The 52,890-nt window shown below is 43.0% G+C and carries 47 protein-coding genes and 1 tRNA gene; 33 read left to right on the top strand and 15 right to left on the bottom strand.

Going from position 1 to position 52,890, the window contains the following annotated elements; genetic code table 11:
* Nucleotides 1–16: 16 nt before the first annotated feature.
* The 3 genes from degS to AB4298_RS13455 form a co-directional block, all read right to left on the bottom strand.
* Nucleotides 17–1,099, bottom strand: a complete 1,083-nt coding sequence (gene degS, locus AB4298_RS13465; RefSeq protein ID WP_249000650.1) for an outer membrane-stress sensor serine endopeptidase DegS — start codon at nt 1,097–1,099, stop codon at nt 17–19.
* 145 nt (nt 1,100–1,244) lie between these two features.
* Nucleotides 1,245–2,600, bottom strand: coding sequence for a DegQ family serine endoprotease (locus AB4298_RS13460; RefSeq protein WP_371987107.1), 1,356 nt, complete (start codon nt 2,598–2,600; stop codon nt 1,245–1,247).
* 170 nt (nt 2,601–2,770) lie between these two features.
* Complete coding sequence (locus AB4298_RS13455; RefSeq protein WP_371987105.1) at nt 2,771–3,127, bottom strand: ZapG family protein; 357 nt, start codon at nt 3,125–3,127, stop codon at nt 2,771–2,773.
* A gap of 291 nt (nt 3,128–3,418) precedes the next feature.
* Between AB4298_RS13455 and zapE the strand changes: the two genes are divergently transcribed.
* From zapE to AB4298_RS13415, 8 genes are all read left to right on the top strand, one after another.
* Entirely contained in the window at nt 3,419–4,528 is a 1,110-nt protein-coding gene (gene zapE / locus AB4298_RS13450; protein ID WP_249000653.1) for a cell division protein ZapE, read from the top strand.
* Nucleotides 4,529–4,893: 365 nt separating this feature from the next.
* Nucleotides 4,894–5,325 (top strand): 50S ribosomal protein L13, encoded by a 432-nt coding sequence (gene rplM, locus AB4298_RS13445; RefSeq protein WP_249000654.1) that lies wholly within the window; start codon nt 4,894–4,896, stop codon nt 5,323–5,325.
* 14 nt (nt 5,326–5,339) lie between these two features.
* Nucleotides 5,340–5,732, top strand: coding sequence for a 30S ribosomal protein S9 (gene rpsI, locus AB4298_RS13440; protein WP_249000655.1), 393 nt, complete (start codon nt 5,340–5,342; stop codon nt 5,730–5,732).
* A gap of 907 nt (nt 5,733–6,639) precedes the next feature.
* Nucleotides 6,640–7,935: an adenylosuccinate synthase gene (locus tag AB4298_RS13435; RefSeq protein ID WP_249000656.1), complete on the top strand. Its 1,296-nt coding sequence runs from the start codon at nt 6,640–6,642 to the stop codon at nt 7,933–7,935.
* A gap of 183 nt (nt 7,936–8,118) precedes the next feature.
* Complete coding sequence (locus tag AB4298_RS13430; protein WP_249000657.1) at nt 8,119–8,742, top strand: tetratricopeptide repeat protein; 624 nt, start codon at nt 8,119–8,121, stop codon at nt 8,740–8,742.
* A 40-nt stretch (nt 8,743–8,782) separates the two neighbouring features.
* The gene (gene rnr, locus AB4298_RS13425; protein ID WP_249000658.1) at nt 8,783–11,275 is read left to right on the top strand and encodes a ribonuclease R; all 2,493 of its coding nucleotides are present in this window, start codon (nt 8,783–8,785) and stop codon (nt 11,273–11,275) included.
* Complete coding sequence (gene rlmB / locus AB4298_RS13420; protein ID WP_249000659.1) at nt 11,276–12,016, top strand: 23S rRNA (guanosine(2251)-2'-O)-methyltransferase RlmB; 741 nt, start codon at nt 11,276–11,278, stop codon at nt 12,014–12,016.
* 246 nt (nt 12,017–12,262) lie between these two features.
* Complete coding sequence (locus AB4298_RS13415; protein ID WP_371987102.1) at nt 12,263–14,350, top strand: prolyl oligopeptidase family serine peptidase; 2,088 nt, start codon at nt 12,263–12,265, stop codon at nt 14,348–14,350.
* 81 nt (nt 14,351–14,431) lie between these two features.
* Here the strand turns inward: AB4298_RS13415 and AB4298_RS13410 are convergent, their stop codons facing one another.
* A complete protein-coding gene (locus tag AB4298_RS13410) occupies nt 14,432–15,175 on the bottom strand; it encodes a DUF481 domain-containing protein (RefSeq protein ID WP_249000661.1) in 744 nt (247 codons plus the stop codon).
* A gap of 322 nt (nt 15,176–15,497) precedes the next feature.
* Here AB4298_RS13410 and rpsF point away from each other — a divergent pair, with 322 nt between their 5' ends.
* Genes rpsF through rplI form a run of 4 tightly spaced genes read left to right on the top strand, consistent with a single transcriptional unit; the run spans nt 15,498 to nt 16,942 of the window.
* Complete coding sequence (rpsF, locus tag AB4298_RS13405) at nt 15,498–15,911, top strand: 30S ribosomal protein S6 (RefSeq protein ID WP_220765217.1); 414 nt, start codon at nt 15,498–15,500, stop codon at nt 15,909–15,911.
* A gap of 6 nt (nt 15,912–15,917) precedes the next feature.
* Nucleotides 15,918–16,223, top strand: coding sequence for a primosomal replication protein N (gene priB, locus AB4298_RS13400; protein WP_371987100.1), 306 nt, complete (start codon nt 15,918–15,920; stop codon nt 16,221–16,223).
* Nucleotides 16,224–16,234: 11 nt separating this feature from the next.
* Nucleotides 16,235–16,462, top strand: coding sequence for a 30S ribosomal protein S18 (rpsR, locus tag AB4298_RS13395; protein ID WP_005497284.1), 228 nt, complete (start codon nt 16,235–16,237; stop codon nt 16,460–16,462).
* Between the two features lie 27 nt (nt 16,463–16,489).
* A complete protein-coding gene (rplI, locus tag AB4298_RS13390; RefSeq protein WP_371987098.1) occupies nt 16,490–16,942 on the top strand; it encodes a 50S ribosomal protein L9 in 453 nt (150 codons plus the stop codon).
* 277 nt (nt 16,943–17,219) lie between these two features.
* Here rplI and AB4298_RS13385 read toward each other — a convergent pair whose 3' ends face one another.
* Complete coding sequence (locus tag AB4298_RS13385; protein ID WP_371987097.1) at nt 17,220–19,439, bottom strand: S46 family peptidase; 2,220 nt, start codon at nt 19,437–19,439, stop codon at nt 17,220–17,222.
* A 123-nt stretch (nt 19,440–19,562) separates the two neighbouring features.
* On the opposite strand from AB4298_RS13385, the gene dnaB reads away from it, so the two are divergent.
* The 3 genes from dnaB (at nt 19,563) to AB4298_RS13370 (ending at nt 23,511) form a co-directional block, all read left to right on the top strand.
* Nucleotides 19,563–20,969, top strand: a complete 1,407-nt coding sequence (gene dnaB / locus AB4298_RS13380) for a replicative DNA helicase (protein WP_220765214.1) — start codon at nt 19,563–19,565, stop codon at nt 20,967–20,969.
* 94 nt (nt 20,970–21,063) lie between these two features.
* Nucleotides 21,064–22,140, top strand: a complete 1,077-nt coding sequence (alr, locus tag AB4298_RS13375) for an alanine racemase (protein WP_249000663.1) — start codon at nt 21,064–21,066, stop codon at nt 22,138–22,140.
* A gap of 111 nt (nt 22,141–22,251) precedes the next feature.
* Nucleotides 22,252–23,511 (top strand): BamA/TamA family outer membrane protein, encoded by a 1,260-nt coding sequence (locus tag AB4298_RS13370; RefSeq protein ID WP_249000664.1) that lies wholly within the window; start codon nt 22,252–22,254, stop codon nt 23,509–23,511.
* Nucleotides 23,512–23,638: 127 nt separating this feature from the next.
* Here AB4298_RS13370 and AB4298_RS13365 read toward each other — a convergent pair whose 3' ends face one another.
* The gene (locus AB4298_RS13365) at nt 23,639–25,810 is read right to left on the bottom strand and encodes an OmcA/MtrC family decaheme c-type cytochrome (RefSeq protein WP_371987096.1); all 2,172 of its coding nucleotides are present in this window, start codon (nt 25,808–25,810) and stop codon (nt 23,639–23,641) included.
* 427 nt (nt 25,811–26,237) lie between these two features.
* Here AB4298_RS13365 and AB4298_RS13360 point away from each other — a divergent pair, with 427 nt between their 5' ends.
* The 5 genes from AB4298_RS13360 to AB4298_RS13340 all read left to right on the top strand — a co-directional run bounded on the left by AB4298_RS13360 (nt 26,238) and on the right by AB4298_RS13340 (nt 30,384).
* The gene (locus AB4298_RS13360) at nt 26,238–27,215 is read left to right on the top strand and encodes a LysR family transcriptional regulator (RefSeq protein ID WP_371987095.1); all 978 of its coding nucleotides are present in this window, start codon (nt 26,238–26,240) and stop codon (nt 27,213–27,215) included.
* On the top strand, nt 27,199–28,146 hold the full coding sequence (locus AB4298_RS13355) for a LysR family transcriptional regulator (RefSeq protein ID WP_371987094.1): 948 nt from the start codon (nt 27,199–27,201) through the stop codon (nt 28,144–28,146). The genes AB4298_RS13360 and AB4298_RS13355 overlap by 17 nt, the downstream gene beginning before the upstream one ends.
* A gap of 221 nt (nt 28,147–28,367) precedes the next feature.
* On the top strand, nt 28,368–29,354 hold the full coding sequence (gene dusA, locus AB4298_RS13350) for a tRNA dihydrouridine(20/20a) synthase DusA (protein ID WP_249000668.1): 987 nt from the start codon (nt 28,368–28,370) through the stop codon (nt 29,352–29,354).
* 271 nt (nt 29,355–29,625) lie between these two features.
* Nucleotides 29,626–29,934, top strand: coding sequence for a hypothetical protein (locus AB4298_RS13345; protein ID WP_220779047.1), 309 nt, complete (start codon nt 29,626–29,628; stop codon nt 29,932–29,934).
* 246 nt (nt 29,935–30,180) lie between these two features.
* Complete coding sequence (locus AB4298_RS13340) at nt 30,181–30,384, top strand: PspC domain-containing protein (RefSeq protein WP_249000669.1); 204 nt, start codon at nt 30,181–30,183, stop codon at nt 30,382–30,384.
* Nucleotides 30,385–30,554: 170 nt separating this feature from the next.
* On the opposite strand, the gene AB4298_RS13335 is transcribed toward AB4298_RS13340, so the two are convergent.
* A complete protein-coding gene (locus tag AB4298_RS13335) occupies nt 30,555–31,292 on the bottom strand; it encodes an enoyl-CoA hydratase-related protein (RefSeq protein ID WP_249000670.1) in 738 nt (245 codons plus the stop codon).
* Nucleotides 31,293–31,326: 34 nt separating this feature from the next.
* On the opposite strand from AB4298_RS13335, the gene AB4298_RS13330 reads away from it, so the two are divergent.
* From AB4298_RS13330 to AB4298_RS13320, 3 genes are read left to right on the top strand one after another with little or no spacing between them, the layout of a single operon-like run.
* Entirely contained in the window at nt 31,327–31,806 is a 480-nt protein-coding gene (locus AB4298_RS13330) for a copper chaperone PCu(A)C (RefSeq protein ID WP_371987093.1), read from the top strand.
* Nucleotides 31,807–31,818: 12 nt separating this feature from the next.
* Nucleotides 31,819–32,790: a DUF2333 family protein gene (locus tag AB4298_RS13325; RefSeq protein WP_371987092.1), complete on the top strand. Its 972-nt coding sequence runs from the start codon at nt 31,819–31,821 to the stop codon at nt 32,788–32,790.
* A gap of 2 nt (nt 32,791–32,792) precedes the next feature.
* The gene (locus AB4298_RS13320; protein WP_220779061.1) at nt 32,793–33,530 is read left to right on the top strand and encodes a TIGR04219 family outer membrane beta-barrel protein; all 738 of its coding nucleotides are present in this window, start codon (nt 32,793–32,795) and stop codon (nt 33,528–33,530) included.
* Nucleotides 33,531–33,645: 115 nt separating this feature from the next.
* Here the strand turns inward: AB4298_RS13320 and tolC are convergent, their stop codons facing one another.
* Nucleotides 33,646–34,950: an outer membrane channel protein TolC gene (tolC, locus tag AB4298_RS13315; RefSeq protein WP_220779062.1), complete on the bottom strand. Its 1,305-nt coding sequence runs from the start codon at nt 34,948–34,950 to the stop codon at nt 33,646–33,648.
* A gap of 289 nt (nt 34,951–35,239) precedes the next feature.
* Between tolC and nudF the strand changes: the two genes are divergently transcribed.
* From nudF to parC, 7 genes are all read left to right on the top strand, one after another.
* The gene (nudF, locus tag AB4298_RS13310) at nt 35,240–35,845 is read left to right on the top strand and encodes an ADP-ribose diphosphatase (protein ID WP_220779063.1); all 606 of its coding nucleotides are present in this window, start codon (nt 35,240–35,242) and stop codon (nt 35,843–35,845) included.
* A 73-nt stretch (nt 35,846–35,918) separates the two neighbouring features.
* On the top strand, nt 35,919–36,353 hold the full coding sequence (locus AB4298_RS13305) for a DUF1249 domain-containing protein (protein WP_220779064.1): 435 nt from the start codon (nt 35,919–35,921) through the stop codon (nt 36,351–36,353).
* A gap of 21 nt (nt 36,354–36,374) precedes the next feature.
* Nucleotides 36,375–37,214 (top strand): 3',5'-cyclic-AMP phosphodiesterase, encoded by an 840-nt coding sequence (gene cpdA, locus AB4298_RS13300; RefSeq protein ID WP_220779066.1) that lies wholly within the window; start codon nt 36,375–36,377, stop codon nt 37,212–37,214.
* A gap of 30 nt (nt 37,215–37,244) precedes the next feature.
* Nucleotides 37,245–37,817 carry a YqiA/YcfP family alpha/beta fold hydrolase gene (locus tag AB4298_RS13295; protein ID WP_371987091.1) on the top strand — a complete coding sequence of 191 codons (573 nt, stop codon included), beginning with the start codon at nt 37,245–37,247 and terminating at the stop codon, nt 37,815–37,817.
* A 55-nt stretch (nt 37,818–37,872) separates the two neighbouring features.
* Nucleotides 37,873–39,759: a DNA topoisomerase IV subunit B gene (parE, locus tag AB4298_RS13290; RefSeq protein WP_220779072.1), complete on the top strand. Its 1,887-nt coding sequence runs from the start codon at nt 37,873–37,875 to the stop codon at nt 39,757–39,759.
* A gap of 38 nt (nt 39,760–39,797) precedes the next feature.
* On the top strand, nt 39,798–40,940 hold the full coding sequence (locus AB4298_RS13285) for a PQQ-dependent sugar dehydrogenase (RefSeq protein WP_249000675.1): 1,143 nt from the start codon (nt 39,798–39,800) through the stop codon (nt 40,938–40,940).
* Nucleotides 40,940–43,207, top strand: a complete 2,268-nt coding sequence (gene parC, locus AB4298_RS13280) for a DNA topoisomerase IV subunit A (RefSeq protein WP_371987090.1) — start codon at nt 40,940–40,942, stop codon at nt 43,205–43,207. Before AB4298_RS13285 ends, parC begins: the two co-directional genes overlap by 1 nt.
* Nucleotides 43,208–43,289: 82 nt before the next feature.
* On the opposite strand, the gene AB4298_RS13275 is transcribed toward parC, so the two are convergent.
* On the bottom strand, nt 43,290–43,481 hold the full coding sequence (locus AB4298_RS13275; RefSeq protein ID WP_249000677.1) for a bacterioferritin-associated ferredoxin: 192 nt from the start codon (nt 43,479–43,481) through the stop codon (nt 43,290–43,292).
* A 181-nt stretch (nt 43,482–43,662) separates the two neighbouring features.
* Complete coding sequence (locus tag AB4298_RS13270) at nt 43,663–44,589, bottom strand: D-2-hydroxyacid dehydrogenase (protein ID WP_371987089.1); 927 nt, start codon at nt 44,587–44,589, stop codon at nt 43,663–43,665.
* Nucleotides 44,590–44,638: 49 nt separating this feature from the next.
* Here AB4298_RS13270 and AB4298_RS13265 point away from each other — a divergent pair, with 49 nt between their 5' ends.
* Nucleotides 44,639–44,983, top strand: coding sequence for a DUF3392 domain-containing protein (locus AB4298_RS13265; protein WP_249000679.1), 345 nt, complete (start codon nt 44,639–44,641; stop codon nt 44,981–44,983).
* A gap of 70 nt (nt 44,984–45,053) precedes the next feature.
* Here the strand turns inward: AB4298_RS13265 and AB4298_RS13260 are convergent, their stop codons facing one another.
* The 5 genes from AB4298_RS13260 to rsgA form a co-directional block, all read right to left on the bottom strand.
* A complete protein-coding gene (locus tag AB4298_RS13260) occupies nt 45,054–45,752 on the bottom strand; it encodes a glycerophosphodiester phosphodiesterase (RefSeq protein WP_371987088.1) in 699 nt (232 codons plus the stop codon).
* A gap of 21 nt (nt 45,753–45,773) precedes the next feature.
* Nucleotides 45,774–48,959, bottom strand: a complete 3,186-nt coding sequence (locus tag AB4298_RS13255; RefSeq protein WP_371987201.1) for a mechanosensitive ion channel domain-containing protein — start codon at nt 48,957–48,959, stop codon at nt 45,774–45,776.
* A gap of 68 nt (nt 48,960–49,027) precedes the next feature.
* The gene (locus AB4298_RS13250; protein ID WP_371987087.1) at nt 49,028–49,906 is read right to left on the bottom strand and encodes a DMT family transporter; all 879 of its coding nucleotides are present in this window, start codon (nt 49,904–49,906) and stop codon (nt 49,028–49,030) included.
* 15 nt (nt 49,907–49,921) lie between these two features.
* Nucleotides 49,922–50,785: an archaetidylserine decarboxylase gene (gene asd, locus AB4298_RS13245; RefSeq protein WP_249000682.1), complete on the bottom strand. Its 864-nt coding sequence runs from the start codon at nt 50,783–50,785 to the stop codon at nt 49,922–49,924.
* Between the two features lie 161 nt (nt 50,786–50,946).
* A complete protein-coding gene (gene rsgA, locus AB4298_RS13240) occupies nt 50,947–52,011 on the bottom strand; it encodes a small ribosomal subunit biogenesis GTPase RsgA (RefSeq protein WP_249000683.1) in 1,065 nt (354 codons plus the stop codon).
* Between the two features lie 112 nt (nt 52,012–52,123).
* On the opposite strand from rsgA, the gene orn reads away from it, so the two are divergent.
* Nucleotides 52,124–52,669, top strand: a complete 546-nt coding sequence (gene orn, locus AB4298_RS13235; RefSeq protein ID WP_249000684.1) for an oligoribonuclease — start codon at nt 52,124–52,126, stop codon at nt 52,667–52,669.
* A 114-nt stretch (nt 52,670–52,783) separates the two neighbouring features.
* Nucleotides 52,784–52,859, top strand: a tRNA-Gly gene (locus tag AB4298_RS13230).
* The last annotated feature ends 31 nt before the right edge of the window (nt 52,860–52,890 follow it).

Raw genomic sequence — 52,890 nt, 5'->3', positions numbered from 1 at the left:
ACCTAGAACCTAGAACCTAATTATAATGAATTGGTTTCTCGCCAATAATGACAGGAACCTCATATACCTTACCCTCTCGGATAATGGTCATCATTATCTTCTTACCTGGTGTGGTTTCTGCAATTCTATCCATTAGCATTTCAACACCCGGGATAGCTTCACCTTCATATTTAGTGATGACATCGCGAGGTTGTAGTTTGGCTTTTGCAGCTGGTCCTGTTGGGTCTATTTCTGTAATCACAACGCCAGTAAGCCCAGGTAGGTTTAAAATCTGCGCCATGACCGGGCCTACTGCTTCACCGCTAATGCCTAATGCACCACGGATCACCCGACCATTTTTAATTAACTTCCCCATAATACTATGAGCTAGTTTTATTGGGATGGCGAAGTTAATGCCGTGTCCACCACCTTCGCCGCCAATCTGGAAAGCTGCAGTGTTGATGCCAATTAGTTGGCCAGTAGTGTCAATGAGTGCGCCACCAGAGTTACCAGCGTTAATCGCTGCATCAGTTTGCAAGAAATCTAAATAACCAGAACTTAAGCCGTTACGACCGGTTGCACTGATAATGCCTTGAGTAATGGTTTGCCCAAGATTATATGGGTTACCAATGGCAAGTACCACGTCGCCCACTCGTGCAGGTATGTCTAAACTGACTGGCACGACAGGAAGGTTATCGCCTTCAACTTTAAGTACAGCTAAATCGGTTTCGGGATCAGAACCCACGACTTCTGAAGTAAACTTGCGTCCATCCTGCAGTGCGACAACAATTTCATCAGCTCTCTTGATAACATGATAGTTAGTCAGGATATAGCCTTCCGAGCTCATGATGACACCGGAGCCTAAGCCTTGTAGAGAGCCTGGGTTCAGAGGTTTTGATTGGTCGATGCTTAGGCTGTAAATATTAACAACAGCAGGCGCAGCGCGACGTACTGCATTGGAAAAAGACAGTTCGTTGCTATTTGAAGATACGCGGCTAGTAATACCGTTTGTTAAACTTTGGCCGGTAATCAGCGGCAAAATAAAAATAATAACTGCAGCCATGATAAGGCCAAAAATAACGGCTTTACCGACATAAATAAGAGTGTCTTTAATGATCATGTCTGAGAATAAATGCTGAAAAGGTGAATTATATTAACATGTTTGTATTGGCTTGTACTCAGTAGCCCATGCTAAAGCGGTTTAAATACTAAAAAGACAGCCGAGCAAAATGCTCGGCTGACTATAGCTCGCTTATCCTTATTGGCTATCTAAGAATAAGGTAAAGGTTTGTACTATCGCGTTTAATTTTTAATGCCACTGTGCCTTTTTGATCTTCAAGCGCCGATTTTAACGCTTTGAGGCTGTTAACTTTAGTGCGGTTAACACCAACAATGACATCCCCTTTTATAAGGCCGCTAGCTGCTGCAGGAGAGCCTTGAGCAACATCGGTAATTTCTACGCCTGATGAGCCACTAGTTTCAAGTTTTGCACCTTGTAACATTGGGTGCACTGCACCCGCTGCGGCTTCGGCTGACTGTGTTGATTCGCCTAAAGTCGCGGTTACGGTTTCTTCATCACCATCACGGATCAAGCCAAACTCAACTTCTGAACCTGCCCCCATAGTGGCAACTTTTGCTCGTAGCTCTTGGAAGCTCTTAATTTTTCTCCCATTTACGCTAACAATAATATCGCCGACTTTGATACCTGCTTTATCCGCTGCGCTGTCTGGCATCACTTCATTAATAAAGCCACCGTGTTGGGTTTCAATACCAAAACCTTTAGCCAGCTCACTGGTTAGGTCTTGGCCCATAACACCAAGTACACCGCGGCGGACTTCACCATGTTCAATAATTTGCTCAACTAGGTTGTTAACCATATTGGCAGGGATAGCGAAACCAATACCAACGTTACCACCGCCTGGTGCGACGATAGCCGTATTAATACCAATGAGTTCACCGTTTAAATTAACTAAAGCGCCACCTGAGTTACCACTATTAATCGCAGCGTCAGTCTGGATAAAGTTCTCTAACATCTCGATGCCTAGACCACTGCGGCCCATTGCACTGACGATGCCGGAAGTAACCGTTTGGCCAAGACCGAATGGGTTACCAATTGCTACGGCAAAATCGCCTACCTGCAATGCATCAGAGTCCGCTCGCTTCAACGCGGTAAGATTTTTTGCTTTAATTTGTAATAGGGCAATATCGGACTCGGCATCAGTGCCGATTAACTTGGCTTCAACTTCACGTCCGTCATGTAAGCCGATAAGTATTTCATCTGCCCCTTCGATTACGTGATTATTGGTAACGATATAACCTTGTTTAGCGTCAATAATTACGCCTGAACCTAAACCTCTAAACGGGCGTTCTTGTACTTGTTCACGTGGTGCATTAGGCCCAAAAAAGTAACGAAATGCGTCAGGGACTTTTTGTTTAGAAACATGAGTACCGGAAACAGCTACTGCCACAACCGCTGGCGTGGTTTTTTGTAGCATAGGAGCAAGGCTTGGTAGTTCTTGTCCATCAACGGCTAACGGGATGGCTGCTTGTGAAACAACCGGTGCTAGTGTAAGAGTTGCGCCAAGGACTGCAGCGGAAAGTAAGGACAATTTCATTTTCATTTAAATATTACTCCAATTCTTCAAAATTTATTTGAATGGCCTTGAATACAAATGTTGCGCTAGACACTCGTATATATAAAAAGGCTGTTTCATTCATTATTGATTCGGACTCAAGTAACTATCAAAAAGTTCATCAATCATTAACAAAGGTTAATTTCTTCTAAGCGTATTTAAGCTGCTATAGATTCTTTTTTTTCATTAATATCGGCAACCTTGTTTGCCTTCTCTACAGATTGTGTCGCGAGTTCCGGCAATTTCTTCTCTGTTGTCGGAGAGGTAAATAGCGGCGCTGAAGTATTCCACTGTTGATTAACACGGTTTAGCTGGGCAGATAGTTCGGCAAGCTGCTTGTATTGGTCATCGAAGTGATCTGACACTTCTTGTTTATATTGACTCATCTCAAGTTGAGTTTGTTCTAGCTGCTCATTGTTACTTTTATTATTGGTGTTTTTAGCTAATAAAGTATGGCTGACATAGCCAAATACGCCACCAATTACAAACGCTGCAAGGGTTAATGCCCACTCCATATAGACTCCTAGATATACTTATATGATGCTGAATTAAGCCAAATATACATCGCGGATTTCCAGCGTGGTACTGTTTACTTAAAAATATGTCAGCAATTAGCTTAAATTGAGCTGATCTGTATTTATCCCCAGCAAGTATTGAATAATTTATGTATATGAGCGGTTGATGCATTGTGGCTTTCTAGCATGATAGTATTTACATATTGCTTAAAAATAAGACTTCAAACGGCTTTATCTTTCATTATAAGTGGGCTGATTTGTGTATTCCCCTAAAAATAGAGAAGTATTTCAGTGTCGCAATTAACCCCATGGCAGCATTATCAGCAAGACTTAACTAGAGATGACTTCTCACATGATGCGGCGCAAGAGCAAGCCGTAAAGCAGTTGCAGCGAGTTTATGATGATTTGCTTGCTTTAAATTCTCAGTCTGCAAAAAGTGGTGGTCTATTTTCATTTTTTAGTAAAAAACACCAGCCAGCAATACAAGGCTTATATTTGTGGGGCGGAGTTGGTCGTGGCAAAACTTATCTGATGGATACGTTTTTCGACGCACTACCTAGTGATAAAAAGCTGCGGGCCCACTTTCATCGCTTTATGCATCAACTACATATTGATCTTGCCCAGCTGCAAGGGCAAAGAGACCCGCTAATCATCATCGCTAAAAAAATGGCGGCGCAATACCAAGTGATCTGTTTTGATGAGTTTTTTGTCTCTGACATCACAGACGCCATGTTGCTCGGTACCTTATTTGAGTCGCTGTTTGCTGAAGGTGTGGCACTGGTCGCAACATCTAACATTATTCCAGATGAGTTATACCGTAATGGCTTGCAGCGTGCGCGCTTCTTGCCAGCGATTGCGGCTATTAATAAGCATTGCGATATATTGAATGTCGACTCTGGTGTAGATTATCGCTTGAGAACATTAGAGCAAGCAGAGATCTTTCATTCGCCACTGGATGCCATAGCTGAGCAAAACCTTAAAGAGTACTTTGTGAAATTAGCACCAGAATCTGAAGTTTCAACTAATGGGCTAGAGATCGACGGTAGAGTTATAGATATACGTCAGCAAGCCCAAGGTGTGTTACTTATCGACTTTAGAGCCTTATGTGATGGTCCTCGTAGTCAGCGCGACTATATGGAGGTCGCACGGCTATATCACACTGTATTATTGAGTAATGTTGAGCAGATGGGAGAGCACTTAACTGGTGATGATATCGCGCGACGTTTTCTTGCTATGGTGGATGAGTTTTATGAGCGTAACGTTAAACTTATTATTTCATCTGCTGTGTCGCTAGAAGATATCTATACCCAAGGTTTGTTGAGCTTTGAGTTTAGGCGCTGTCGTTCACGCTTAACAGAAATGCAATCGCATGATTATTTGGCTTTAGAGCATATCCCTTAGCTTTTCTGGTTAAAAATAATAGAAAACTGCCGCAGAATCGCTTATTGTTCGCGACCGAAATTTTCTATAGCGACAGTAAAGTCTCTTTATTAGTGGGATCTTTAACCTGTTTGCTGAGTATTTTTTGAAATGAGCGCACTCTTTGGGACGGAATAAATTAAAACTGATAAGAATTAAACTAAAATTTTAGGTGATTTTTAACTCAGCTTTGTCTATAATCCGCAACCTGCCCTCGTTATCCACCAATTAGGTGGAAGTTGTAAAGCTTATTCTTTGCTCGAAGGGGCGGGGAATGGCACTTTTTGTGTTTTTGCCAATAGTGGCATAAGCATGTGAGACAGAATTTTAACATTGGGTTTTTGTAAATGAAGACTACTTTTACTGCTACACCAGAAACAGTCACTCGTGATTGGTTCGTCGTTGACGCCGAAGGTAAAACTTTGGGTCGTATCTCTACTGAAATCGCTTCTCGCCTACGTGGTAAGCATAAGCCAGAGTATACGCCTCATGTAGATACAGGTGACTACATCATCGTTATTAACGCTGATAAAGTTGCTGTGACTGGTAACAAAGCTAAAGGCAAAGTTTACTACTCACACTCAGGTTTCATCGGTGGCATTAAGCAGATCAGTTTTGAGAAGCTACAAGCTCATAAGCCTGAAATGATCATCGAAAAGGCTGTTAAGGGTATGCTACCAAAAGGTCCATTGGGCCGTGCCATGTTCCGTAAACTTAAAGTTTACGCTGGTACAGAGCATAACCACGCTGCACAACAACCTCAAGTACTTGATATCTAAACGGGATTATAGCAATGGCTGCAACTCAATACTACGGCACTGGCCGTCGCAAAACATCTACTGCTCGCGTATTCGCTAAAGCAGGTACTGGTAACATCATCGTTAACAAGCTACCTCTAGACGAATACTTCGGTCGTGAAACTTCTCGTATGGTTGTTCGTCAACCACTTGAGCTAGTTGAAATGACTGAGAAGTTAGACATCATGGTAACTGTAAAGGGTGGTGGTAACACTGGCCAAGCAGGTGCAATCCGTCACGGTATTACCCGTGCGTTGATGGAACTTGACGAGTCTCTACGTCCTTCTCTACGTGCTGCTGGTTTCGTTACCCGTGATGCTCGTAAAGTTGAGCGTAAGAAAGTTGGTCTACGTAAAGCACGTCGTAAGCCACAGTTCTCTAAGCGTTAATTTTCGCTTTCAGAATTCAAAAAGCCCAGCTATATGCTGGGCTTTTTATTGTCTGTAATAAAGTAAACTGCTTATATAAAAGCTTTCTAAGGGCTTTAAGGAGGTCTAGCTGTTACTGAGAGGAATTATTGAGTCAGATATCCGTAAAAGGTTTTATACGGCTTAGTAAGAAGGTAGAAGCCTCTAAGGTCAGTTAACTAAATGCTCCGTGATATCTAATCTTGCGTTATGGTCAATATCGCTCCTGTATTATTTTACCTTTGAACACTATGTTAGTGATGTTACTCCAATATTCAAACCTAGTAGGGTTGGGCATTAATGGAATTCACCACGCTTGATCTTTAAGTGTCGTGGGAATGTCATATGTATATCGGGAGGAGTATGCTCATTTTGTTTGCAACGAGTGAAGGGCTCATTGAACTCATGAGCAAGTGATAAAGCTCGCTATCGTGGGCCGTTATCCCTGTTTATTCCAGTGTTAAGCCAGTTTGATGGCAATAACTCATTCCTCTTGAATTTGATTACCCAAAAGTACTCTTAGTGAACCCATCGTTGCTATTAAATTTAGAAATTAATGTTGTATTTTTAAACTGCTTATTTGTGTTTATCGGGTTTTATCGACTAGATTGTTCACACTAAGGAACACAATGTTATGTCTTTTAAGTTAATCATGTCGGAGTTAGCTATAAAGCGGATTTTTGAAAGAATTGGTCCACTTTTGTTTATAAATCGTTGGTGAAGCTATTTGAAAGAAATTTCCAATCAAAATCAGCAGCTTTTGCAAATTAAAGGTGGTTCTTTAGTCGCTGTTGGGACAATGTTGTTGATTATTTTTTCATAAATTACTTGCCTACCGCCCCCATAGATCTGCTAAAATCCCGTTTTAACCACTACCGTGCAGCAAATAATGGGCAAAAACGTTGTAGTTCTCGGCACCCAATGGGGTGACGAAGGAAAGGGTAAGATAGTCGATCTTCTTACCGAACAGGCTAAATATGTCGTTCGTTACCAAGGTGGCCACAATGCGGGTCATACTCTAGTAATCGATGGTGACAAAACAGTTCTTCATCTTATTCCGTCAGGGATCTTACGCGATAATGTAAAGTGCATTATTGGTAACGGCGTGGTGCTAGCACCTGACGCTCTGTTGACTGAAATTAAAATGCTTAAAGAGCGTGGCGTACCTGTAGAGGAACGTTTATTAATTTCTGAAGCATGTCCTCTGATCTTACCATTCCATTGTGCTCTTGATATGGCTCGCGAAAAAGCGCGTGGCAATAATGCAATTGGCACAACTGGTCGCGGTATTGGTCCAGCATACGAAGATAAAGTTTCTCGTCGCGGTTTACGTGTAGGCGATCTGTTTGATGCAGAATTGTTTGCGACTAAGCTGAAAGAAGTTATGGCTTACCACAACTTCATGCTGACTGAATACTACAAGTGCGAAGCAGTTGATTACGAAGAGACATTGAAAGATGCTCTAGCAATCGCTGATTACTTGAAGAGCATGTGTACTGACGTATCTGAGCTACTTGATCAGGCACGTAAAGCTGGTGAACCAATTCTATTTGAAGGTGCTCAAGGCACGTTACTAGATATTGACCACGGTACTTATCCTTTCGTAACCTCTTCTAATACTACTGCCGGTGGTGTTGCAACAGGTTCTGGATTTGGTCCACGTCATCTCGATTACGTTTTGGGTATCATGAAGGCTTACACCACACGTGTTGGTGCGGGTCCATTCCCAACGGAATTGAAAAACGAAATCGGTGATTACTTAGGAACTAAGGGTCACGAGTTCGGTGCAACGACTGGTCGTAAGCGTCGTCCAGGTTGGTTAGATATCGTTGCTATGAAGCGTGCGGTTCAAATCAACAGCGTAAGCGGTTTCTGTTTGACTAAACTAGACGTTCTTGACGGCCTAGAAGAAGTTAAGATTTGTGTTGGCTACCAGTATCCAGATGGAACTGTTGCAACAACTACACCGCTAGCGGCTGAAGGTTATGAGCAGGTTACTCCTGTTCTTGAAACTATGCCTGGTTGGAGTGAATCAACTTTCGGTGCGACTTCTGTAGAGCAATTGCCACAAGCTGCAATGAACTACATTAAGCGTCTAGAAGAGTTGTTAGAAACACCAATCGATATTATCTCAACGGGTCCGGATAGAAACGAGACCATGATTCTGGTGAATCCGTTTAGTTAATAATAAGAGGCCGCAATTAGCGGCCTTTTTATTGCCTTCTTTGTGAGTGACAACATAGCTCGAGCAGTACTCAAGAAATACGGTATACTGCCGATGACATAAAGTAGAGTATATTCAAGTAATCTTTTAAGGTTGCATGATTAAACAATATTTGATTCACCCTATTTGTCATTGAGAACCTATATGCTGCGTTATGTATTGATTACTATTCTTTCTATATTATCTCTACCAAGTTTTGCTATGCCTAAAGCTGTTGATGTCTATACTCAGGAGCAGTTGGTTGAATTAATTCGTAGTAAACGTTATTTAACTCAAGTGAAAGGCGACGATTGTCAGATAGTACAGGATATTGAAGCAAGGGCTGAGGTGCTAAAGCAGCCTTTGTATCAGTATCTTTGGGCGGAAATGCTCAATTATGGCATCTGCGTTAAGGCGAATCCGCCGCGTGGGATCGCTATGTTAAAAACCTCTGCAGAGCAGGGGAGTGCTGAAGCCATGGTTAGAATGGCTGAGTATTACCACGATGGTAAGTTTGTCATCGAAGATAAACAACGCGCTGTGCAATATACATTGCCAGCTGCCGCGACAGGTGATTTACCTGCTCGCATGATGTTGGTTCGGTTATTTGGTGAGGGCTATGGTAGTCCTCGAGATTACGAAGTGGGTTTTCATTGGCTATACAATGAAGTGTTTAGCGATGAAGCCACACAAGCCGAAGCAATTAATTTGTTAAAGGTGTTAGAGGCAAAGATGCCGCCCAGCGCAGTTGCTAGGGCAAAGAAAGAGCACCTTAGAACGCCACAATAAGCATGGCTAGAAGAGGCTATGTCAATAATTTGGAAAATGAATGATACAAGATCCGCACATTAAGCGTGAGCAAGAAAAGTACGAAAACCCTATCCCAAGTCGCGAGTATATTTTAGATTACTTGCGCTCACAAAAGTCACCATTAACGCGTGAACATATTGCTACAGCCTTAAAAATTGAAGGTGAAGAGCAGCTAGAAGCTATTCGTCGTCGCCTACGCGCCATGGAGCGAGATGGTGAGCTAGTCTTTACTCGTGGTCAATCTTATGGCTTGCCAGAAAGAATGGACTTGTTAACCGGTACCGTTATAGGACACCGAGACGGCTTTGGCTTCCTGAAATTAGAAGAGGGCGGCGACGACCTCTACATCAATAACCGTGACATGTTGATGTATTTTCATGGTGATAAAGTATTAGCACAAAAAGCAGGCGTTGACCGTAAAGGCCGCCGTGAAGCACGTATCGTACGTTTAGTTGAAGAGCGCAGTGCTGCTTTAGTTGGTCGCTTTCACCTAGATGCAGGCATGGGCTTTGTGATTGCCGATGACCGCCGTATTACTCAAGAGATCCTCGTCCCAGAAGAAGATCGCAAAGGTGCACGCCAAGGCGATATCGTAGTGCTTGAGCTAACTCGTCGACCAGGCCGTTATGTAAAGGCTGCCGGTAAAGTGACTGAAGTGCTTGGTAAAGAGATGGCACCAGGTATGGAGATTGAAATTGCGCTGCGCAACTACGATCTGCCGCACACCTGGTCTGGTCTAATTGAGAAGAAGCTACGTAAAATTCCAGACGAAGTAACTGAAGCTGATAAAGAAGGTCGCGTTGACTTACGTAATTTGCCATTAGTCACCATTGATGGTGAAGATGCGCGCGACTTCGATGACGCCGTTTATGCTGAAAAGAAAAAGTCTGGTGGCTGGCGTTTATGGGTCGCGATTGCTGATGTGAGTCATTACGTACGCACAGAGTCTGCGCTTGATAAAGAAGCGCGCGCTCGTGGTAACTCAGTGTATTTCCCATCGCAAGTGATCCCTATGCTGCCAGAGAAGATCTCTAATGGTCTGTGCTCGTTAATGCCAAAGGTTGATCGCTTATGTATGGTTGCTGAGATGACTATTTCAGCCGTTGGTAAGCTATCGGGTTATAAGTTTTACCCTGCAGTGATGCACTCACATGCGCGTTTAACTTATACCCAAGTTGCTGACATGCTAGAAGGTGGAGAGGTGAGCGAGGAGCTAAAGCCTATTTATCCTCATCTAGAGACATTACAGTCGCTATACCTGACATTAGAAGAGACCCGCGCTGAGCGTGGTGCGATTGCGTTTGAAACGACTGAAACGCAATTTATCTTCAATGAGCAGCGTAAGATCGACAAGATTGTGCCGCGTAACCGGAATCAGGCACACAAGATCATTGAAGAATGTATGATTTTGGCTAACGTAGCGTCAGCTAAGTTCGTTAAAAAGCACAAAGGTGAAGTATTATACCGTGTGCATGAGTCGCCTTCAGAGCAAAAGCTCACTAACTTTAAGGATTTCCTTAAAGAACGCGGCTTAACGATGGAAGGCGGCCTGGAGCCTGAGCCGAAAGATTACCAAGCGGTAATGGAGCAAATTGCCGATAGGCCAGATGCCGAGCTAATTCAGGTGATGTTGCTGCGCTCTATGCGCCAAGCAACTTATACGCCGGATAATGAAGGTCACTTTGGTTTGGCATTAGAAGAGTATTCGCACTTCACATCGCCAATTCGTCGTTATCCTGATCTGATTTTGCATCGCGTCATTCGTTACTTACTTGCTAAGCAAGAAAATACAGCATTAACGGATCAATGGACTGCAGATGGCGGTTTCAATTATAAGATTGAAGAGCTAGATCTGCTTGGCGAAGAGTGTTCGACCACTGAGCGCCGTGCAGATGAAGCAACTCGTGATGTAAACGACTGGCTAAAATGTGAGTTTATGCAAGACCATGTGGGTGACACCTTTGAAGCCGTTATTGCTTCAGTAACTCACTTTGGTATGTTTGTACGCCTAAATGACCTGTTTATTGATGGTCTAGTGCATATCTCGAGTTTAGGGAGCGATTATTACCAATATGATAATATGCGCCAGCGTTTAGTCGGTGAGGCATCTGGGCAGGTTTATCAAATTGGCGATACAGTTACTGTTAAAGTTGCTGGCGTAAATCTAGATGATCGTCAAATTGACCTGATGATGGAAGGTGACTCTGCAGGTGGTAAGCGCCGCAGACCAACTAAGCCAATGACTGCCCGTGAGCGTGTCAACCGCGAAGGTGCCAAGCTTGGTAATCGACGTGAAGCTTCAAGAGGCAAAGGCGCTGAAGCAGGTTCTGAAGAATCTAAATCAACGGATAAACGTAAGCCTAGCAAGAGTCGTTCTGGCGGTAAGTCGAGCGGCGGTAAATATAAGAGCGGCAGCAGTGCTGCAGCTAAAAAGACCAAGACAAAAGCTTCGGCCAAAAAATCTTCAGCAAGTAAAGCTAAGTCAGCCAAGCGTAAAGCGAGTAAGAAATAGATGAAAAAGCAAGATATGACCTTTGGACTACACGCTATTGAAGCGGTGCTTAAAAACAGCCCTGAGCGTGTGATTGAGATGTGGGTACTTCAAGGTCGCGATGACGCCAGACTGACTCCTATCCTTGCAATGGCTGCTGAATGGGGCGTGTCAGTGCAGTATGCTTCACGTAAAGCATTGGATGAAAAGTCTGATGGCGGTCAACACCAAGGTGTGGTTGCCAAAGTAAAGCCTGCTAAAATTCTTAGCGATAATGAATTATCGGCGATGCTAGAAAAGACTGAAGTGCCTTTCTTGCTTATCCTTGATGGCGTGACAGATCCGCATAACCTAGGCGCGTGCCTACGTAATGCTGACGCAGCAGGTGTACATGGCGTTATCGTACCAAAAGATAATTCTGTTGGCTTAACGCCAGTAGTGAGCAAAGTAGCATGTGGCGCAGCAGAAGTCGTGCCACTATATCAAGTGACTAACCTTGCTCGTACTATGCGTAGCTTACAAGAAAAAGGCATTTGGATTATTGGTGCAGCCGGTGAAGCAGATTGTGAGTTATACCAAGCGAGCTTAACAGGCCCGCTAGCTATCGCTATGGGAGCTGAAGGCAAAGGTCTGCGCCGTTTGTCACGTGAAAGCTGTGACACCTTAGTGTCTATTCCAATGGCGGGTAGCGTTTCTAGCTTAAACGTATCGGTAGCGACAGGCGTTTGCTTGTTTGAAGCTGTGCGTCAACGCTTAGCCTAATACCTGTTGGTGTAATAACTACGCTAGGCTCTGCGCCAAGTAATAAAACAAATGCCGATAAGATAAATCCTTATCGGCATTTTTGTATCTGTTATTTGAGCGTCCATCATTGACGTTTCAATGGCTTTGAAAGCCTAAAGGAAACCCTTTGTTACACCATTAAAGCCGCTAGTCGTTATCTCTTATTCAATTTTTTATCTAAATGCAGTAATTTAGGCTCACAAATTCTAATAACAGGATGTTTACATGCGTAATCCACTTTTATCTTTGTGTGTTCTGGGCGCGATGACTGCCGCGCCGGTTTGCGCAGAAGAGGATAACTACCTTTGGCTAGAAGATGTCGAAGGGGCAAAGCAGATGGAATGGGTTAAACAGCAAAACGCTATTTCAGCTAAAGAGATCAAAGCCTATGAAGGGTTTGATGGTCTAGTCAGTAATAGTTTATCGATCCTTAACGACAAAGAGCGCATTCCCTACGCCAGTCGCATTGGTGATTATCTGTATAACTTTTGGAAAGATGAAACTCATGTTCGCGGGATCTATCGCCGCACAACCATGGAAGAGTACCAGAAGGCTTCTCCTAAGTGGCAAACCGTACTCGATATCGACAAACTGGGTAAAGACGAAGGCGTAAACTGGGTTTATAAAGGCTTTAACTGTCGCTACCCAGAAAATGACCGCTGCTTTGTATCACTCTCTCGTGGCGGGGCTGATGCCACTGAAACTCGTGAGTTTGATTTAGATTCACTCACTTTTGTTGAGGAGCAAAGTCAGCCGTTTTTCTTACCGGAAGCAAAATCAAATCTAAGCTGGATCGATAAAAACAATGTCTTTGTTGGCACTGATTTTGGTGACAATAGCATGACGGATTCTGGCTATCCGAAAATTGTAAAACAGTGGCAGCGTGGAACGCCTTTATCGAGCGCTAAAACTGTGTTTAGCGGTGATCAGAGCTCAGTTGCTGTATCTGGCTATGTATTATTTGATGGTGATAACTCGCTTGAAATCGTTACCGAGTCATTAACGTTTTATACCGCGGATCATTACGTATATCGTGATGGCAAACTGATACAGCTACCTTTGCCAAAAGATGCAGAGTTAAAGGGCTACTTTAATGGTCAACTATATGTCGAGTTAAAAAGCGACTTAGCGCAAGGCGCTAAGCAGTTTAAGCAAGGCAGTATCATTTATACGCCGATTGAGCAATTGATTGCACAACAGCCAACATTTACCACTTTAGTTGAGCCATCGGCCACAGCGTCTATTTCACAAGTGAGCTTTACTAAAAGCGCTATTTTAGTGACTTGGTTAGACAATGTTAAAGGTAAGCTTGTACGTTATACCCAAGCGAAAGATGGCCAATGGAAAAGTATGCAAGCACCGTTTGATGCTAATGGCACCATAAGCGTATTTGATGTTGAACGTGACAGCGATGAGTTCTTTGTTAATTTCACCAGCTTCTTGGAGCCTTCAAGCTTATACAGCTTTAATGCTGTGACCATGAAGGCTGAAAAAGTGAAAGGCATGAAGCAGCAGTTTGCTGCTGATAAGTTTGAAACTAAGCAGTACTTTGCAACCTCTAAAGATGGCACTAAAGTGCCTTATTTTGTGGTGATGGCAAAAGATCTAAAGCGTGACGGTACTAGCCCTACTTTGCTTTATGGTTATGGTGGCTTTGAGGTTTCGCTACGTCCTTATTACTCGGCAACCATAGGGAAAAACTGGTTAGAGCAAGGCGGGGTGTATGTTTTGGCTAATATCCGTGGTGGTGGCGAATATGGCCCAGCTTGGCATCAGGCAGCATTGAAGCAAAATCGTCACAAGGCTTATGAAGATTTTGAAGCTATCGCAGAAGACTTAATTGCTAAAAAAATCACCTCAAGTGAGCATTTGGGCATTCAAGGTGGCAGTAACGGTGGCCTGTTAATGGGCGCTGCATTTACGCGTCGACCTGAACTTTACAACGCAGTTGTTTGCCAAGTGCCTTTGCTAGATATGAAGCGTTATAGCAAGTTACTCGCGGGGGCAAGCTGGATGGGTGAATATGGTGATCCAGACGTGCCTGCCCAGTGGGACTATATTAAGACGTTTTCGCCGTACCATAATCTAAAAGCTAATACTCAGTATCCAAAAGTTTTCTTTACCACTTCAACCCGTGATGACCGTGTACATCCGGCTCATGCGCGTAAAATGGTAGCGAAGATGGAAGGCATGGGAATAGATGTTCTGTATTACGAAAACATCGAAGGCGGACATGCTGGCGCAGCAGATAACAATCAAGCTGCAGAGTTAGGCTCAATGGTTTATGCCTACTTGATGCAGCAATTGAAGTAGTCACTTAAATATTTAAAACTTATCCCAGGACGGGACAAGGCGATAACTAAAAAGCCTGCAATTGTTGCAGGCTTTTTTGTTTTATTGAAAGGTGTACAGCAAGTTGAAGGTGGTGATGGTATCGGTCTGCTTAGAGCCTTCAGGGACGATTTCGGTATATTTCACGTTGACGCCAATTTTAAATGCCCAATCTTGGAATAGGGTGTTTTTATAGCTCATATCTAAGGTCAAGGTATTGTTATCCTCACCTGTTTCAGCGGTTAAATCGGCATTAAGGCTAGTATACTCTTGTAACTTCATCTCAAATTTTGCCGCAGTACGTAGGATGACATCTTTGTTAGCTTCAGGGATGGGTTCATCGTCTGTCGCTATTGGCAGGTTATAACGATAACCGGGACCGATTTCTAAACTTAGTTTAGTTTTTGATGTGCTAACAGCATCGAAACCATAACCGCCAGAGACCGTAGATATGCGGGTATAACTACCAAATTGATCCCAGGTGAAATCGCCACGGCCAAAAAAGTAGCCACCGTTTATTTTGTAGTTTGACTGTAGTTGTAAGTCATACTTTTCTGCAGTTGTTTTCTCATCATCAGCGGCAAAGTAGGCTTTGATAGTGCCTTCTTGACGTGTCTCATTAGTATCGTAAACCAGCTTAGTGCGGCCATTAAAGCTACTTGATTCTGTATTACCTGTATTGAGCTGAAATCCCGCTTCAATTTCAGCGGTAAGATCACTAGGAGGCTCTTGATAATCAGGCGGCACTAGAGCGAAAGCGGCCTGTGGGAACAATAGCGCAAATACAACAGTGAATTTTCTTAGCATTATTCTTATTCTTGGTGTCGTTTCGATTCAAATATCGTCATTTAATCTTTGCCACATAATACCTAGAATCAGCCTGTGCGCAACCTAGATAAGCCTAGCTTTTGTGCTTCTAACCTATGAGTTTTAGGAACTTAATCCTGTTTAATTAGGGAGTTGCCCCTTAAGAATTGAACTATAAAAACAAGGGATAAGTAATTACTTGAAATATTGCGTTAGTTTATGTACTATTCCGCGGCTTAATTCAGTCACTTTAATTAGTTCCTTGCCTCTATTAGGTCTGACTGAGCCAACAACGAGGCTAGATAACCGTAAGGAGCAAAAAATGCGTCATTATGAAATCGTATTTTTAGTTCACCCTGATCAGAGTGAACAAGTGCCAGGTATGATCGAACGTTACACGGGTATTCTTACCCAAGCTGGCGGTCAAATCCACCGTTTAGAAGACTGGGGCCGTCGTCAATTGGCTTACCCAATCATCGAATTGCATAAAGCTCACTATGTTCTATTGAACGTAGAGACTACTGCAGAAGCGGTTGAAGAACTTGAAACAGCTTTCCGTTTCAACGACGCTGTTTTGCGTAGCATGGTTATGCGTACTAAAGCTGCCATCACTGAAGCATCTCCAATGGCTAAAGCTAAAGACGAGCGCGACACACGTCGTTCATCTGAAGAGCGTGCACCACGTGCAGAAGCTGCTGAAGAAGTAGAAGAAAGCGCTGAAAACAACGCTGAGTAAGTTTTTTTGACCACGAACAATTTGGTATTAACAGGAACCATTACGCGTTCTAGGCAGTTTGATAGCCCCGCAGGTATTGCCCATACGGTAATCATGTTGGAACACAAATCGCAGCGTTATGAAGCAGAAATGCTCCGCAACGTATATTGCCAAATCCAAGTTGTATTAAGTGGTGAACGCTTTAATAGCGTTGCAAAAAACTTAACAGCCGGCGTTGAAATACAGGTCGAAGGCTTCATTAATCTGCAACAGAGCAGAAATGGTCAAAATCGTCTGGTTTTACACGCTGAAAATGTCGAATTGAAAACTTAGGAGACTGTCACATGGCACGTTATTTCCGTCGTCGCAAGTTCTGCCGTTTCACTGCAGAAGGCGTTACCGAGATCGATTACAAAGATATCGTAACTTTGAAGAACTACATCACTGAAAGTGGTAAAATTGTTCCTAGTCGTATCACTGGTACAAATGCTAAATATCAACGTCAACTAGCTCGCGCTATCAAGCGTGCTCGTTATCTTTCTCTACTGCCGTACACTGATTTACATCAGTAATACTGCATTAATTCTGAGGAATATATAATGAACGTTATTTTACTTGATAAAATCGCTAACCTAGGCAACTTGGGTGACCAAGTTTCAGTAAAATCTGGTTACGCACGTAACTTCCTTTTACCACAAGGTAAAGCTGTTGTTGCTAATGCTGCTAACACTGAAGTTTTTGAAGCACGTCGTGCTGATCTAGAAGCTAAGTTAGCTGCTGACCTAGCTGCTGCTACTCAACGCGCTGAGAAAATCTCTGCACTTGAGTCTGTTGTTATCGCTTCTAAAGCTGGTGACGAAGGCAAGCTATTCGGTTCAATTGGTAACCGTGATATCGCTGATGCAGTTACAGCTGCTGGTGTTGAACTAGCTAAGAGCGAAGTTCGTCTTCCACTAGGTGCTATCCGCACTACTGGTGAATTCGAAGTTGAAGTTCAAGTTCACACTGAAGTTAAAGCAATCGTTAAAGTTTCTGTAGTTGCAGAAGCTTAATAATTTGCGCTAAGCAAATGCTTTAATTTGAAACGCCGTATTAATTTATTAATACGGCGTTTTTTTATGCCTGTAATTTACGGATTTAATCATAGTCACTATCTTGGCTACTGCCGTCATTTTGGGTTTGCAGCTGATAACGATATAACGTTCTGCAGTGTTAACGGCTACCGCAGCGTCGAGTCTTGTTGGGTATGTAAAGCCTAGGTAAGAAAAAGGCATATAAACGAGCTTATATGCCTTTTAGCATGACGCAGAGTCAAATTAGAGAGTTAAATTAGTTGTTCACTAAATCCAACTCTTCAATGAGGTTTTGCGCGTTATCAACTTCATCCATCATCCATAGGATGTAACGAATATCCACGTGCACCGCACGAGTAATCGTTGGATTGAAGAACCAGTCTTTAGTAATGGCTTCGTAAGTCGAGTCGAAGTTTAAGCCCACCAATTCGCCTTTACCGTTAAACACTGGTGAACCTGAGTTGCCGCCAGTGGTATCCACACTTGATAGGAAGTTAACCGGTACTGATCCAAACTCTTCAGGTTTGTCTAAGCATGAGAATAAGCGACATAACCAAGATGCAGGATCTTGATATACGCTTTCAACGGCATGTGTGCCATAACGCTTAGCTTCAATGGCTGCTAAGAGCTTCGCAGGGGCGTTAAATGGCTCAACACCTGTGTGCTTAGCGGTAATGCCTTCTAAGCGCGTAAAAGGTTGCTTATAAAGCGCATCCGTAGATTGATAACCATCGACCATACCGTAGGTGATACGCAGTGTACCGTTTGCGTCTGGATATACCGGCCAGCCATTAGCTTTGTTATAGGCGATTATCGCTTTCATGTAGTCTGGGCGCGCTTTAGAAAGCTTACCTGCTAGTGTCTTAGCGTCTTTCTCTGCCTGCATATTTTGTGGGTAAAGGGCGACGGCAAGACGGATGAAAGGATCGGCGCTGGTTTCAAATGCGTTAGCGTCAACATCCATCCAGGCTAAACGCTTTTGTTTATCCGTTAGCGAGCTAAGCGCATATAGTGCATCAAGTTTTTCACTTAGGCTGACTTCGCTATCGCCTTCATTAAGCATGGCATCAAGCTGAGCCACACGGTTATCTTGAGCGAGATAAGCCTCTAAGTCTTGCATCCATAGGGTTTTATCAACGCTAATGGCAAAGCTTGAGTCTAAACGCTTAAGGCGAGCCTTAAACATCTTCATGTCACGCTCTTGATAACCTTCTTCGCGCTCTGCATCGGGTTTTTGCTTTTCTTTGGCTAAGCGGTAAAGCTTATTTGCCGTTGCTAGCAATTCACTACTTTGAGCATTTTCAAAGTAGTAGCGACCCTGGCGCTGCAGACGTTGCTCTACTAACAAGGTTTCAAGTTCATCAAATTGAGCTTGGAATGATTGATACTCGGCATCTTTTGCTAGCCAAGCGAGGAAGTCATCTTCGCGGCTTTGTTTAATGCCAGTAATATCGGTGGCTTTAAAACCATCTAGCAAACCGTTGTATTTTTTCATGCGGTTTGCCATGCCCGCTAGCGTGCCAGCATATTTGATTTTAACGTCTTTATCGTTAGCGCTCATGGCTTCGATTGTATCGATACGTAGCTGGTAGCGTGTGGCAAGTGTTGGATATAACCAGTCACTAGCAAACTTAAGCTCACTGGTTAAACGGTAACGGCTAGTTGACCCAGGGTAACCAGCGACAAATACACCGTCACCTGCTTTAACCCCGTCGGCATTAACTTTTAAGTAGCTTTTAGGCACGTAAGGCACATTGTCTTCGGCATAAGCGGCAGGCTTGCCATCTTTACCAACATAGGCACGCAGGAAGGTAAAGTCAGCTGAGTGACGCGGGTATTCGTAGTTATCGATATCACCGCCAAATGCACCGGCACTTTCAGGTGGCGCGTATACTAAGCGTACATCGCGGATAATAAGCTGCTTGATAAGGTAATATTCAAGACCGTTATGGAAACTTCTTACTGAGCAGCGATAGTTATCATCGCTTTCACACTCTTTAATCAGCGCTTTGCGGTTAGCTTGAATGTTCTCATAACGCTTTAGCGGATCTTCACCGATATCTTTTTTAACTTGTTTTGATACATCGGTTACCGCTTCAGTAATATACAAGCGCTCATTTGGGCCTGCGGTTGGTTCTTTATCTTTAGTGGTTGCTAAAAAGCCATCTGCAAGATAGTTATGCTCTTTTTTACTGTTATATTGAATAGCACGGTAAGCGCAATGATGGTTTGTGACAACTAAGCCTTGGGGCGAAACAAAACTGGCGGTACAATAGCCCAGTCCAACTACTGCATTCATTGGGTAGCTGGTTAAGTCCGCTAATTGCTTAGCTGGAATATCGATACCACGTTCGCTGAGCTTATCGGCGATAGATGGCATTTGATAGGGTTGCCATTGTCCTTCATCGGCCAATGCTACGGCTGATGGCAGCATCCCTGTCGAAAGGGCAACGGCAGCAATCAATGCATTGCGCATGTTCTTTCCTTAATATTGTTATAGTTTATTTTTAGGTGCAGGTCGTTAGATGTTAAATGCCTGCTTTGCTTGACCCCAGTTTTATACCACATTTTGCTTAATCGTTGGAATTTTGGAGATTTAATGTCACAACAACGCGCCTTTAAGGGCAAAGAGAAACCAAGAGATCTTCAGATGGACGCGCTGAAGATGCCGCCGCATTCAATTGAAGCTGAGCAATCGGTTCTCGGTGGTTTGATGTTGGACTCTGATGCTTGGGACAGAGTGGCTGAAGCTGTCGTAAAAGAAGACTTCTATTCCCGTGCCCATGGCACCATTTTTACGGCAATGGAATCTTTGATCAGTGCGGGTCAACCAATCGACTTAATTACTGTATCAGAACAGCTTGAGCTTGAAGATCAGCTTGAAGATGTCGGTGGCTTTGCTTATATCGGTGAAATCGCCAAAAACACCCCGAGCGCAGGTAACATCCACTCGTACGCAAATATTGTACGTGAGCGTGCGGTTGTTCGTGACATGATTAAAGTGGCTAACGAGATTGCCGATGCAGGTTTTAATCCGGAAGGACGTAACTCGAGCGAATTGCTTGATTTAGCCGAAACCAAAGTCTTTAAAATTGCTGAGCAGCGTGCCAATGCTAACGAAGGCCCTGAAGGCATTAAAGCGATTCTTGAAAAGACCGTCGATAAAATCGAAGAGCTATACAACAACCCGACCAGTGGTGTAACCGGTGTGTCGAGTGGTTTTGGCGACTTAGATAAAATGACCGCGGGTTTCCAGTCCGGTGACTTGATTATTGTAGCGGCGCGTCCATCTATGGGTAAAACCACCTTTGCGATGAACTTGTGTGAGCAAGCGGCACTGCACGAAGACAAACCAGTGCTTATTTTCAGCTTGGAGATGCCTTCAGAACAGATCATGATGCGTATGTTGGCCTCGCTTGGCCGCGTCGATCAAACCAAAATCCGTACTGGTCAGCTAGATGATGACGATTGGGCACGTGTATCATCAACTATGGGCATTATGCTTGAGCAAGGTAAGATGTACATTGATGATGGCTCAGGCTTAACCCCTACAGAAGTGCGAAGTCGAGCACGACGTATCGCTCGTGAATACGGTGGGCTATCGATGATCATGATCGATTACCTTCAGTTGATGCAGGTACCGGCACTTAAAGATAACCGTACTTTAGAGATCTCAGAGATTTCACGCTCACTTAAAGCCTTGGCGAAAGAGCTGGAAATCCCAGTTGTTGCACTATCACAGCTTAACCGCTCACTTGAGCAACGTGCTGATAAACGTCCGGTTAACTCGGATTTGCGTGAATCGGGCGCGATTGAGCAGGATGCCGATTTGATCATGTTTATTTATCGTGATGAAGTGTATAACAACGATTCTGAAGATAAAGGTACCGCTGAAATCATTATTGGTAAGCAACGTAACGGCCCAATTGGGCGTGTGCGCTTAACCTTCCAAGGCCAATTCTCGCGTTTTGATAACTATGCTGGTCCACAATTCGAAGAAGATTAATTGTTGTCCATGTTCACTTATTTTACACAGTGATTGAATACAATAGGGCCTCATAGAGGCTCTTATTTTTAGACTAGATAGAACAAGGTTACTTGTGAAACCATTCCCACGAGCAGAGATCAGTCGCCAAGCATTGAAGCATAATCTGGCTCGGCTGCATGAATTAGCCCCATCAAGTAAAGTGATGGCGGTGGTAAAAGCTAATGGCTATGGCCATGGCTTACTTAATGTCGCTCAATGTTTAGATAATGCCGATGGTTTTGGCTTAGCGCGTTTAGAAGAGGCGCTTGCGCTGCGCGTCGGTGGCGTTACTGCAAAACTACTTTTATTGGAAGGTTTCTTCCGCGCGGCAGATCTTGCAACGCTAGTTGAACACGATATCGAAACCGTAGTGCACCATGAGTCGCAAATCGAGATGCTGGAACAAGCAGAGCTTGATAAGCCAGTTAACGTGTGGATGAAAGTTGACTCAGGTATGCACCGCTTAGGATTTGTGCCAGATGAATTTCATGAGGTTTACCAGCGCCTAGTTGCGTGTAAAAACATTGCCAAGCCGATTAATCTGATGACCCACTTTGCTTGCGCTGATGAGCCAGACAATAACTACACCGCAACCCAATTAGCCACATTTGAACAATTAACCAAAGACTTACCTGGCGAGCGCACCTTAGCGAATTCCGCTGGCGCGTTGTTTTGGCAGCAAAGCCAAGCAAGTTGGATCCGACCAGGTATTGCACTTTATGGCGTCTCACCAGTTGTTGGAGATCTTGGTACCAAGCATGGGCTCATTCCTGCAATGGAGTTAGTGTCGCAACTGATTGCAATACGCGAGCATAAAGCGGGTCAGCCTGTGGGCTATGGTAGTCACTGGGTAGCAGATAAAGATACTAAGTTGGGTGTGGTTGCCATTGGTTATGGTGATGGCTACCCTCGTAACGCCCCTTTGGGGACGCCTGTGTTAATTAATGGCCGTTTAGCACCCATTGTTGGTCGTGTGTCGATGGATATGCTAACAGTCGATTTAGGTGACCACGCGCTTGATAATGTTGGTGATAAAGCCGTGCTTTGGGGGAAGGACCTTCCAGTAGAGGAGGTGGCAGAGCATATTGGTACTATCGCCTACGAGCTTGTGACTAAATTGACTCCACGAGTCGCAGTTTGCCTAGACTGAGCAAATAATCAAATTATGTGATGCTGCAAATTGAGGCAGGACGCCCGTTGCAGTAGAAGATGTCTTAAATTGAAAACAAATCCTTTAACTATACTTTTCGCTTTGGGCTTAATGTCTCCTTATGCGAGTGCTGCATCAGCAACTGAGAGCTTAGACGGTCAACCATCCGCTGAAGAGCAAGTTATCATTGAGTCTGTTGAATCTAGCGCTAACAAGCAGAAAAAAACCAACGATAACCAATTACCTGATTATGAATCTGAATTTGTTGCAGTGCCGTTTGCGTTTTCAACTGAAAGCCTAAGTACAGCTTTTGGCGCCGCCGGCGTACTAAAGCATGCCGGACAAATTCAGTCTTCTATTTTAGGGATCGGCGTTTACAGTACCAATGGTAGTTGGATTAGCTATTTAAGATTTAACGACTATAAAGTCCCAAGTATCGACCAATGGCTATTTTCAGCTGAAACCTACCAAGCTCGTTATAAAGAAGGCGTGTATTACGTACCGGGCCAAGCTGATGTGTATGGCGACACAGAGCGTGTTATCGCGTTAGGTGATGAGTCTTATACCAAGTTACATGCTAAGTATATTTTGCCTATTGGCCGTGGTAGCCAAGGTGCTGTGCGCAGTCTTGGCCGTGCGCGTGGCGAGATTAGCTGGAATCCACTTGAATCTGGTGTAACCAGCGTTAAATTTAGCCCATTTACTCAAAGTCGTGAGTTGGAAGGGTACGAATACTTGCCTGAAGAGGCAAAAGGTCTTGCTGTAGAGCTTGATTGGGATAACCGAGATAACGGTAAAAACAGCACTCAAGGTGGACAAACCAACTTTAAAATGACCCGCGATTTTGGCAGCGGTTCACGCAATAGCTGGACTACCTGGGAATTTGAACAAAGTGCCTTTGTATCGATAGATTCTAACGATTGGTTCGGCCAGCAAATTATGGCGTTTAATTTTTACTTAGCAGATACCCCAACTTGGACTTCTGATTCAAACGGTGATGTTCATCGTCCACCCAGTTTTGCAGGTGTCAGTTTAGGTGGCTTCGAGCGTCTTCGCGGTTATACCAGCAAGCGTTTCACTGGGCGTTCAGCTGTGCTGTATAGCGCAGAGTATCGAGTTCAACCTAGATGGCAACCATTGCAAGAATGGCCGGTATTTAACTTATACGACATTCCTTGGTGGCAGTGGGTTGCGTTTGCAGAAGCCGGCCAAGTTAGCGACGAGTTTAGCGCAAGTGCGCTGCACGATGAACTTAAGTGGTCAGCAGGTATTGGTGCGCGCTTTGAAGTTGAAAGCATAGTTGTACGTGCTGAACTTGCCTTTAGTGAAGAGTCTAATCAGTTCTGGATCATGGTGAATCAACCATTTTAGTTCAAGCTTTAGTTAGGCTTTTTAAGTCGTAAAAAAAGGCACCTTTCGGTGCCTTTGACTTTTGCAGGGGATGGAACTTATTGAGGTGTTAGGGACTAATTACCACCTCAATTTCTTACATTACAAGTTATAAGCTAAAACCGTGATGCTCCATGACTTTCTCTGGACTATGGCAGGTCGCACAAGCTTCTTTAGCATCCTTAGCATTACCTGCGTCATTGACATCTACCATATGCTCTGCATCTTTATTAGCGCCAAAGTAACCGCCGTTGCTTCTCATATGTGACATAGCAGCATCTGACATGTACTTCTGGTGACAGCTCATACATGCGGCAACATCTGAAGAGGCATACCAAGTTTCAACCACTTCATCGGCGGCAGGTTTTTGGGTGCTAGGTATCGCGTGAGCTTGACCTGCGTTGCGACCAAGTTCGAAGCCATAATCTTTACCGCTCCAACCTTCGACTGCAGAGTGACAGGTCGTACAATCTGTTTTAAGGATTGTACCGCTGCCACCGTGGCCATTGTCGTGACCCTCAGCTTTGTGTGCTTTGTACATAAAGCTAGTCGATTTTAGTAATGCAACGCCATTGTCTGCCTCGCCATTACCTTTGAGGCTCTTGTCGTTAGTATGGCAAGCAATACAATTCACGCCGTTTGAGTCATGGTAGAACTCTTTGCTGTGACAGCTAAAACATGTCGCTTCATCAACGATAGCGCGTCTATCTGCAACCACTGCATCAGCGTCGCTGAGCACAGTGCGATAAGCGTCGGTTTGTACATAAGCGGGATAAGCATTATCAGCATCACATGAGGTGCGAATAGCGCTGCTTTCCTCAAAACAGACCTTAAGCACAGGTAGAACTTCTAAAGAGCGAGAAGTAATATCGCTTGGGAAGTTCATGCTAGCTACAACACTAACAGTATTATCTGGATTCCAAGTGGCTTTGGTGTCGTCTTTTAAGTCAATACGGCGCTCACTGTAAGGTGATTGGTTGTAATCAGGATAGTCTTTTTCAACGTCCCAGCTCACGACCATATATGGTTTGCTGTAGCCTTGCTTGTAAACTTCATCTTTGGCAACAAGTTCACCGTTGGCATCCATAATTTTAGCTTCGAACTGGATTTCATTTGCTGGAGAGATGCTGACTTTACTGACTTCAACTGTGTAAGTTTCAGCAGCTTCATAAGGCTTCTTATGATCAGTATGCACAGCAGCGCTGTGGCAATCAGTGCAGCTTAACGCTGGATTTTTATCTGACTTATGTTGTGCAGGTGAGTCGGTATGGCAACCCGAGCAGGCATTAGCGTTAGCATTTGCTAGCCATAGGTCTTTGTCCGCTAATGTTTCATCTTCAACGTGGCAAGTTGCACAATCCATAAATGGCTTAGTTGGGAATGCTGGATAGTCGAACGCGTGATCGCCGCCGTAGCCAGCGATGGTATAAGGCATAGGCACGACATTACCCTCAGCATCTTTTCCTTCGCGGTTTGGTCCCATGTGAATAGCGTGCACCATGTGTCCGAGCTCTACAGATACGGCATTCGGATCAGTCACTATACCGTTATGGCATGACTGACAGTTTTCCATATCTAAACGGCGTCCGCCGTGTGCTTTAAGGCTATCAGGCTGGTGGCAGGTATAACACGTTTCTAATGTCACTAGCTCTCGTGTCTCAAGTCCTTCGGTAGAATTTGTTGCAGGGATCCAATCGTAATGTGCGTTTTCTGCAAGCTCATGGCCAGAGGCATATTCAAATTGCATTTCAATGGCAATGCGTTGAGTTAAAGCTGGGTCAAAAACGACTCCTGCAGGGTCGGTTGCAGTGGTTAAGTTAGTGCTGAAAGTATAAGTGTAAGTGCCATCTTTATGGTCAACTAAGCATTCTGTACAATTTTTAATTTGTTCAAAACCTTGCTCAAAGGTGGTACCAGCGTCATTAGTGGCTTCGTTGAGCAGTGAAATCCACTGTTTTAGTTCAGAGTCTTGAGCTGTTTTGAGCTGTGCCAAAGAGAAGCGGAAGTCATGATATTCATTTTCTGCGCTTAAGCCATGTAGACCCACGCCTTGTTTATTTTCTAATTCAAAATCGACTGTAATAGTACCGTCGGCATAGTTTGCATTTTTTATATTAGCAATGGCTTCATTTGCCATATCAATATGTAAACCTGAAGTACCAGGATCACCATCTCCACCTGGCTTACCATCTTCACCATTTTTCCCATCATCACCATCTGAACACCCAGAGATTAGTATTGCAGAGCTAATCAATAGGGCTAACGATGTTTTTCTTCTCATTATCATCATGCGTTCCTTAAAGATAACCATTCTTGGTTACCTAAATGTTATTGAGCTTACTTTTATGTTGATATGAGGTTGATCACCTTTGTTATGGTGTGCTTATTTAGTGGTATCTGCCGTATTGAGCTTTAGGTTTACTTGTATATGTGGCTTTAGAGGGTTCGGTTAGTGTTTAGTGTTTTTGTTTTCGTGATTTGTAGTTGTATCTTGTTGTTTTTAATTGCTGGAAATGTAAATTTCAAATTTTGCAAATCTGAAAAAGAGAACTGCTGGTCGTTTTAAATACAGTGCTTAAGTCACAGTACTGAGTAATGGCTAATATACGGCTCACGAAAATAGAGGTGGTCGGTACCTAAGCTCTAAAGATTGGGTTAGATTATTTACTAATAGTTTAAGAAGTTGTAGGAGTATTATTTGAGGGAAAATGAATAAGTTAAGTGCTAATAACCTGTTCGATATCCAAGTATTTGTGCTCTTGTATGAATCACTCAATGCAACTACGGTAAGCCAAAACCTAGGCGTGCCTAGCTCTAAAGTCAGTCGCAGCTTAAAATCGTTGCGACATTCGCTAAACGCATCGCTGTTTGTGCGTAAGCAACAAGGCTTTGAAAGAAGCGAATTAGCCGACGATATTTATCCTAAAATGAAGCGTATTGTTGAGTTAGCTAAATTGTGTGAGCAAGCCGATACGTATAGCCAGCCAGAACGAAAAAGGGAACTGGTGATCGCTTGTCCTTCTTCTTTATCATTAAATCTACTGCATGCTTTGCAGCAAACTGCACTTGAGCAAGAGCAAAGCTTTCTCTTTCATTTAAAATCTTGTAGCAGCAATACTGTTGATTTATTGAAGCAGCAACATGTTGATATCGCTGTCACTTGCAGCGCATATAATACTGAGCAGATATCATCTAATTTAATCACACATTCAGATGCCTATGTGCTAGTAGCAAGGTGTGAACACCCTTTATTCGATGGCGATGAATCTATAGGTATTGCCGAAATATGTGCATATCCCTACATCAGTTTTTCAAGCAATGAACTTTACGATGTTGTCGACCCATTAGCATCTTACGCCTTAGATACGCAACGTAGTTTAGATATGGTGCTGAAGGTGTGTTTTCTGGCTGACTTGATGCTTGAGCTGGAGCAGAGTGATGCAGTGGCATTGCTCAATCATAATGATGCGATTAAGTTTCTTTGCCAGCGTGGCAATATCGCTGCAGTAAAATTAACTGATGACTTGAGTTCACAGATAAATCAGCGCAGTGGACAGAATCATTACTATTTAACTCAAATGCGCAATGATAGAAGCTATCCTGATTGGGTCGGAGATCAAATCCAGCAATATATTAAGGCCAATGTGATCGCTAGAGCAGGAGGTCACAATGAAAAAGTTATCTAGTATCAACTTAAGCAGCATTGAAATCTTCTGTCAGCTATATCTTAAAAATAGCACTACAGATGCCGCTACCAGTTTAGGTTTATCTCAGCCTAAAGTGAGTCGAGCATTGAATGGGTTGAGGGATGTATTTGATGACCCATTGTTTGTCCGTAAAAATAATAAGCTGGTTGCAACAGAGCTCACTCACGTTTTATATGATGGTTTTTCTGAGATCCTGTCGTGTATGAATGCTATTGAGAGTGATGCGCTAGATAACTTTAATATACCGGACTCCTCAATGGTTATCAGTACTGTTCCTCAGTTAGAAATAGGATTAGCACAGCAAGTTATTCTAGAGGCACGCAACAGTATTAATCCTAATATTGCTATTTCAACTCAAGCTTGGTCAGACGCGAGTGAGCAGCAGTTAATTGATGGTGATATTGATGCGGTTATTTGTTTTCAGCATTCGACTAGAAAAGAGCTGTTATCAAAATCAATTATTCAACACCGAGGCGGGCACCTGATTGCTCGTGAAGGGCACCCTATTTGGCAAGACCCGAGTATCAACCACATGATTGAATACCCAGTGGTAAAACTCGTGACTATGCCATTCCCTGCCAATAAGTCGCCTATTGGCGTTTATGCTTTGGCACAAGGCAAGCCAATGCAGATTTACGCAACCGCCCCCGATTTAGGCAGTGCAGCGAGCAGCTTGTTAAATTCCGATGCTTTGATGATAGTTGGCGTGCAAGGCGCAGTGGATTTTCTAACTAACATAACAGGCTTATGCGCCAGAAAGATGGAATACGCAGAGGACAAATGCTTGCTGCAAGGATTTTCTCATCCTACCGTTTACTTGTGGCTAAAGCGCTCATTAGATGGCAAAGTGCTAGCGCCTTTGTGGCTGCAACAAAGCTTAGAGTCTTATATTATTAAGGCTCACAAGTAGGGTAGCGATTAGCTCTAGAACTAAACAGTACTCCAAGGCTTTCTACTCTCACCTGATGTAGTGCTATAATGCGCGATTATTGCACTTCGCCGATTTTATCTTCCTTTCGTAAAGATATAGCCAGCCTTTTTGAAAGGCTTAGGTAAAGAGTCAGGCATTTTTCAAATAGACAGTTACGCAACGGGCGAATTTGTCTTTATTTTAAGTTGGATAATTAGTTTATGTCAGTAAGACCAATCAATCGCACATTCTCAATCGCACCCATGCTGGATTGGACCGATAGGCATTATCGCTATTTTGCCCGCCTAATGTCTTCGCAAACATTGTTATATACAGAGATGGTCACTACCGGTGCGATTTTGCATGGTCGTGGTGATTACCTTGCTTATAATCAAGAAGAGCATCCATTAGCATTACAACTTGGCGGATCTAACCCGACTGATTTAGCGGCTTGTGCCAAGTTAGCTGCTGAGCGTGGTTATGATGAGGTTAACTTAAACGTAGGTTGTCCATCAGATCGAGTACAAAACGGCCGCTTTGGTGCATGCTTAATGGCTGAGCCTGAGTTAGTCGCTGAGTGTGTCTCTGCGATGAAGCAGGTGGTTGATATCCCTGTTACTGTAAAAACACGTATTGGCATCGATGAGCAAGATAGCTATGAGTTTTTGACTCAGCTTATTGATACTGTCCATGCTGCAGGTTGTGAAGAATTTACTATTCATGCCCGTAAAGCATGGCTGCAAGGTTTGAGTCCGAAAGAAAACCGTGAGATCCCACCGCTAGATTATGAACGTGTATATCAGCTTAAGCGTGATTACCCTGGGCTAAACATTTCAATTAACGGTGGCGTAAAGACGCTGGACGAATGTAAAACACACTTGCAGCAGCTTGATGGTGTGATGGTTGGGCGTGAAGCTTATCAAAATCCCTATATTATCGCTGAGGTAGATCAGCAGTTGTGTGGCATTGATGCACCCATTCTTAGCCGTGATGAAGTGCTAGAAAAGTTGTTACCTTATATTGAGGCTCACCTGAAGCAAGGTGGTCGCCTTAATCATATCTCTCGCCATATTATCGGCCTTTATCAAGGTGAGGTTGGCTCACGTATATGGCGCCGCTATATCAGCGAAAATGCGCATAAACAAGGCGCTGGTATAGAGGTTATCACTCAAGCTCGTGCAGCGATGGACGATATCGTTAGCTTGTAATCTGCTCCATTTAGTGAAATTCACCAGTGCTTGGTGAGTTTCACTACTATCTCTTGTTGTTCAAATATCCTTCAATTTAATTCCACTCTAAAATCTCTCCACTTTTTGTTTTTTATTTAATATTTTTAGCTAGTTACAGTTTACATTCAAAGTTGGCACGCTGCTTGTATTAACCTATATGTAATTAAGAAATGTGTAATTAAGAACCCTGTGAATCAGACCTCTTTAATGCACATACATACAATTAAGTTAACTCGAAAAGGAAGCCATTATGTTTAATTCAACTGTATCTAAAACCATTAAAGCGTCTTTACTAACAGCGGTAATCTTAGGCGTAAGCGCAACAGCTCAAGCAGATAACTCGCTTATCTCTGATGTTGCTAGCAACATCGAGCAGAATATCTCTTCACAGATGCAAGAGATGATGAGCAAAGCACAAACGGAATTGAGTCTTTCTATTCAATCACAAATGTCTGAAATGATGTTTGATATGGACTCTGAGCAAGAGCTGGCAAATAAGCAAGGCGCTGCTACGCTAAATGAGCAACCGCTAGTAACGACTGCGGTAAGTAAGGACTAATTATGTGGTTCTTTGCTCAATTTATCGCATTATTATTATTGCCCGTTATTAGCCTAGTGATGTTTGCATGTTTAATTTGTTCGCTAGAGTGGCACAAATTAGAAGACTAAATTAGAAGACTAAATTAGAAGACTAAATTAGAAGACTGGATTTCCAGTCCGAGTTTGAAACCTAAATAAAAGACTAAAATGACGAGCTGCAAAGTTAGCGTTGAAGTCTATTAGAGACAACGAAAGGGAGTTTAAAATGAACAGTTTTGTTGAACGCTTAAAAGATTCTCGCTCAATCGTATGTGGTGTTACCGCTGCAATGGCTGATAAATTTGAGTGGTCTTGCATGTGGACCCGAGTGGTATGTGCAGTAGCAATTTTCTGTAATCCAGCAATGGGATTGCTCACCTATTTTGTATTAGCCTTAGTGCTACCAAAATGGCAAAACCATGTTAATTAGCCGCTTTGATTAATGCTTCAGAGGAATTTTAGATGAGAGTGCTAACCACCTTGAAAAACATCGCCTCAAGCCATTATCAAACGCATACAACTAGTGTGGTGATAATACTAATGAAACGCGGATGCTGAAACCAATAACGAGCATCCGCATTTTGGTAACCGAAAACTAGATTAACGTTTTAAAAATGCCGAAAATCGAGCTTTAGCTTCGTCACTGGCAAGTCTTGCCTCAAACTCAATCAGTTCTTTTTCCATCTGCGCACGCACTTCTTCTCTGTTGTAGCGGATCAGTTTTTTTGTAGATTGCAACGAGATTGGCGGTAAAGCCGCTAATTGATGAGCACGTTGTAAGGCATATTCAAAAATAGTCTCACTTTCTATAATGTCGTTAATCATTCCGTAAGCATGAGCTTGGCTGGCATTGAAGCTTTCACCTAACATGAGTAGCTCACTGGCTTTTGTTTGGCCAACGACTTGCGGCAATAACAGGCTAGCCCCTGCTTCAGGCACTAATGCTAGCTGGACAAATGGTAATTGAAACTTTGCGCTGTTATCAGCATAAACTAAATCACAATGCAGTAGCATAGTTGTGCCTATGCCGACAGCTGCACCAGTGACTGCAGCTACCACAGGTTTTTTTAAATCGAGTAGGCAAAACAAGAATCTAAAAGCTGGATGATCAGACCCTAAGCTACTATTTTGTAAAAAGTCAGCGACATCATTGCCGGAAGTAAAGCACTCTGCTTGTCCGCGAAACATAAAGGCTCGAATTTCGTTGTCCGACTCGCCTTGGATAAGGTATTCTGTTAGCTGTGTATACATTTGTAGGTTAAGCGCATTGCGTTTATCCGGGCGATTAAACGTAATGACCCTTACGCCATTATCGTCACTAACTTGAATCGTGCTCATTCGTTATGTCCTCATTCTGCGAATTGGGTTTTACATGGAGTTTATGACATTGAAGCTAATATTCAAACAACTGTTTAACATCGGCCTGTTGAGTTGCCTTTCGTTCACCACTATGGCGCAAGTCGTGCTGGTAGATGGATATGTACGTGCTATGCCGGCAAAAGTGCCTAACAGTGCTGCCTACATCACGATTGAGAACCATGGGGATGCAACTCGGTTAGTTGCGGTGGATGCTCCTTTTGCCACTGAAGCACAATTACACACCCTTATTGAAGAAAACGGCATGATTAAAATGCGCCAAGTGGAGGGCTTTGACATAGACTCTCATGGTAGCCTTGTGCTGTCTGAATCGGGTAACCACATTATGTTGATGGGCTTGAAGCAACCATTGGTTATCGACTCTGACGTTAAGCTTTTATTGAAGTTTGCTAACGGCTCTGAGCAAGAAATTAGCTTGCCGGTTAAGAAACAAGTTGAGCAAAGCGACGATGCTCATCATCATCACCACCATTAAGGAATGAGTACAATGCAAGTGACATGGAAAAAAGTCTTAGCTGCTCTTATTGCAGTTTGCTTTATTGGTTATCTTATTAGTGTGTGGTGGAGTGTTGAGCCAGACCCTATTGAACAGAATGTTTATAGCCAAGAAAATAGCCGTAATGTAGTTGGTTATGCCACAACCACCTCATTGATTTTGACTGTGGAAGCGCTATTGAATAAGCCTGGCGGTTGGCTGTCTAATGATGTTACGCCACCGTCAATCTTTATGGATAATATGCCTGCATTTGAGTTTGGTGCGATTGAACAAGCGCGAGATCTCGCGTTGATCATGCGTAAAGAGTTTAGTCGTTCGCAATCACAATCTACAGCTGATAAAGACCTGCTTGCAGCCCATTCTAAGTTGAATATCGAACATACTAGTTGGCTAGTACCCAGTGCTGAAAGTGAATATGAAGACGCTATTAAGCTATTGAAGCTATATCGCGCTCGTATGATGGCTACAGAAAACCCTGATGCGCAGTTTTATGCTCGCGCCGATAACCTCAATGAGTGGCTTAAAGAGGTGCAAAAGCGTTTAGGTAGTATGTCGCAGCGTCTTTCCGCAAGTGTAGGCCAAGACAGATTGAATACCGACCTATCAGGTGATAGCGCGGCTAGACAGTCAACGCCTGGCTACAATGCACAGCAAATTAAAACTAGTTGGTGGAAGATTGATGACGTGTTTTATGAAACTCGTGGTGCGACATGGGCACTACTGAATTTCATGAAAGCTGTTGAAGTTGATTTTGCTGATGTTTTAAAAAAGAAAAATGCTCAAGTAAGTCTGCGTCAGATTATTCGTGAGCTAGAAGAAACACAACAGCCTGTTTGGAGCCCAATGATCCTAAACGGTTCAGGCTTTGGGGTTGTGGCTAATCACTCGTTGGTGATGGCAAATTATATCTCCCGCGCAAATGCTGCGGTTATCGATTTAACTAACTTATTGACTCAAGGTTAACTATGAAAAAGACGTTATTGGCGTGTGCACTATTAGGTTCATTAGTAGGCACTTCAGCCCAAGCTGCTACAGTTGTCGGTTTTAAAGTCGGCGGCGATTACTGGAAAGCTGATACTAATGGTACTTTTGCTGAGCGCGGTAAATCACAGCAAGAGTTTAACTATGATTCATCTTCTCAAGGTAGCATCTGGGTTGCAGTTGAGCATCCAATTCCGCTAGTGCCAAATGTTAAGATTAGACAAAACAGCTTAGAAGCTGATGGCAAAATGAGTGATGCTGACTTTAACTTCAATGGCCATGATTTCCAAGGCAATGTGAATGCGACTTCAGATCTAAGCAATACTGACTTTGTACTTTACTACGAGATTTTAGATAACGATATCGTAGCACTTGATCTAGGTGCGGCTTATAAGAAGATGGATGGTAAGTTCCGCGTAGCTGATGCTGGCCACCCTGAAACTAAAAATATCGATAGCGGTATTGTTATGGGTTATATCGACGCACAAGTTGGTGTTCCAGGTTTAGGCCTTTACGGTTTTGCTGACATAATGATGGGTGTTGATGAGTCTAGTGTTTATGATTATTCATTAGGACTAGGTTGGAATTTTGATGGTACGGCATTAGATTACCGTATCCGCGCTGGTTACCGTGACTTTAAGTTTGACGTAAATGGTTTTGATGGCGTAACAGCGGATATGCAGTTTAAAGGTTACTTTGCTGGTGTTGAACTCGTATTCTAAGCTAATTATCTCTTCTGTTGTCGCGGTTCAATGAGCTGTAGCGATAAGATTATAAGAATATTAGCCCATAAAAAAACCGCCATTTGGCGGTTTTTTTATGTTTTAACAAGCAGGCTTAGTTTGTTGTTGGAGCAACAAGGCCATTGTTAATTGATGCGATATCATCTTCATTCAATGTCCCCGCAGCTTGCTTAAGCGCTAGGATTGAATTGATATAGCCATAACGCGCATCAGATAGTTTACGCTTTGAATCGTAAAGGTCACGAGTACGGTTTAATACATCAACAATAGTACGTGTACCGACTTCAAAACCAGCTTGAGTTGCTTTAAGCGCACTCTCTGAAGAGATTACAGACTGCTCATAAGCGCGGATTGAGCTGATAGAAGCGCCAACGTTGTTAAAGTTATTACGTACATCTTTAACCACTTTTCGGTGCGTCTGTTCTAGCTTCTCGCTTGCTTCAACATATTGGTACTGAGCTTGATTAACTTTTGAAGACACCTTGAAACCTTCAAAAATAGGAATACTTAGTGTTACGCCAATTGTGCCATTGTCGAAGTCGTTACCAGGCTCTTGCTCTATGCCTTTATTGTAACCTGCATTTAAGCTAAGTGATGGCATGTGGCCAGCTTTATAAAGGGTAATTGTTTCTTCAGCGATGTCTTTACCAATACGTGTTGTCATTAGATCAACACTGTTGGTTTCTGCCATTTTTATCCAGTCTGTTGAAGACGCTGGAGCAACAGCAGATGCAGAGAAACGATTGGTATCCAGAATATTGATGTTCTTATGATCAATGCCTGTGATTTCACGCAGTGCTTCGTAGCTATTTGCTAGGGTGTTTTCAGCCAAAATTTCAGTCGCATTAGCTAAGTCATATTGAGCTTGTGCTTCATGTACGTCGGTAATTGCTGTAAGGCCCACTGCAAAGCGTTGTTTAGTCTGCTCAAGCTGACGCTCAATTGCACGCTTTTCAGAGCCTTGGAACTCGTAGTTGTCCTTGGCTGTTAGTACGTCAAAATAAGCGTTGGTTACGCGAATAATAAGGTTTTGTAGCGCTGATGCGTATGCAGAGTCTGCTTGAGATGCTGCTTTTTCAGCAAGGCTTAAACCAACCCATGCACTGTGGTCGTAAATTACCTGATTTAAGGTTACGCCACCGACAATACCGCTTGAATCTTCGCTTGGGTCATTCCATGCTTTGTCGTAACCAACATTAGCACTGATTGTTGGTAGTAGTGGAGCACGGTTTTCTTCAATCTGTTCGTACAGAGCATCACGTTGAGCTTTAGCTTGAAGCGCAACAGGATCACTCGTCAATGCTTGTTGATATATTTGAAGAAGGTCATCGGCATGAGCAACTTGCGCTGTCGCTGCAAGGGTCAGTGCGGCACATAGAGAACGGATCTTGAATTTCATTTGCTGTCCTTTTAGACAAAATTCCCCATTGAGGAGCGAATTTAACTTGTTATGTTTAGCTTTGCCTTACATATAATAAAAAGTAAGGCGGTTTGCGCTTCCCGACGCTTCCCAATACATCTAAACTTAGTGGGTTAAATATTAAAAACCTACAAATTCTAAGTCAACTCAGAAGTGTAACAGTTTTTGATACTTATGATTAGTACTGCATGCATCATAGTATTAATATTTCTATTTGACTTTATTGTGGCATAAATACCTTTATAAACAAGTATATTTAGGACGAGAAATGAACAGCACCTTCAAGCGTGATGATGTAGAGCTATTGAGCAAGAAACCTTTGTATAAAGGCTTCTTTAAAATGGAAGAGTATCGCTTCAAGCATAGGCTGTTTGCTGGTGGCTGGAGTGATGTTGTCACGCGTGAAGTGTTTGAACGTGGTAATGCCGTGGTTGTTTTACCTTATGATCCTGTTATGGACCAAGTCGTATTAATAGAACAAATTCGCATTCCTGTACTTGAAAACGCAAAAACACCTTGGTTATTAGAATTAGTGGCCGGAATGATCGATAATGGGCAGACATCAATGGATGTCGCTCATAGGGAACTACTTGAGGAAACGGGATTAACCGCAAAAAGTGTTACTCAAGTTAATCAATACTTTTCTAGCCCTGGCGGCACAAGTGAGCGTTTTGATTTTTATTGGGCTAACGTAACAGCAGCTGATGCTGATGGTGTGCATGGACTTGCTGATGAGCATGAAGATATACGTGTGCATGTTGTTAGCCGTGAGCAAGCTTATCAAATGGTCGTAGATGGTCAAATAGACAATGCGTCAACCGTGATTGGACTTCTTTGGTTGCAACTTAATTATCAAAATATCGTCAAACAATAGGGTTAACGGCATCAAGCGGTTACTTTCATTGTTCCTATTCAATACATTTATATAGATAGCGTTGGTTTAATTTGTGTCATATGTCACTTTAGCGAAAAAGAATAAGTATCAGCCTAATGTCAGCCAGTTTCTGGCACTTTGTGGGCGTAATTATATGCATATTCAAAGATGGCTGACTTTAGAGCCAAGTGAAGGCTCACAGTGGCGAGTGAAAGGTGAGTTTGGTCAGTTAGATGTGCAGTTGCTGGAAAATACTAAATATACTCAGTTAGTGCAGATCTCACGCTGCGTAGGTAACCATGAGTTAGTGTCAACACCTAAAGTCTCTGTACGCATTTATCATGATGCTAAATTAGCAGAAGTGTTAACTAGTCAACAGATTTACCAATTGCGACCAGTGTATGATTATCCAAATATGCATATGCATCATCGGGATGAAAAGTACCAAGTCAATGCTTTTCTAGAAGAGTTATTGAAGATTGATAACTTAACTAAATTTGTCAGTTGATCTGATTATTGGGTAACTAATTTGCTAAAAGCAGCTATCTCTTATTCAATTTCTGAAGCTAAGAGTGTGAGAATTGTGCAAGTCACAGATCCTCACCTGTTTGCTGATCCTGAAGCACAGCTACTTGGTGTCAATACTGCTCAAAGTCTAGGCGCAGTGTTAAACACTATCTCTGCGGTTAACTATCCTGCGCACTTTATGCTAGCGACAGGCGATATAAGTCAAGATTACTCTATTGAGTCGTATCATAACTTTGTTAATGCTATTAAGCCTTTAGATATGCCGTGTCATTACCTGCCGGGGAATCATGACGACCCTCGCATCATGAATCTGCACATGCAAGGCTCGCAGGTATTTGGGCAGAAGCGCATTTTAGCCGGTAATTGGCAAATCATTATGTTGGACTCTACGGTACGAGGACGCCCTGGTGGGCATATGTCTGAAGCTGAGCTAGCACTTATTGAAAATGCGATTGCAGAAGAGCCTAATCGTCATACGCTTTTAGTTATGCATCATAATCCAGTTTTAGCAGGCTGTACTTGGCTTGATCAACACTGCATGGATAATGGTGAAACCTTTATTGCCCAAGTTGCGCAATACCCACAAGTAAAAGGGTTACTTTGGGGGCATATCCATCAAAATGTCGAAACAGAACATTTTGGTCCCCATGGAGCAATTAAGCTGATGGCTACGCCATCAACATGTATTCAGTTCAAACCTAAGTCGCCTTATTTTGCACTCGATGCGTTGCAACCGGGATACCGTTTGCTGGAGCTCAAATCCGATGGTAGCATTCTAACCAATGTTTACCGGGTACCGGGTGAGAACTTCTCACCAGATAAAGATGCAGGCGGTTATTAGTAGCTAAGATACGCCGCAGTGTGAGGAAATATGCTGCTATACATACATGGATTTAATAGTTCGCCTTTGTCAGATAAAGGTTTGGTTACCGCCAGCTATATCGCGGAACATCATCCTCAACTCCCATTTTTTCAGCCACAATTGCCCAGCGAACCGCTTGAGGCGATGGCACTGCTAATCGATATTGTAGAAAAAGCGCAAGCTGAAGGTGAGCCGCTGACTTATATTGGTTCTTCATTAGGCGGATATTTCGCAAGTTATTTAACCGAAACTTACGGTGGACGCGCAGTTTTAGTTAATCCTGCAGTAAAACCTTTCGAACTATTTGATGAATTCATTGGCACTCAGTACAATCCCTACACGGATGAAACCTACCAAGTCGTTGCCGAACATAAACACGACGTCGGGCGCTACAATACGCCCGCAATATTAAATCCTGATCGCTTTTATGTACTGTTACAAACAGGCGATGAAGTGCTCGACTACAAACAGGCCATGCAGAAATATCACTGTTGTAAGCTGTTAATAGAACCCGATGGCGACCATAGTTTTATCGGTTATAAAGACCAACTTGCTTCTATCTGTGAATATCTGTTTTCTTGACAAATAGACCCGTAGGGCCGCAACATGGCCTGAATAACAAAATAATATGTGTGCCATGACAAACCAATACACCTCAGATGCTATTGAAGTCCTAAATGGACTTGACCCTGTAAAACGTCGCCCCGGTATGTATACCGATACTTCGCGCCCGAACCATTTAGGACAGGAAGTCATAGATAATAGTGTCGATGAGGCATTAGCAGGGCACGCGAGTCGAATCGACGTAATTTTACATGCCGACAACTCTTTGGAAGTTATCGATGACGGCCGTGGTATGCCGGTTGATATCCACCCTGAAGAGGGGATCCCCGGTGTAGAGCTTATTTTAACTAAGCTGCATGCAGGTGGAAAGTTCTCTAATAAAAACTACCAATTCTCTGGTGGTCTTCACGGTGTTGGTATTTCGGTGGTTAACGCGCTTTCAAGCCGTGTTGAAATCACTGTTAGACGTAATGCTGAAGTCTATGAAATGGCTTTTGAGCATGGTGAAAAGGTTGAAGACCTGCACGTTACTGGCACATGTGGCCGCCGTAATACTGGTACAAGTGTACATTTTTGGCCTGATGCAAGCTATTTTGATTCCGGCAACTTCTCTATAACTAAACTGGTTTACCTATTAAAAGCTAAGGCTGTACTTTGCCCAGGTCTGCGAATTAAATTTGTTAATAAGCAAACCAATGAAACCCAAGAATGGTTTTATGAAAGTGGCTTAGAAGATTACCTTAGAACATCAATTAAGGGCGTGCCAACACTTCCTGAAGTGCCATTTGTAGGCAGTTTTGCGGGAAATTTAGAAGCCGCCGACTGGGCGATAACTTGGCTACCTGAAGGTGGTGAATACCTTAACGAAAGTTATGTAAACCTTATTCCGACCCCACTGGGTGGTACTCATGTTAACGGCTTTAGACAAGGTTTACTCGAGTCTATGCGTGAGTTTTGTGAGTTTAGAAACCTAGTGCCTCGCGGTATTAAGTTAACGCCAGAAGATATTTGGGATCGCTGTACCTTTATCTTATCGATTAAGATGCAAGATCCACAGTTTGCCGGTCAAACGAAAGAAAAGCTTTCCAGTAGGCAGTGTGCTGCATTTGTCTCGGGGATTGTTCGCGATGCATTTAGCTTGTGGCTAAATACCAATACTGAGCAAGCAGAAGCCTTAGCAGACATGTGTATTAATAATGCACAAAAGCGTTTGAAAGCGGCTAAGAAAGTGGCGCGTAAGCGTATTACTTCTGGACCAGCGTTACCTGGAAAACTGACCGACTGTAGTGGTCAAGATCCTATGCGTGGCGAACTATTCTTGGTGGAGGGGGACTCTGCGGGAGGCAGTGCTAAGCAGGCTCGTGATCGTGAGTTCCAAGCGATTATGCCGCTACGTGGTAAGATTTTGAATACGTGGGAAGTCGATGCTTCTCAAGTGTTGGCTTCGCAAGAAGTACATGATATCTCGGTTGCGATTGGTTGCGATCCTGATAGTGCTGATATTTCAGAATTACGTTATGGAAAAATTTGTATTCTTGCCGATGCAGACTCGGATGGTCTGCATATTGCGACCTTGTTATGTGCACTATTTATGAAGCACTACAAGGTATTAGTGGAGCAAGGACATATTTATGTGGCTATGCCACCTCTGTTCCGTATCGATATCGGTAAAGAAGTATTCTACGCCTTAGATGAGGCTGAGAAAGACGGCATTCTTGATAGAATTGCCGCAGAAAAGCGGAAAGGAAAAGTCCAAGTAACACGATTCAAGGGATTGGGTGAGATGAATCCGCTACAACTGCGTGAAACAACGATGGATCCAAATACACGTCGACTAGTGCAATTAACCATAGATGATGCTGATGACACTATGGCTCTTATGGATATGTTACTCGCCAAGAAGCGTTCTGGGGACAGAAAAACTTGGTTAGAAACAAAGGGTGATCTTGCCCAGCTCTAATCGGCAGTTTGTGATTATAATCAGACAAAAGAATAATAATGACGTTTGAAAACTATCGAAATCAAATAGCTGTTGGGATATCGCTACTTTGCGCCCATTTTGTTTTTAGTTGCAGTGCATTGGCCGCAGAGCCAATGATGATCACTGTTTCTAAAGGTTTTGGCTTAAGCTTATATGCTTCTAATCTCGGCGACGCGAAACAGCTCGCCGTTGGTGATAATGGCACTTTGTTTGTTGGCTCTTTCCGAGATGGCACAATTACAGCCTTGGTTGATGTCGATAACGATGGACGAGTAGATAAGCGTTATGTGATAGCCAAAGGTCTAGATTACCCTGAAGCTATCGCGTTTAACGACGGCTCGTTATACGTTGCTGAAGATGACCGCATCTTACGTTTTAATCAAATTGAGTCGCGCTTAAAACGTCCTGGACGGCCTAAAGAGGTTTACAATCGCTTACCTGGCAACAGTAAAAAAAGCCGCAGGGCGATGCATTTCGGCCCTGATGGACGCCTTTATATTGCCATTGGTGCACCCTGTAATGTGTGTGAGTCTGAAGCGCCTTATAGCAGTATTATTGCGATAAACGTTAAAACAGGCGCTACAGAGCAAGTTGCAAGCGGTGTTAGAAAGGTCGTTGCGTTCGACTGGTCTGTGGATAATAACCAACTCTGGTTTGCTGATCTTGGCCGAGACTGGATGGGCGACAATTTACCGCCTGACGAAATCAATAAGGTTGAGTTAACTGGCAGTCATTATGGGTTTCCTTATATTCACGCCACAGACATCGTTGAACCTGCATACGATAAGCCTAAAAACCTAAAGGTCGTTGCTCCAAATTATGAGTTACCAGCACACGTAGGTGCTAAAGGGATGCATTTCTACCGTGGTAGTCAATTTCCTGAGCGCTATCATAATCAAATGTTTGTTGCTGAAAATGGCTCTTGGAACCGCTCAAGTAAAGTGGGCTATCAAGTTGTTATGCTAGAGATCCAAGAAGGCGATGTAATAAAGCGCAGTACAGTAGTTAGCTTTTTAGACGGTGAATTCCCCGTCGCAAGACCATATTCATTGGTCACAGCACCCGATGGTGCCATGTATATATCTGATGATTTAAAAGGCAACGTTTACCGTTTGTTTTATAAAGAGTCAGCAAAGAATCAGTCACAGGATAATGATTAATGAGTGATGCGATAGATTTAAGCCTTGATGGCGTTGAGCAAATGCCTCTCCGCCGCTTCACGGAAGAGGCATATCTGAACTATTCCATGTACGTCATCATGGACCGAGCGTTGCCGCATATTGGTGATGGGCTCAAACCGGTTCAGAGACGTATTGTCTACGCCATGAGTGAGCTTGGCTTATCTGCTCAATCTAAGCATAAGAAATCGGCGCGTACCGTTGGTGATGTATTAGGTAAATATCATCCCCATGGTGATAGTGCTTGTTATGAAGCTATGGTGTTGATGGCGCAGCCATTCTCGTATCGTTATCCACTCGTTGATGGCCAAGGTAACTGGGGAGCGCCGGATGATCCTAAGTCGTTTGCGGCAATGCGTTATACCGAAGCGAGACTGTCTAAGTTTTCAGAGGTTCTGCTAAGTGAGCTTGGTCAAGGCACTGTTGATTGGGGCGTGAACTTTGACGGTACCATGAAAGAGCCACTGGTTTTGCCTGCTCGTTTACCGCATATCTTACTCAATGGTATCACTGGTATTGCTGTTGGTATGGCTACCGATGTACCTCCACATAACGTTAAAGAGCTCGTAGGGGCGTGTGTTGAGCTATTGGATAATCCAAAAGCCGATTTAGCGCGCATGATGGAGTTTATTCCAGGCCCTGATTATCCGACTGAAGCAGAAATTATCACTCCAGCTGCCGATATCACTAAAATCTATCAAACAGGCCGTGGTTCAATTAAAGCGCGTGCTGTTTACACCGTTGAAAATGGTGAAGTGGTGATTACCGCACTGCCGCATCAAGCAAGTAGCGGTAAGATTTTAGAGCAAATTGCTAATCAAATGCAGGCGAAGAAGTTACCTATGGTAACCGATTTACGTGATGAGTCTGATCACGAAAGCCCTGTACGTATGGTGATTGTGCCGCGCTCGAATCGTGTTGATTGCGATCAGATGATGGCGCATCTATTTGCAACTACTGATTTAGAAAAGAGCTACCGCGTTAACCTGAACGTACTCGGTTTAAATGGTCGTCCGCAAGTCAAAGGTTTGCTCCAACTGTTAACCGAATGGCTTGAGTTTAGAATGACTACGGTTAAGCGTCGTCTAGAATATCGCTTAGATAAGGTATTATCGCGCTTACATATTTTAGATGCGTTAATGATAGCGTTTTTGAATATCGATGAAGTGATTGAGATCATTCGTTATAACGACGATCCCAAAGCTGAGTTGATTAAGCGTTTCGATTTATCTGATAAACAAGCCGATGCGATCTTAGATCTTAAATTGCGTCACTTAGCTAAACTTGAAGAGTTTAAGATTAAGTCTGAGCAAAGTGAGCTTGAAGCTGAGCGCGATAAGTTAGAGTTATTGTTAAGCTCTGAACGTCGAATGAAAACGCTTATTAAGAAAGAACTTATCCGTGATGGTGAAGATTACGGTGATGAGCGTCGCTCGCCTTTGGTTGAGCGCAGCGAATCACGAGCGCTAACCGAGCAAGAGCTAGTACCGGCAGAATCGGTGACCGTTGTGCTTTCTGAAAAAGGCTGGGTGCGCAGCGCTAAAGGTCATGACGTAGATGGTCAGAACCTGTCATATAAATCAGGTGATAGCTTCTTACGTTCTGCGCAAGGGCGCAGTAATCAGCCAAGTGTGTTTATTGACACATCGGGTAGGGCATTTGCCACTGAAACCCATACTCTACCATCTGCCCGATCCCAAGGTGAGCCTATCACTACTCGCTTTAATTTAGCGCCTGGTGCGACGATGGAGCATGTCTTGCTGTCTGATGAGGAGCAATGCTACTTATTAGCCTCTGATGCTGGCTACGGCTTTATTTGCGCCAATAAAGACATGGTGTCGCGTAACAAGGCGGGTAAAGCACTTCTGAGTCTACCAGCTAATGCAAAAGTGTTATTGCCAAGAAAAGTCGATCAATCAAAACCGAGTTCGATTTTGGCCATTACCAACGAAGGTAGAATGTTGTTGTTTTCACTTGATGCATTGCCGCAGCTATCTAAAGGTAAAGGCAACAAGATCATCGGTATTCCTACTGAGCGCGCTAAAAATCGAGAAGAATGGTTGCTGCACTTGAATGTGATCCCTGAAGATATGTCTGTCACCTTGTGGGCAGGTAAACGTAAGCTAACCCTTAAACCGAGTGACCTAGAGCATTATCGAGGTGAGCGTGGTCGTCGTGGTGCTAAATTGCCGCGAGGACTACAGCGTGTCGATAGCGTTGAGCTTGGTGACGGTGAACCCGCCGTTTAACGAGCTATCTTAGCAATAAAAAATGCAGCCATTAGGCTGCATTTTTTATTGGGTCAGATTTGGCTAGTTATACTTATTGGTATTAAGCCACTTCATAAAAGTTGGGTTCGATATCAACTTGTCTTTGGATGATCTGGGTTGCCATTTTGGCACATTTACCACATTGGTCCGCAACACCAAGACGTTTTTTAACGTCGGCAAGTGACATATCACCTTGTCTAACTGCTTCTTTGATTTGCGTATCAGTAATTGCGTGACAAAGACAAACGTACATTAAATATCATCTCTAAATCGAATATAGCCGAAGTATAAATGAAAATAATTCTCAATGCTAATAACGGCTAGATATAATTATGACGTATTTGGTTGCTACTCGTTATTAAAAAGCGTGCCTACATCACATTACTATTGAGGTTGCAGGCAGCTTCATAGAAAAGTTTATACTAAGTCTTAGCCTAATAGCCGCGCTCAAAGTGGACTCTATGAGATAACTTTTCGCCTTTTATCCACTTGTGAAAGTTTTCAGAAAAGATCTCTACTACTTGCTCTGGAAAGCTAGGAGCTGCGATATGCGGCGTAATGATGACATTATCTAGTGACCAAATAAGGTGATCGTCAGGTAATGGTTCTTGGTTGAACACATCTAAAATCGCTTGCTGTTCTGTGTGAGTGACAAGCTGTTGATAGAGAGCGTCGAGATCGAGTACGTCTCCGCGGCCAAGGTTAAATAGCACAACTTCGTCCTTTAATAGTGACAAGGTTTGCGGGTTGAGTGCACCTTTGGTTTCTGGTGTGCTTGGTAAGATGCTAGCAACGGCATCTGCTCGGGGGAGGTAGTGGGTTAGGTTTGCCAATGTGTCGACTTCATCAAAGCCTCTTGTGGGCTTAGCGCCACGATTAATCCCAATAACATGCATCCCAAAGTGCTTGGCTGTTTGAGCGATATGCTTAGCAATAGAGCCTGTACCTAACAAGAGTAAGGTTTGGCCTTGAAGCGTTTTGAAACTACCAGGTAACCAAACTTTCTGATCTTGTTGGGTTTTATATTTTTTATGATCACGTTGATAGGCTAGTAGGTAACCAAATAGGTACTCGCTCATAAGTGGACCAAAAATTCCTCTAACATTGGTGAGCTCATAATCTTTTCTTTGTCTAGGTTTTACGAGTGCATCGACACCTGCAAAGGTCGATTGCATCCACTTTAAATTAGCTGCATGGGGTAATAATGGTGCGGCTAGCTTAGGCTCAGCCAGCCAGATATCGGCATTAAAAATACCTTGAGGATCATCGTCCAAAATAATGGTGTTTGGCAGATGGCATGAGTTTAACAGTTGGCGATAACGCTCATTTTCTCTGGTGAGTAAGAGTAACTTGTGTCCCATACTAACTCCCTATATCCTACATTTATCTATGTTTTTATGTACTTAATAAATGGCGAATCTAATATCTAACCTAATTGAATTTTTGAACTATTTAGGGGCGTTTATTTACCCTTGGTTGACAGAAGTCGCTACTGCAATTGTAGCCTGCTTGCTTGTCGTGTTTGGTGCTGACATCAATCGTTTCTTACGTCGTTATTTTGCAGGACGCTCTTTTTTGCTACGAACCTTGATTTTCATTATTGTGAACGCGTTTGGTTACGGGCTGATTATTATCCATTTAAGCCCATTGTTAGCGCAGTATATGGCAAAAGTACCGACCCATTGGTTGTTTGTATTGGTTGTTGCTGTTTTCTTCTTTATCGGAAGCTGGGCTCAGCGCAATAGGCAAGTCTAACCACTATGTAAGCTACTAATTTAAGTCTAGTTTATTTTACTCGCTTTATACAGTACGCGTGTTTTGCTATTTACTTAATTGCAGCTAAATGCTGCAGTGCTCGGTCGGGATAGTTAGTAAAAATACCATCTACGCCCATCTGTTTTAGCATATCAATATCATCTAGATTGTCTACGGTGTAGACATACACTTTGGCGCCTCTTTTGTGAGCGTCATCCACCATTTCTTGGGTGGTGAAACTAAGACCTAAATGAATAGAATACGCATTGAGTTGGCTAACGACACCAGCCAATTCTAGTGGGATGCCTTCGATTAATGGAGCAACATGTGCATCTGAATATCGCTGTTTTAAGCTCGCAAGAAAAGGGTGATTAAACGATGACATTAGCAGCTTATTGTTATCGTATTCTAATTCGTTGATAAGTTTAGGATAAAGCGCTACAAAAGCATCAAGGCAAGCAAGCCCTTTGAGTTCAATGTTAACTAAGGTGTTGTGGGGCTTAAGCAAAGTAAGCACTTGGCACAAGGTTGGGATTTGCTCACCCCCAATTGTTAACTGGCTTATAGCTGCTTTACTGTATTGCTCTATTAAGCCGTGTCCGGAGCTTTTAGGCTCAAGACGTCGGTCGTGAAATACATAGAGCTCATCTTCAACGAGGTGAATATCAAGCTCAACCGCAGTTGCGCCGAGCTCAATAGCTTTGGCGAAAGCGGCGAGGGTATTTTCAGCAATATAACCACTGGCACCGCGGTGAGCAAATATCTTCATAGCAGTTTTTATACTCTCAAATTAGCTTCTAATTAAGTTTTGTACGTCTTTGCTTTGGCTCGACGACAAGTGCACCTCAAGCTGAGGATAAGCGAGTACTAAATTATTTTCATTTAATTTTTTAGTGATCTGTTTGTGCAGCTTATGTTTTAACGGCCAGCGTGCGCCCATATCTTTAGCGTAAGCTCTTACTTCAAAATCTTGTGTATGTTGACCAAACCCTGCGAACCAAACTTCTGGTTCAGGTGACAATAGTGCATCATCACAGTCTTGTACGGCTTGATAAAGTGCTGCTTCAACACGTGCAGGATCAGAGTCTCTTGCAACTGATACATAGACAATGACGCGAGTAATAGGATCGGATAAAGACCAGTTGATTAGCTGCTCGGTAATAAAAGCCTTATTGGGTACGATGATCTCTTTACGATCCCAGTCAACGATAGTGGTGGCACGGATCTGGATCTTACTCACTGTGCCGGTGAGATCGCGTATTGTTACAGTGTCACCGATGCGTACAGGCTTTTCGAATAGGATAATTAAACCTGAGATAAAGTTAGCAAAGATCTCTTGTAGGCCAAAACCTAAGCCGACCGATAATGCAGCCACAAGCCACTGTAACTTCGACCACTCCATACCTAAGGTTGAGAAACCGCTTAAGACACCAAACAGTACAACCAAATAACGACTTACTGTGGTAAGTGCGAACCCAGTGCCTTGGCTTAGATCTAATCTCTGTAAGATGGTTAACTCAATAAGGCCGGGTAAGTTAGTCGCAATCATCATCGAGAATCCAACGATAATCAGTGAAAGCAACAACGACTTAAGAGTGATCGGGATCTGCTGTTCAATACCATTTACTGTGGTGTTGCTTGACCATAAAGTCACACCATCAAGCAGTGAGAATAGTGCGGTATGAGTTTGAGTCCACAAGCCCACAATACTGGCTAAAAACGCGAGCAATAATAACGAGCGAACCAAGCCTAAAGACTGGCTAGAGATAGTTTCTAGGTCGACGATAGGTTCTTCATAAGTATCGCTTTGATCGCCAACACTGACTTCGCCTTTTTCACGTTGAGCCAGCAGTTCTGCACGTTTTGCTTTAGCGCGTTCAAAGGCAATACGGCGACGCTCAATAAGCATCCAGCGCTTTATCAAGTGATACAGCAGCAAGAAGCCTAGACCAAAAACTAAAGATAGTTGTAGCTGTAAGAACATTTGGAATGCGGTGTAGTAATAACCTTGGAAGGCTAAAACTGCACAGGCGAGTGGCATAATAATAAGCATCGCCCAAAGTAATTTCTGGATTAGCTTCTTATTTTTACTGTGCTCCTCAGTGCTCTGTTTATTCGACAGGCTTAGCATGTCTTTGTAAAACCAAAACAGCATCAAGCAAAATAGTATAAACGCGCCACGGCCTAAACTATTACGTACAAGCGAGGTATCTATTACTTCCGTAAAAGCCATGATAGCAAAGAATGGTGTTGCCATAATCGTAAATTTTTTAAAGCGATCTAGCCCTGATCTAACAAGTGATTTCGGCGCCTTAAAGTGGTTGATTAATAAGCCTCTATCTAATGCTAGCAAGAAGATGAAGCGATATAACTGGTACAAAATACCCGACGCCATAATCCCCATACCGATAGCGGAAACAAAATTATGACTTGACTGATAAAATATGCCGCCAGCCAACACGATAGGAAGGGGCTTTAGTAGACTGTAACCAAATGAGTTAATCAACACGTGAAATGTATAAATAAACTTATCTTGGGTTACGTTACCGACAAAGGGCAATTCACGACGCATTGCCGACTTAAATTTAGGCGTAAGAATATCTTGGGCTAGCATGCTAATAACAAACAGGATTAACCACCAAGACCAAAGTGAGCTCTGTTCATCAAACGAGCTTTGCATTTGGCTCCAAGGTGCCTGCTGTAGCATCCATTGAATACTCTGATGTAGATCCGTGATCCACAAACCACCAATACTATTTGCATTGGGAACCCAGAAAAGGTGCTCGTTGAGTATGCTCTTTAAGGTTAGATATTGCTGGTTGAGCTGTTCGTAATTAACCCTCAGGTTAGCAAGTTCGCTAAGATACTGATCATAGCTTTGCAGCAGTTGTTGCAGCAGTAAGCCTTGTGACTCGAGTAATTTGTGTTGCAATGAGTTACCAACAGCTGCTTCAGTAGTTTGTTGGCTGTTTAGTGTTTGCGCTTGCTCGATTTGATAGCGCGCAAGGCGAGTATTTGCTATTTCACTTTGAACGGGTTCTTGGCTTGGTGGCTTAGGCAAAGCCTGTAGCATTTGCAAAAAACGCTCGCCAAATGCTGAGTTTAGTTTGATCCAGCCAATTTGCTGTTGGATAGTCGATAGCTGTTTAGCTTGAGTTTGATATAAGGCTTCAGCTTGTTCTTGTTGATTGAGGGTTGAACTGATCTTATGGTTAACTTCTTTTAAGCTTTCACCGTAAATAAGATTACTATCGCTAAGCTCTTGGGCGATAGGGTCATGATTCTTATCGCTAGGCAATAGACTTCCTGCGATCGCCGCTTCGGTTTGTGCTTGTCTTTTCTTTACTATTTGTTGGTTGAGTTGCTCAATCAATAACTCTTGTTGAGCGAGTTGCTCTCGAACAAGTTTTAATTGCAGCTGGTTTAACTCTATCTCTTTTTGGCTGCTTGCTAACAAGGCTTCTAGGGTTTTTACATGCTGCTGATAGAGTGCTCTTTGGGCCGTTACTATATCATTAGCAATTGTTTGCTCTTTGCTAATGCGGATCTTTTTATGCTTTAGCAGTGTATCTCTAGCTTCGACTAAGGCGTTTGGAAGTTCATTATGAGATTTTATCAAGCCATTAATTTTTTGACCTAGACTGATCTCTACTTCTTTTAATTCAGATAAGCGCAGATAAGCCAGCGAAGCTTGTTGATTGATATCTTGCTGTGATGAAGCACTAAGAGCTTGTTTAGCTTCTTCAATTTGCGCTAATAGATTTTGCTTATGCTCGGCATAATTACGCACTAAATCTTCGGCGTTTGTTGCAGTTAAAAGCAGGTCACTCGTTTTATCTTGTAATAGTATTAGCTGTTCTTGTGGGGTTGATTCTGCATTCGTAGGAGAAAGCCCTAACCGTTTTTCAAGCTGAAGAGGATTAGCGTTGGCCGATAGAGTTAATACACACAGAACGAGCAATAAAAAACGATACATGATAAGAGTTTGAGCAAGCAAAAAAGACCTAGTTATAGTAGCCAAGTTATCTTGATAAATAAATCGCTCTAGGCAGTCTTTTTTACGCTATTTGATCTGTGACTTTGTTGAGTCTCGAATAGTGCTGTTGCCACAACTAATGTGCCGCCAATAAAGGTTTTCAGGGCTAAATCTTCATTGAGGATAAGTAATGCAAGCACTGCACCGTAAAAAGGCTGTAAGCAAGAGACTAAACCAACGGTTTTTGCGCTTAATAGTCTTAATGCAGAAGTAAATAGTGCGTGGGGAGCTGCTGTAAAAACCACGCCTAATAAAATGATTAACCACCAAACATTTTGCTCTATGGTATTGAGTTCAACTTCCATCCAAGGTGCAAGAAAGAATACTGCAACAGAGGTTTGGTAAAACATTGCTTGCTGACCGCTATAGACTGAAAAATAACGTTTGTGGAGTAGGTTACGCGCTGTAAATAGCGCCGCGGATAAGATGCCGACAGCAATACCTAAGGTCACGTCGTTACCTAAACTTGCCTCAGGGATCAATAAAGACACTCCAATCAATACCAATATACCACTACCCACATCGGCTAACTTTAGCTTGGTTTTGGTGACTATAGGCTCGGCGAGTACAGTCATAACTGGATAGGTAAAAAAGGCAATCATACCTATTGCTACGGATGACAGTTGCATGGAAGCAAAGTACGTGACCCAATGAAGGCTTACAAGGACCCCAAGGCCAATGGCAATAAAGTAGTCTTTACCTACATTGAGTGATAAAGGTTGCTTACTGACTTTAACGATTAACGCAAGAACGCTGGCAGCAACAACACAGCGCAGTAGAGTAATATCTAGTGCGCTGAGGGGAATAAGCTTGGAAAATAAAGCGGTACCACCAAAGAGTAATACCGCGAAGTGGAGTTCTAACAGTCCAGTCTTTTTACTATCCATGCCTACCTTGAGAGATTAATCTTCGATTTTTGCAAAAGCTTGACCCATACGCGTCACACTTTTAGGTTCTACTCCATCGGCAAATTCATCTAATGCATCTTTTGCAAATAGCATTACCACTGTGCTTCCTAGTTTGAAACGACCCATTTCAGCGCCTTTCTCTAGAGTTAGTGCATTAGGGCCTTCAGTTGGGTAATCCCAAGTGAATACTTTTTTGCCTGTTGGAGGAGTAATGGTGCCAGCCCAAACAGTTTCAATACTCGCTACAATTGTTGCGCCAACAAGTACCATCGCCATAGGACCTATTTCAGTTTCAAAAATGGCTACAACACGTTCGTTACGCGCAAAAAGGCCCGGTACATTTTCTGCTGTTAGCGGGTTTACTGAAAATAGCTCGCCTGGCACGTAGGTCATCTTAGACAAGGTGCCTTTAATTGGCATATGAATACGATGATAGTCTTTTGGGGCAAGGTAGATAGTGGCAAAGTCACCACCTTCAAAACGCTTAGCATCATCAGCTTGATCGCCTAGCAGCGCAAGTGAAGAATAGTCATGACCTTTAGCTTGAAAAATACGACCTTCTTTAATAGGACCTAACTGGCTGACTGCACCGTCAACGGGATGAACGATATAGTCATTGTCTTCGCAAAGTGGGCGCATACCAGGCTTTAATGCTCGAGTGAAAAAGTCATTAAATGTACGGTAAGCCGTTGCTTCTGGTTCAGCGGCTTCGCTCATATCAATTTTATATTGTTTAATGAACCAGTTAATTGCAGCCGTTGTTACAGAGCCCATTTCTGCAGCAGCAAGCTTGCCAACAAGACGAGAAAGCAAATGCTTAGGCATAATATATTGCAGAGCAATTTTTACTTTATCCAATTTGAATATCCTTAAATCTGTCACCTAACCTGTAGGTGCTATCTATTGTTTATGTTGCGACGCCCTCAATGCTCAAAGCCTTTGCTATTTAGGTGCAATGTTTATTTGAGGTTAAATAGAGCGCTGCTTTAACTATGTTTAAACTTTTCTTACCGCATAGACTATTCGTCTGGGCCCGCTCTAAAGTGGCGAGCGTGTCTTTGCTCGTCTAGGCTGGCGATAATACGATGATAGTTATTGTATCTATCCTCTGTTATCTCTCCGGCTTTAAACGCTTCGGTAATTGAGCATCCAGGGTCGTTTAAATGTTTGCAGTCTCTAAACTTACAAGTACCTAAGTAGTCTCTGAACTCAACAAAGCACCAGCCCACACGATCAGCCGGTAAATGCCATAATGCAAATTCACGTACACCTGGAGAGTCAATTAAATCACCACCAGTTGCGATATGTAGTAGCTTGGCTGTAGTTGTGGTGTGCTGTCCAAGACCTGAGTTTTCAGAAATATCACCGGTAATAAGTTCTGCATCTGGCATCATGGCGTTAATCATTGAAGATTTACCTACACCAGACTGGCCAACAAATACGTTCACTTTGTCATTCATTAATGCATGTAGTTGCTCAACACCTTCGCCGGTTTTGCTACTCACTCGATACACTTGATAACCAATGGCTTTATAACGTTCTAATGCAGCATCGATTTCAGGAGCTTCTTCAGCAGTGATCAAATCAACTTTATTCAAGATAATAACAGGTTCAATGCCGGTATCTTCAGCCGCAACTAGGTAGCGGTCAATAATCTGAGTTGTAAAAGCTGGTTTGACTGAGGTGACAATCAGAATTTGGTCGATATTAGAGGCGATAATCTTTACGCCATCATAAAGATCAGGGCGCGAAAGTTGTGAATGCCTAGGATGCACGGCTTCAACAATACCTTCGATACGGCTAGCACCAGACTCACTGGTTAATGCTAAACGCACAATTACCTTATCACCGGTTACTAGGCTTTTAATATTGCGACGAATATTACAGCGAGCAAGATGGCCTCCGTCGGTTTCGACATCAGCATGCTGGCCGAAACGGGAAATAATGGTGCCTTGCTGCTCAGGTCCTAACGTACTGTCTTGTAAATCAGTCGTTTCGCCTGCATCGTGGCTCTGTAATTTCTTTTTTTGGTTGGTCCGCATTCTGCGTAATTGACCATGGCTTAGCGGTTTCTTTTTACTCACGTATTAGTCTTCAATGATAAAGGTGATTTTGTGTTGCTTAAAAAAGCAGTATGATACACGGTCTTAAACAAAAAAGCCTGAATTTAGGCTAACAGGAATAACAGGTCGCATTATGGCTATAGATGAAAACAATCTGATTTGGGTCGATTTAGAAATGACAGGGCTAGAGCCTACCGTTGATAAGATTATAGAAATGGCCACAATCGTGACAGATAAAGAGCTAAATATTATTGCCCAAGGCCCTGTTATTGCGATTCATCAATCTGATGAACAATTAGCGTTAATGGATGACTGGAACCAAAAACACCACGGTGAATCAGGTTTAGTTGATCGTGTTAGAGCAAGTACAGTAAATGAAGAGCAAGCAATTGCAGAGACTATCGCATTCTTATCACAACATGTGCCAGCAGGTGCTTCACCTATGTGTGGTAATAGTATTGGTCAAGATCGTCGCTTTTTAAACCGCTATATGCCAGAGCTTGAGAATTACTTCCATTATCGTAATATCGATGTGAGCACGATTAAAGAGTTAGTTCGTCGTTGGCAGCCAACCGCAATGGATGGCTTTAGCAAAAAGAATACCCACCAAGCTTTACAAGATATCGAAGAATCTATCGCCGAATTGCAGTTTTATCGAGCTAAAGTATTTACTATTTAACCGATCAGTCAGATTATTTGAAAGAAAGGGTTGCAGAGTAGGGAAATTTTCATATAATGCGGCCTCAACTTTTCGCTAAGCACCAACTTAGTGATTATTGATAAAAGTTGAAATGCGACATTAGCTCAGTTGGTAGAGCGATACCTTGCCAAGGTATAGGTCATCGGTTCGAACCCGATATGTCGCTCCAATTTAAAATTGAAATGCGACATTAGCTCAGT

Source organism: Shewanella sp. 10N.261.52.F9 (assembly GCF_041471165.1).
GTDB lineage: Bacteria > Pseudomonadota > Gammaproteobacteria > Enterobacterales > Shewanellaceae > Shewanella > Shewanella marinintestina.
The sequence above is the reverse complement of the archived record's forward strand: the minus strand, read 5'-3'. Positions and strand labels throughout refer to the sequence as shown.

Coding starts and splice junctions, on each gene's coding strand:
- AB4298_RS13410 (WP_249000661.1), bottom strand. CDS start 15,175: ATGCTAAGAAAATTCACTGTTGTATTTGCGCTATTGTTCCCACAGGCC.
- AB4298_RS13455 (WP_371987105.1), bottom strand. CDS start 3,127: ATGGAGTGGGCATTAACCCTTGCAGCGTTTGTAATTGGTGGCGTATTT.
- tolC (WP_220779062.1), bottom strand. CDS start 34,950: ATGAAATTCAAGATCCGTTCTCTATGTGCCGCACTGACCCTTGCAGCG.
- dusA (WP_249000668.1), top strand. CDS start 28,368: ATGTCAGTAAGACCAATCAATCGCACATTCTCAATCGCACCCATGCTG.
- AB4298_RS13265 (WP_249000679.1), top strand. CDS start 44,639: ATGGCGAATCTAATATCTAACCTAATTGAATTTTTGAACTATTTAGGG.
- nudF (WP_220779063.1), top strand. CDS start 35,240: ATGAACAGCACCTTCAAGCGTGATGATGTAGAGCTATTGAGCAAGAAA.
- degS (WP_249000650.1), bottom strand. CDS start 1,099: ATGATCATTAAAGACACTCTTATTTATGTCGGTAAAGCCGTTATTTTT.
- AB4298_RS13330 (WP_371987093.1), top strand. CDS start 31,327: ATGGAGTTTATGACATTGAAGCTAATATTCAAACAACTGTTTAACATC.
- AB4298_RS13295 (WP_371987091.1), top strand. CDS start 37,245: ATGCTGCTATACATACATGGATTTAATAGTTCGCCTTTGTCAGATAAA.
- dnaB (WP_220765214.1), top strand. CDS start 19,563: ATGTCACAACAACGCGCCTTTAAGGGCAAAGAGAAACCAAGAGATCTT.
- rplI (WP_371987098.1), top strand. CDS start 16,490: ATGAACGTTATTTTACTTGATAAAATCGCTAACCTAGGCAACTTGGGT.
- AB4298_RS13335 (WP_249000670.1), bottom strand. CDS start 31,292: ATGAGCACGATTCAAGTTAGTGACGATAATGGCGTAAGGGTCATTACG.
- AB4298_RS13340 (WP_249000669.1), top strand. CDS start 30,181: ATGAACAGTTTTGTTGAACGCTTAAAAGATTCTCGCTCAATCGTATGT.
- AB4298_RS13460 (WP_371987107.1), bottom strand. CDS start 2,600: ATGAAAATGAAATTGTCCTTACTTTCCGCTGCAGTCCTTGGCGCAACT.
- orn (WP_249000684.1), top strand. CDS start 52,124: ATGGCTATAGATGAAAACAATCTGATTTGGGTCGATTTAGAAATGACA.
- AB4298_RS13250 (WP_371987087.1), bottom strand. CDS start 49,906: ATGGATAGTAAAAAGACTGGACTGTTAGAACTCCACTTCGCGGTATTA.
- rpsF (WP_220765217.1), top strand. CDS start 15,498: ATGCGTCATTATGAAATCGTATTTTTAGTTCACCCTGATCAGAGTGAA.
- rlmB (WP_249000659.1), top strand. CDS start 11,276: ATGAAAAAGCAAGATATGACCTTTGGACTACACGCTATTGAAGCGGTG.
- rplM (WP_249000654.1), top strand. CDS start 4,894: ATGAAGACTACTTTTACTGCTACACCAGAAACAGTCACTCGTGATTGG.
- rnr (WP_249000658.1), top strand. CDS start 8,783: ATGATACAAGATCCGCACATTAAGCGTGAGCAAGAAAAGTACGAAAAC.
- AB4298_RS13385 (WP_371987097.1), bottom strand. CDS start 19,439: ATGCGCAATGCATTGATTGCTGCCGTTGCCCTTTCGACAGGGATGCTG.
- AB4298_RS13285 (WP_249000675.1), top strand. CDS start 39,798: ATGACGTTTGAAAACTATCGAAATCAAATAGCTGTTGGGATATCGCTA.
- parC (WP_371987090.1), top strand. CDS start 40,940: ATGAGTGATGCGATAGATTTAAGCCTTGATGGCGTTGAGCAAATGCCT.
- AB4298_RS13365 (WP_371987096.1), bottom strand. CDS start 25,810: ATGAGAAGAAAAACATCGTTAGCCCTATTGATTAGCTCTGCAATACTA.
- parE (WP_220779072.1), top strand. CDS start 37,873: ATGACAAACCAATACACCTCAGATGCTATTGAAGTCCTAAATGGACTT.
- AB4298_RS13275 (WP_249000677.1), bottom strand. CDS start 43,481: ATGTACGTTTGTCTTTGTCACGCAATTACTGATACGCAAATCAAAGAA.
- AB4298_RS13345 (WP_220779047.1), top strand. CDS start 29,626: ATGTTTAATTCAACTGTATCTAAAACCATTAAAGCGTCTTTACTAACA.
- rpsR (WP_005497284.1), top strand. CDS start 16,235: ATGGCACGTTATTTCCGTCGTCGCAAGTTCTGCCGTTTCACTGCAGAA.
- AB4298_RS13435 (WP_249000656.1), top strand. CDS start 6,640: ATGGGCAAAAACGTTGTAGTTCTCGGCACCCAATGGGGTGACGAAGGA.
- AB4298_RS13325 (WP_371987092.1), top strand. CDS start 31,819: ATGCAAGTGACATGGAAAAAAGTCTTAGCTGCTCTTATTGCAGTTTGC.
- AB4298_RS13415 (WP_371987102.1), top strand. CDS start 12,263: ATGCGTAATCCACTTTTATCTTTGTGTGTTCTGGGCGCGATGACTGCC.
- AB4298_RS13260 (WP_371987088.1), bottom strand. CDS start 45,752: ATGAAGATATTTGCTCACCGCGGTGCCAGTGGTTATATTGCTGAAAAT.
- AB4298_RS13430 (WP_249000657.1), top strand. CDS start 8,119: ATGCTGCGTTATGTATTGATTACTATTCTTTCTATATTATCTCTACCA.
- rpsI (WP_249000655.1), top strand. CDS start 5,340: ATGGCTGCAACTCAATACTACGGCACTGGCCGTCGCAAAACATCTACT.
- AB4298_RS13320 (WP_220779061.1), top strand. CDS start 32,793: ATGAAAAAGACGTTATTGGCGTGTGCACTATTAGGTTCATTAGTAGGC.
- AB4298_RS13270 (WP_371987089.1), bottom strand. CDS start 44,589: ATGGGACACAAGTTACTCTTACTCACCAGAGAAAATGAGCGTTATCGC.
- AB4298_RS13255 (WP_371987201.1), bottom strand. CDS start 48,959: ATGTATCGTTTTTTATTGCTCGTTCTGTGTGTATTAACTCTATCGGCC.
- AB4298_RS13360 (WP_371987095.1), top strand. CDS start 26,238: ATGAATAAGTTAAGTGCTAATAACCTGTTCGATATCCAAGTATTTGTG.
- AB4298_RS13355 (WP_371987094.1), top strand. CDS start 27,199: ATGAAAAAGTTATCTAGTATCAACTTAAGCAGCATTGAAATCTTCTGT.
- AB4298_RS13370 (WP_249000664.1), top strand. CDS start 22,252: ATGTCTCCTTATGCGAGTGCTGCATCAGCAACTGAGAGCTTAGACGGT.